General features: G+C 56.3%; 55 protein-coding genes, 1 tRNA gene and 2 pseudogenes (1 of these 58 cut by a window edge). 31 read left to right on the top strand and 27 right to left on the bottom strand.

The genetic code is table 11. The annotated features are described in order from the left end of the window. Positions 1-1,298, bottom strand: the 5' portion of a protein-coding gene (locus GGR91_RS07830) for an ammonium transporter (RefSeq protein WP_183941660.1). 13 nt of this gene lie to the left of the window's left edge; 1,298 of the gene's 1,311 nt are visible here — the first part of the coding sequence; the start codon lies at positions 1,296-1,298; its stop codon lies off the left edge, out of view. A gap of 101 nt (positions 1,299-1,399) precedes the next feature. Beyond that, positions 1,400-2,398 (bottom strand): 2-hydroxyacid dehydrogenase, encoded by a 999-nt coding sequence (locus GGR91_RS07825; protein WP_183941659.1) that lies wholly within the window; start codon positions 2,396-2,398, stop codon positions 1,400-1,402. Between the two features lie 75 nt (positions 2,399-2,473). Here GGR91_RS07825 and GGR91_RS07820 point away from each other — a divergent pair, with 75 nt between their 5' ends. Next, positions 2,474-2,980, top strand: a complete 507-nt coding sequence (locus GGR91_RS07820) for an SH3 domain-containing protein (RefSeq protein ID WP_322788789.1) — start codon at positions 2,474-2,476, stop codon at positions 2,978-2,980. 17 nt (positions 2,981-2,997) lie between these two features. On the opposite strand, the gene GGR91_RS07815 is transcribed toward GGR91_RS07820, so the two are convergent. The 5 genes from GGR91_RS07815 to GGR91_RS07795 all read right to left on the bottom strand — a co-directional run bounded on the left by GGR91_RS07815 (position 2,998) and on the right by GGR91_RS07795 (position 7,943). After that, the gene (locus GGR91_RS07815) at positions 2,998-3,258 is read right to left on the bottom strand and encodes an ATP synthase F1 subunit epsilon (protein WP_183941657.1); all 261 of its coding nucleotides are present in this window, start codon (positions 3,256-3,258) and stop codon (positions 2,998-3,000) included. A 6-nt stretch (positions 3,259-3,264) separates the two neighbouring features. Further along, complete coding sequence (atpD, locus tag GGR91_RS07810) at positions 3,265-4,845, bottom strand: F0F1 ATP synthase subunit beta (RefSeq protein WP_221204273.1); 1,581 nt, start codon at positions 4,843-4,845, stop codon at positions 3,265-3,267. Positions 4,846-4,872: 27 nt separating this feature from the next. Then, positions 4,873-5,754: a F0F1 ATP synthase subunit gamma gene (locus GGR91_RS07805; protein WP_183941656.1), complete on the bottom strand. Its 882-nt coding sequence runs from the start codon at positions 5,752-5,754 to the stop codon at positions 4,873-4,875. 84 nt (positions 5,755-5,838) lie between these two features. Then, positions 5,839-7,368: a F0F1 ATP synthase subunit alpha gene (gene atpA / locus GGR91_RS07800; RefSeq protein ID WP_183941655.1), complete on the bottom strand. Its 1,530-nt coding sequence runs from the start codon at positions 7,366-7,368 to the stop codon at positions 5,839-5,841. An 8-nt stretch (positions 7,369-7,376) separates the two neighbouring features. Continuing rightward, the gene (locus GGR91_RS07795) at positions 7,377-7,943 is read right to left on the bottom strand and encodes a F0F1 ATP synthase subunit delta (RefSeq protein WP_183941654.1); all 567 of its coding nucleotides are present in this window, start codon (positions 7,941-7,943) and stop codon (positions 7,377-7,379) included. Between the two features lie 222 nt (positions 7,944-8,165). On the opposite strand from GGR91_RS07795, the gene GGR91_RS07790 reads away from it, so the two are divergent. Together GGR91_RS07790 and GGR91_RS11695 are read left to right on the top strand one after the other, a co-directional pair. Continuing rightward, positions 8,166-8,843 carry a dienelactone hydrolase family protein gene (locus tag GGR91_RS07790; protein ID WP_183941653.1) on the top strand — a complete coding sequence of 226 codons (678 nt, stop codon included), beginning with the start codon at positions 8,166-8,168 and terminating at the stop codon, positions 8,841-8,843. A gap of 8 nt (positions 8,844-8,851) precedes the next feature. Next, positions 8,852-9,403, top strand: a pseudogene (locus GGR91_RS11695) (methylated-DNA--[protein]-cysteine S-methyltransferase); the annotation flags it as partial. Between the two features lie 15 nt (positions 9,404-9,418). Here GGR91_RS11695 and truA read toward each other — a convergent pair. After that, a complete protein-coding gene (gene truA / locus GGR91_RS07780; RefSeq protein ID WP_183941651.1) occupies positions 9,419-10,159 on the bottom strand; it encodes a tRNA pseudouridine(38-40) synthase TruA in 741 nt (246 codons plus the stop codon). Next, entirely contained in the window at positions 10,156-11,061 is a 906-nt protein-coding gene (fmt, locus tag GGR91_RS07775; protein ID WP_183941650.1) for a methionyl-tRNA formyltransferase, read from the bottom strand. Before fmt ends, truA begins: the two co-directional genes overlap by 4 nt. Before the next feature lie 42 nt (positions 11,062-11,103). Here fmt and recR point away from each other — a divergent pair, with 42 nt between their 5' ends. Next, a complete protein-coding gene (gene recR, locus GGR91_RS07770) occupies positions 11,104-11,700 on the top strand; it encodes a recombination mediator RecR (RefSeq protein ID WP_183941649.1) in 597 nt (198 codons plus the stop codon). A 31-nt stretch (positions 11,701-11,731) separates the two neighbouring features. After that, positions 11,732-12,289, top strand: a complete 558-nt coding sequence (gene def, locus GGR91_RS07765; protein ID WP_183942028.1) for a peptide deformylase — start codon at positions 11,732-11,734, stop codon at positions 12,287-12,289. A gap of 41 nt (positions 12,290-12,330) precedes the next feature. Here def and GGR91_RS07760 read toward each other — a convergent pair whose 3' ends face one another. Further along, a complete protein-coding gene (locus tag GGR91_RS07760; RefSeq protein WP_183941648.1) occupies positions 12,331-13,500 on the bottom strand; it encodes a penicillin-binding protein activator in 1,170 nt (389 codons plus the stop codon). 33 nt (positions 13,501-13,533) lie between these two features. Between GGR91_RS07760 and rsmI the strand changes: the two genes are divergently transcribed. From rsmI to GGR91_RS07740, 4 genes are read left to right on the top strand one after another with little or no spacing between them, the layout of a single operon-like run. Then, a complete protein-coding gene (gene rsmI, locus GGR91_RS07755) occupies positions 13,534-14,364 on the top strand; it encodes a 16S rRNA (cytidine(1402)-2'-O)-methyltransferase (protein WP_183941647.1) in 831 nt (276 codons plus the stop codon). Beyond that, a complete protein-coding gene (locus GGR91_RS07750; RefSeq protein WP_183941646.1) occupies positions 14,361-14,711 on the top strand; it encodes a YraN family protein in 351 nt (116 codons plus the stop codon). Before rsmI ends, GGR91_RS07750 begins: the two co-directional genes overlap by 4 nt. Before the next feature lie 10 nt (positions 14,712-14,721). After that, the gene (gene gshB / locus GGR91_RS07745; protein WP_183941645.1) at positions 14,722-15,684 is read left to right on the top strand and encodes a glutathione synthase; all 963 of its coding nucleotides are present in this window, start codon (positions 14,722-14,724) and stop codon (positions 15,682-15,684) included. Further along, the gene (locus GGR91_RS07740; protein ID WP_183941644.1) at positions 15,684-16,322 is read left to right on the top strand and encodes a DedA family protein; all 639 of its coding nucleotides are present in this window, start codon (positions 15,684-15,686) and stop codon (positions 16,320-16,322) included. Before gshB ends, GGR91_RS07740 begins: the two co-directional genes overlap by 1 nt. Here GGR91_RS07740 and GGR91_RS07735 read toward each other — a convergent pair. The 4 genes from GGR91_RS07735 to rph form a co-directional block, all read right to left on the bottom strand. After that, positions 16,279-17,163 carry a tyrosine recombinase XerC gene (locus GGR91_RS07735; protein ID WP_183941643.1) on the bottom strand — a complete coding sequence of 295 codons (885 nt, stop codon included), beginning with the start codon at positions 17,161-17,163 and terminating at the stop codon, positions 16,279-16,281. The genes GGR91_RS07740 and GGR91_RS07735 overlap by 44 nt on opposite strands. Before the next feature lie 15 nt (positions 17,164-17,178). Then, a complete protein-coding gene (gene hemW, locus GGR91_RS07730; RefSeq protein WP_183941642.1) occupies positions 17,179-18,339 on the bottom strand; it encodes a radical SAM family heme chaperone HemW in 1,161 nt (386 codons plus the stop codon). Positions 18,340-18,502: 163 nt separating this feature from the next. Beyond that, the gene (gene rdgB / locus GGR91_RS07725; RefSeq protein ID WP_183941641.1) at positions 18,503-19,129 is read right to left on the bottom strand and encodes an RdgB/HAM1 family non-canonical purine NTP pyrophosphatase; all 627 of its coding nucleotides are present in this window, start codon (positions 19,127-19,129) and stop codon (positions 18,503-18,505) included. 76 nt (positions 19,130-19,205) lie between these two features. Continuing rightward, on the bottom strand, positions 19,206-19,919 hold the full coding sequence (gene rph, locus GGR91_RS07720) for a ribonuclease PH (protein WP_183941640.1): 714 nt from the start codon (positions 19,917-19,919) through the stop codon (positions 19,206-19,208). A gap of 81 nt (positions 19,920-20,000) precedes the next feature. On the opposite strand from rph, the gene hrcA reads away from it, so the two are divergent. From hrcA to GGR91_RS07705, 3 genes are all read left to right on the top strand, one after another. Further along, the gene (gene hrcA, locus GGR91_RS07715) at positions 20,001-21,044 is read left to right on the top strand and encodes a heat-inducible transcriptional repressor HrcA (RefSeq protein WP_183941639.1); all 1,044 of its coding nucleotides are present in this window, start codon (positions 20,001-20,003) and stop codon (positions 21,042-21,044) included. 88 nt (positions 21,045-21,132) lie between these two features. Beyond that, a complete protein-coding gene (gene grpE / locus GGR91_RS07710; protein ID WP_183941638.1) occupies positions 21,133-21,708 on the top strand; it encodes a nucleotide exchange factor GrpE in 576 nt (191 codons plus the stop codon). Between the two features lie 80 nt (positions 21,709-21,788). Next, on the top strand, positions 21,789-23,186 hold the full coding sequence (locus tag GGR91_RS07705; RefSeq protein ID WP_183941637.1) for an MATE family efflux transporter: 1,398 nt from the start codon (positions 21,789-21,791) through the stop codon (positions 23,184-23,186). A gap of 63 nt (positions 23,187-23,249) precedes the next feature. On the opposite strand, the gene GGR91_RS07700 is transcribed toward GGR91_RS07705, so the two are convergent. Then, the gene (locus GGR91_RS07700) at positions 23,250-23,723 is read right to left on the bottom strand and encodes a copper chaperone PCu(A)C (RefSeq protein WP_183941636.1); all 474 of its coding nucleotides are present in this window, start codon (positions 23,721-23,723) and stop codon (positions 23,250-23,252) included. 211 nt (positions 23,724-23,934) lie between these two features. Between GGR91_RS07700 and dnaK the strand changes: the two genes are divergently transcribed. Continuing rightward, complete coding sequence (gene dnaK / locus GGR91_RS07695; RefSeq protein ID WP_183941635.1) at positions 23,935-25,839, top strand: molecular chaperone DnaK; 1,905 nt, start codon at positions 23,935-23,937, stop codon at positions 25,837-25,839. A gap of 67 nt (positions 25,840-25,906) precedes the next feature. Continuing rightward, a complete protein-coding gene (dnaJ, locus tag GGR91_RS07690; protein ID WP_183941634.1) occupies positions 25,907-27,031 on the top strand; it encodes a molecular chaperone DnaJ in 1,125 nt (374 codons plus the stop codon). A gap of 64 nt (positions 27,032-27,095) precedes the next feature. Here the strand turns inward: dnaJ and GGR91_RS07685 are convergent, their stop codons facing one another. Beyond that, positions 27,096-29,435, bottom strand: a complete 2,340-nt coding sequence (locus GGR91_RS07685) for a patatin-like protein (protein ID WP_183941633.1) — start codon at positions 29,433-29,435, stop codon at positions 27,096-27,098. 93 nt (positions 29,436-29,528) lie between these two features. Between GGR91_RS07685 and radA the strand changes: the two genes are divergently transcribed. The 4 genes from radA (at position 29,529) to GGR91_RS07665 (ending at position 33,753) form a co-directional block, all read left to right on the top strand. After that, on the top strand, positions 29,529-30,893 hold the full coding sequence (radA, locus tag GGR91_RS07680) for a DNA repair protein RadA (RefSeq protein ID WP_183941632.1): 1,365 nt from the start codon (positions 29,529-29,531) through the stop codon (positions 30,891-30,893). A 117-nt stretch (positions 30,894-31,010) separates the two neighbouring features. Then, complete coding sequence (locus tag GGR91_RS07675; protein ID WP_183941631.1) at positions 31,011-31,535, top strand: CvpA family protein; 525 nt, start codon at positions 31,011-31,013, stop codon at positions 31,533-31,535. Continuing rightward, positions 31,532-31,966: an iron-sulfur cluster assembly scaffold protein gene (locus tag GGR91_RS07670; protein ID WP_183941630.1), complete on the top strand. Its 435-nt coding sequence runs from the start codon at positions 31,532-31,534 to the stop codon at positions 31,964-31,966. Before GGR91_RS07675 ends, GGR91_RS07670 begins: the two co-directional genes overlap by 4 nt. Further along, positions 31,966-33,753, top strand: a complete 1,788-nt coding sequence (locus GGR91_RS07665; RefSeq protein WP_183941629.1) for a monovalent cation:proton antiporter-2 (CPA2) family protein — start codon at positions 31,966-31,968, stop codon at positions 33,751-33,753. The genes GGR91_RS07670 and GGR91_RS07665 overlap by 1 nt, the downstream gene beginning before the upstream one ends. Here the strand turns inward: GGR91_RS07665 and aroB are convergent. Together aroB and GGR91_RS07655 are read right to left on the bottom strand one after the other, a co-directional pair. Beyond that, positions 33,744-34,850: a 3-dehydroquinate synthase gene (aroB, locus tag GGR91_RS07660; protein ID WP_183941628.1), complete on the bottom strand. Its 1,107-nt coding sequence runs from the start codon at positions 34,848-34,850 to the stop codon at positions 33,744-33,746. The genes GGR91_RS07665 and aroB overlap by 10 nt on opposite strands. Then, positions 34,847-35,326, bottom strand: coding sequence for a shikimate kinase (locus GGR91_RS07655; protein ID WP_246337140.1), 480 nt, complete (start codon positions 35,324-35,326; stop codon positions 34,847-34,849). Before GGR91_RS07655 ends, aroB begins: the two co-directional genes overlap by 4 nt. 337 nt (positions 35,327-35,663) lie before the next feature. On the opposite strand from GGR91_RS07655, the gene GGR91_RS07650 reads away from it, so the two are divergent. The 4 genes from GGR91_RS07650 (at position 35,664) to GGR91_RS07635 (ending at position 40,959) form a co-directional block, all read left to right on the top strand. After that, positions 35,664-37,466: a hypothetical protein gene (locus tag GGR91_RS07650; RefSeq protein ID WP_183941626.1), complete on the top strand. Its 1,803-nt coding sequence runs from the start codon at positions 35,664-35,666 to the stop codon at positions 37,464-37,466. Positions 37,467-37,497: 31 nt separating this feature from the next. After that, positions 37,498-38,424 (top strand): tyrosine recombinase, encoded by a 927-nt coding sequence (locus GGR91_RS07645; protein WP_183941625.1) that lies wholly within the window; start codon positions 37,498-37,500, stop codon positions 38,422-38,424. Next, positions 38,421-39,365 (top strand): acetyl-CoA carboxylase carboxyltransferase subunit alpha, encoded by a 945-nt coding sequence (locus GGR91_RS07640; RefSeq protein WP_183941624.1) that lies wholly within the window; start codon positions 38,421-38,423, stop codon positions 39,363-39,365. Before GGR91_RS07645 ends, GGR91_RS07640 begins: the two co-directional genes overlap by 4 nt. 100 nt (positions 39,366-39,465) lie before the next feature. Continuing rightward, complete coding sequence (locus tag GGR91_RS07635) at positions 39,466-40,959, top strand: M48 family metalloprotease (protein WP_183941623.1); 1,494 nt, start codon at positions 39,466-39,468, stop codon at positions 40,957-40,959. A gap of 65 nt (positions 40,960-41,024) precedes the next feature. Here the strand turns inward: GGR91_RS07635 and GGR91_RS07630 are convergent, their stop codons facing one another. Beyond that, entirely contained in the window at positions 41,025-41,192 is a 168-nt protein-coding gene (locus tag GGR91_RS07630; protein WP_183941622.1) for a Flp family type IVb pilin, read from the bottom strand. A 104-nt stretch (positions 41,193-41,296) separates the two neighbouring features. Beyond that, positions 41,297-41,434 (bottom strand): annotated as a pseudogene (locus tag GGR91_RS07625) (Flp family type IVb pilin); the annotation flags it as partial. Positions 41,435-41,561: 127 nt separating this feature from the next. Here GGR91_RS07625 and GGR91_RS07620 point away from each other — a divergent pair. Further along, a complete protein-coding gene (locus tag GGR91_RS07620) occupies positions 41,562-41,969 on the top strand; it encodes a (deoxy)nucleoside triphosphate pyrophosphohydrolase (protein WP_183941620.1) in 408 nt (135 codons plus the stop codon). A 12-nt stretch (positions 41,970-41,981) separates the two neighbouring features. Here the strand turns inward: GGR91_RS07620 and GGR91_RS07615 are convergent, their stop codons facing one another. Continuing rightward, positions 41,982-42,842 (bottom strand): methyltransferase domain-containing protein, encoded by an 861-nt coding sequence (locus GGR91_RS07615; protein WP_183941619.1) that lies wholly within the window; start codon positions 42,840-42,842, stop codon positions 41,982-41,984. A gap of 41 nt (positions 42,843-42,883) precedes the next feature. Here GGR91_RS07615 and GGR91_RS07610 point away from each other — a divergent pair, with 41 nt between their 5' ends. The 4 genes from GGR91_RS07610 (at position 42,884) to GGR91_RS07595 (ending at position 44,551) form a co-directional block, all read left to right on the top strand. Next, positions 42,884-43,630: a ComF family protein gene (locus GGR91_RS07610; RefSeq protein ID WP_183941618.1), complete on the top strand. Its 747-nt coding sequence runs from the start codon at positions 42,884-42,886 to the stop codon at positions 43,628-43,630. A gap of 48 nt (positions 43,631-43,678) precedes the next feature. After that, positions 43,679-43,948, top strand: coding sequence for a glutaredoxin 3 (gene grxC, locus GGR91_RS07605; protein ID WP_183941617.1), 270 nt, complete (start codon positions 43,679-43,681; stop codon positions 43,946-43,948). Beyond that, entirely contained in the window at positions 43,948-44,439 is a 492-nt protein-coding gene (locus GGR91_RS07600; RefSeq protein WP_183941616.1) for a DUF1178 family protein, read from the top strand. The genes grxC and GGR91_RS07600 overlap by 1 nt, the downstream gene beginning before the upstream one ends. A gap of 35 nt (positions 44,440-44,474) precedes the next feature. Continuing rightward, positions 44,475-44,551, top strand: a tRNA-Arg gene (locus GGR91_RS07595). Here the strand turns inward: GGR91_RS07595 and GGR91_RS11785 are convergent. The 6 genes from GGR91_RS11785 to GGR91_RS11780 all read right to left on the bottom strand — a co-directional run bounded on the left by GGR91_RS11785 (position 44,510) and on the right by GGR91_RS11780 (position 50,497). Then, positions 44,510-46,171, bottom strand: a complete 1,662-nt coding sequence (locus GGR91_RS11785) for a recombinase family protein (protein ID WP_183942027.1) — start codon at positions 46,169-46,171, stop codon at positions 44,510-44,512. The two genes, GGR91_RS07595 and GGR91_RS11785, sit on opposite strands and share 42 nt — an antisense overlap. A 49-nt stretch (positions 46,172-46,220) precedes the next feature. Next, a complete protein-coding gene (locus GGR91_RS07585; protein ID WP_183941615.1) occupies positions 46,221-46,388 on the bottom strand; it encodes a hypothetical protein in 168 nt (55 codons plus the stop codon). A gap of 49 nt (positions 46,389-46,437) precedes the next feature. Continuing rightward, a complete protein-coding gene (locus GGR91_RS07580) occupies positions 46,438-47,319 on the bottom strand; it encodes a hypothetical protein (RefSeq protein ID WP_183941614.1) in 882 nt (293 codons plus the stop codon). Then, entirely contained in the window at positions 47,316-48,038 is a 723-nt protein-coding gene (locus tag GGR91_RS07575; RefSeq protein ID WP_221204271.1) for a site-specific integrase, read from the bottom strand. The genes GGR91_RS07580 and GGR91_RS07575 overlap by 4 nt, the downstream gene beginning before the upstream one ends. Positions 48,039-48,394: 356 nt before the next feature. Further along, positions 48,395-50,074, bottom strand: a complete 1,680-nt coding sequence (locus GGR91_RS07570) for a site-specific integrase (RefSeq protein WP_183941612.1) — start codon at positions 50,072-50,074, stop codon at positions 48,395-48,397. Between the two features lie 84 nt (positions 50,075-50,158). Next, on the bottom strand, positions 50,159-50,497 hold the full coding sequence (locus GGR91_RS11780) for a helix-turn-helix domain-containing protein (RefSeq protein WP_183941611.1): 339 nt from the start codon (positions 50,495-50,497) through the stop codon (positions 50,159-50,161). Between the two features lie 297 nt (positions 50,498-50,794). On the opposite strand from GGR91_RS11780, the gene GGR91_RS07560 reads away from it, so the two are divergent. The 4 genes from GGR91_RS07560 to GGR91_RS07545 all read left to right on the top strand — a co-directional run. Next, entirely contained in the window at positions 50,795-52,045 is a 1,251-nt protein-coding gene (locus tag GGR91_RS07560) for a TolC family protein (protein WP_183941610.1), read from the top strand. Next, positions 52,042-54,147 (top strand): ATP-binding cassette domain-containing protein, encoded by a 2,106-nt coding sequence (locus GGR91_RS07555; RefSeq protein WP_183941609.1) that lies wholly within the window; start codon positions 52,042-52,044, stop codon positions 54,145-54,147. The genes GGR91_RS07560 and GGR91_RS07555 overlap by 4 nt, the downstream gene beginning before the upstream one ends. Further along, a complete protein-coding gene (locus GGR91_RS07550; protein ID WP_183941608.1) occupies positions 54,140-55,285 on the top strand; it encodes an HlyD family efflux transporter periplasmic adaptor subunit in 1,146 nt (381 codons plus the stop codon). The genes GGR91_RS07555 and GGR91_RS07550 overlap by 8 nt, the downstream gene beginning before the upstream one ends. After that, positions 55,275-56,247: Ig-like domain-containing protein (locus GGR91_RS07545; RefSeq protein ID WP_246337114.1), on the top strand; the 973-nt coding region annotated here is incomplete at its 3' end. The genes GGR91_RS07550 and GGR91_RS07545, both read left to right, overlap by 11 nt.

Genomic DNA, 56,247 nt, shown 5'->3' with positions numbered 1-56,247 from the left:
CAAGCGCGTTCGCCATGGCTTGAAATATCAAGCCCATCGCGCTCCTGATCTTCGCTGACACGCATCGGTATGACCATCGACACCATATAGCCGATGATGAGCGTGACCACGGCGGAATAGGCGCCGACGATGGCCACGGCTTTCACCTGAACCCACAATTGCGATGCCATGCCCACACCTTCGGCATAGCCAGCGCCGCCAAGCGCTTCGCTTGCAAAGACCGCCAGCAGGACGGAACCAAGAATTCCGCCGATACCGTGCACCGCAAAAACGTCGAGCGAGTCATCGATTTTCAACGTGCCTTTGACAAGGCCAACAAACCAGAAGCAGACGACGCCTGCCAATATGCCGAGAATGATCGCGCCACCGGGGCCAATCACCCCTGCTGCCGGTGTGATCGTGGCAAGTCCAGCGACTGCGCCCGTTGCAAAGCCGACGGCGGTGGCCTTGCCGACCTTGATACGTTCAATCACCAGCCAGACAATCGCTGCAACCGAGGCCCCGACATGGGTGTTGATGATTGCGCTGGCGGCAGCGTCATTGGCTGCTAAAGCCGATCCGCCGTTGAAGCCAAACCAGCCAACCCAGAGCAGGCCTGCACCGGCTACTGTGAGCGCGGGGCTATGCGGGAGCATAAGCGTTCTGGGAAAGCCAATGCGCTTGCCAAGCATTAGCGCGACAACCAGCGCTGAAATACCCGCCGTGGTGTGCACAACAATGCCACCGGCGAAATCAATGACGCCTTGGTCGGCCAGAAAACCGCTGCCCCAAACCCAGCGGGTCACGGGGACATAAATCAGCAGCGACCATAAGGCGCTGAACGCCACGACCCAGCCAAAGCGGGCGCGTTCGACCCATGCGCCGACGATCAGGGCTGGGGTGATGATTGCAAATGTCATCTGGAAAAGCGCAAAGGCAAGCTCGCCTGTTGTCTGCCCATCACGGACAGAATCGAGCAACCCGTTGAACATGACATTTTCAAGCGAGCCAATGAAACCGTTGCCGTCCACGGAAAAGGCCAGGCTGTAGCCAATGACAATCCAGATAACCGAGGCGATAGCGGCAATCGCGCCGCATTGCACCAGAACCGATAAGAAGTTTTTGGCGCGAACCAGCCCGCCGTAAAAAAGTGCAAGGCCAGGCAGCGTCATCATCAGCACAAGCGCTGACGCGGTCAAAATCCACGCGCTATCGCCGCTGTTGGTTTCAGGGATAGCGACCATACCCGCCTGTGCCATCGCTGGCGCTGACATGGCTGCGCTTAAAACCAGCGCTGACTGCACAAATTTCTGGATCATAATCTTCCCCGCCCGCTTATTTGCCACGTCTCTAGGCGCGGCGTAACAAAGCCTCAAGGCACAAAATTACGGGTAACTTACCGCAATCGAAAGAAAATTGCTTATTGCCAGCCCTCAAGCACCTGATCGGGCGGTCGGTGGCCGTCGGCCCATACGCGGATATTTGTAATCACGCGTTCACCCGATGCTTCGCGTCCCTCATATGTGGCACTGCCCAAATGCGGAAGCAGCACCGCGTTGGGTATGCTGAGGAACCGCGAGTCAACGGCGGGTTCATGCGTGTACACATCAAGCCCGGCGCCCGCGATACGACCACTTTGCAATGCCTCGATCAAGGCGTTTTCATCAATCAATTCACCGCGTGAGCTGTTGATGACATACGCGTTGGGTTTCATGTGCGCGATGCGATCGGCGTTGATGATTTTGTCTGTATCCGCCGTCAACGGGCAGTGCAGTGTGATGATGTCCGAACGGGCCACCAGCCGGTCGATGTCGGGTTCGAACGTCACGCCCAGTTCATCCTCAACGCTGGCCGGCAAACGGCTGCGTTTGTTGTAAATGATATTCATGCCAAATGCCTTGGCGCGCATGGCGACGGCCTCTCCAATACGGCCAAGACCGATGATGCCAAGTGTCTTGCCACCAATGCGGTGACCCAGCATGCCGGTGGGGCTCCAGCCGCTCCATTCGCCATTGCGCATGGCACGATGTCCTTCGCCAAGCCGGCGGGGTACATTCAGAATGAGCGCCATCGTCAGGTCAGCGGTGTCGTCTGTAAACACGCCAGGCGTGTTTGTGACCATGATGCCCTTGGCCTTTGCTGCGGCCAGATCGATGTGATTAACCCCGGCGCCATAGCTGGCAATCAGTTTCAGGCGCGGCGGTGCGGCGGCGATGATGCTGGCATCGATGGTGTCCGTGACAGTCGGCACGAGCACGTCGCAGTCCGCCATCGCAGCAACAAGCGCATCACGGGTGAGGGGCACATCATCGGTATTGAAACGCGCATCGAACAGTTCCGCCATGCGCTTTTCAACAGCGGGAAGAAGCGTGCGGGTGACGCGGACAGACGGACGTTCAATGCGGCTAAGTTCGGGCATGGCAGTGACTAAAGCCGAATATATGACAAGGTCAAGACAGGATGGTTGCGCTGCGCGCCGCGCTTACGGTATAGAATGAAAACGGTGGTAAAAAAGATGGCTCATCAACACAATTCGATAGCGCGTTGCGGCGCATTGGCGCTCGTGCTCTTTGGTGCTGCGTCTGCCGCCGGGCAGGCACAACAAAAGACGCCTTATTGGGCTTCAATTTCTAAGCCAGAGGCGCGCATGCGTACGGGCCCCAGCACTGAATTCCCCGTTACTTGGGTGTATAAACGCGAAAACCTGCCAGTGAAGGTCGTGGCGGTGCACAGCGTATGGCGCAAGGTTCAAGACCCCGATGGTGAGCAGGGATGGCTTCATGTCCGCTTGCTGAGCCCCAAGCGGGCTGCCATCGTCATCGGTAAGGAAATTGGCGCACTGCGTGACGCGCCTGCAGCCAACGCACATATATCATGGCGCGTGGAGCCCGGTGTGGTCGGGCTTATCGAAGAATGTGAAAAAGGCTATTGCCGCTTCGAAACCGAAGGGCGCTATGGTTATATTGAAACGGCCCGCATCTGGGGCGACGAAGCGCCCTGATACGTAACGCGTGAGGCTTAAGCCTCGACGCGCTCCGCCAGAACGGTCAATCCGTTCTCATTCACTTCAGCAAAGCCACCAGCGATGATGAGGCGCTCGGGCGTTGCGCCTTGCGTCGCGTAAATCTCAAGCGCGGCATCGTTACGCAGCGTGCTCATCATTGGGCTGTGGCCCTCAAGCACACCAAAATCGCCCTCACTACCCGGAACGACGACCATATAGACGTCGTCCGAGCGGTAGAGCTTTTCAGGTGTTACGAGTTCGAAACGAAGTGCCATAATGGCTTACGCCGCCTCCGCCGCAAGCTTGGCAGCCTTGGCAACAGCATCTTCGATGCCGCCAACCATGTAGAAGGCTGCTTCTGGAAGATGGTCATATTCGCCGTCGACGACTGCCTTGAACGACTTAACCGTGTCTTCGACCTGAACGAACTTGCCGGAAATGCCGGTGAAGACTTCAGCAACATGGAAAGGCTGCGACAAGAAGCGCTGGATCTTACGCGCACGGGTAACAGTCAATTTGTCGTCTTCCGACAATTCGTCCATGCCCAAAATCGCGATGATGTCCTGAAGCGATTTGTACTTCTGCAGCGTTTCCTGAACGCGGCGTGCCGTGTCATAATGCTCTTGGCCAACAACGGCTGGTGTCAAAACGCGGCTGACCGAGTCAAGCGGGTCAACTGCTGGGTAGATACCCAATTCCGAAATTGCGCGGTTCAACGTGGTCGTCGCGTCCAAGTGGGCGAACGACGTTGCTGGTGCAGGGTCGGTCAAGTCATCTGCAGGAACGTAAATGGCCTGAACCGAGGTAATCGAACCCTTGGTGGTCGACGTAATACGCTCTTGCAGCTGGCCCATGTCGGTTGCCAAAGTTGGCTGATAGCCCACAGCCGAAGGAATACGGCCAAGAAGTGCGGACACTTCGGAACCGGCCTGTGTGAAGCGGAAGATGTTGTCGACGAAGAACAGAACGTCCTGGCCTTCTTCATCGCGGAAATATTCCGCCATGGTCAGACCCGACAAAGCAACACGTGCACGCGCACCGGGAGGCTCGTTCATCTGGCCGAACACCAGAGCAACCTTTGAACCTTCTGGGGTTGGGTTGCCGTCGGCGTCCTTGGCGATAACGCCTGCGTCGAGGAATTCATGGTACAGATCGTTACCTTCGCGGGTACGCTCACCCACGCCAGCAAACACCGAAACGCCGCCATGGCCCTTTGCGATGTTGTTGATCAGTTCTTGAATAAGAACGGTCTTGCCAACGCCGGCACCGCCGAACAGACCAATCTTGCCGCCCTTTGCATAAGGCGCGAGAAGGTCGATAACCTTAATGCCGGTGACGAGAATTTCAGCTTCGGTCGACTGGTCGGTGAACAAAGGCGCTTCTGCGTGGATTGGGTTCGACTTTGCAGCGCCAACAGGGCCACGCTCGTCGATTGGCTCGCCGATAACGTTCATGATGCGGCCAAGGGTCATTGGACCAACTGGAACCGAAATCTGCGCGCCGGTGTCACGCACGGACTGACCGCGGGTCAAACCTTCGGTCGCGTCCATTGCGATGGTGCGAACGGTGTTTTCGCCAAGATGCTGTGCCACTTCAAGCACGAGGCGGTTGCCGTTATTGTCGGTTTCAAGTGCCGACAAAATGGCAGGCAGCTGGCCAGTGAAGGTTACGTCGACAACAGCGCCGATGACCTGTGAAATGCGGCCCGTTGCACCGGCGACGTTAATCGCGGTTTGGCCAGCACCAGCCTTTGGCGCGGGAGCCTTGGTTGCAGCAGCTTTTTTCACAGGCGCTTTTTTAGCGGCTGCGGCGGGTGCTGCGGCCTTTTTTGGAGCGGCGGTCTTCTTCGGGGCGGTTGCCATTTGCTTCTTCCTTGCCTTTGGATGTCGTTAAAGCGCTTCTGCGCCTGCGATAATTTCGATAAGTTCAGTGGTAATCGCCGCCTGACGCGTGCGGTTATATTGAATAGTCAGCTTGTTGATCATGTCGCCCGCATTGCGCGTTGCGTTGTCCATTGCGGTCATTTTTGAACCCTGCTCGGACGCAGCATTTTCGCGGTTTGCGCGAAGCAACTGAACGGCAACATTGCGTGGCAGCAAGTCAGCGAGAATTTCTTCCTCGTCTGGCTCATATTCAACCGTTGCAGAAACGCCGACGGCATCGCCTTCACCCGCGGTAACAGCGACGGGCATCAGCTGAATTTGCGTTGGCGTTTGCGTAAGGACGTTTTCGAACTTGCTGAAGAACAAATGCGCGACGTCAAAGTCACCCGCTTCAAAACGTGCGGTCAAATCTTCACCCCATGCTTGCACATCGGCGTAAGTGAGCTTGCCCAAATCACCTGGTTCAATGCTGTGGATGATATCGCCACGGAACGTCCGGCTGAGCTGATCGCGGCCTTTCTTTCCGATGGTGTAGAATTTGACGGCCTTGCCTTCGGCCTTCAATGCCTCTGCCTGACGGCGGGCAAGACGGACGATATTGGTGTTAAATGCGCCCGCAAGGCCCTTGTCGCTGGTGGCGACAACGAACAGATGCACATCGCTGTTGCCTGAACCAGCAAGCAGCTTTGGCGATTGTGGACCGACCGTTACCTTCGACGCGATGCTCGATACGACCGCTTCCAGTCGTTCGGCATATGGGCGTGATGCTTCAGCTGCTTCGGTTGCCCGACGCAGTTTCGCAGCAGCGACCATTTTCATCGCCTTGGTGATCTTCTGGGTCGACTTGACCGAGTTGATCCGCATTTTGAGGGCCTTAAGAGACGCCATCTATTCTTCCCTTTGCCGTCACCCTGAACTTGTTTCAGGGTCTTAATTAAGATGCTGAAACAAGTTCAGCATGACGGGTGATTGTTAAGCGAAATTCTTCGTGAACTTTTCGAGAGCCGCCATCAGCGCCTTCTTGCTGTCGTCGCTGAAGTCGCGGCTGTCGCGGATTGTCTTCAGGATGCCAGCATGGTTGGCACGAAGGTCAGCCAGCATGGCGTCTTCATAGCGGTTCACGTCGGCAACCGGGATGCCGTCGAGATAGCCATTTGTGCCAGCGAAGATTGACGCTGTCTGCTCTTCGAAAGGCAGTGGCGAGAATTGCTTCTGCTTCAACAGCTCAGTCAAGCGCGCACCGCGGTTCAGCAGCTTTTGCGTCGACGCGTCGAGATCCGAACCGAACTGCGCGAACGCAGCCATTTCGCGATATTGCGCAAGCTCAAGCTTAATCGAGCCCGATACCTTCTTCATCGCCTTTGTCTGTGCAGCCGAACCAACGCGGCTAACCGACAGACCAACGTTAATCGCAGGGCGGATACCCTGGAAGAACAGGTCGGTTTCAAGGAAGATCTGACCGTCGGTGATCGAAATCACGTTGGTTGGAATATATGCCGAAACGTCACCAGCCTGTGTTTCAATGATCGGCAATGCCGTCAACGAACCACCGCCATTGGCGTCGGACATCTTTGCAGCGCGCTCAAGCAAGCGGCTGTGGAGATAGAAAACGTCACCAGGATAGGCTTCACGGCCTGGAGGACGACGCAGAAGAAGCGACATCTGGCGATAGGCAACAGCCTGCTTCGACAAATCGTCATAAACGATGACGGCGTGCATGCCGTTGTCGCGGAAGAATTCACCCATCGCAACGCCGGTGTACGGCGCGAGATACTGAAGCGGTGCAGGCTCCGAAGCGGTTGCAGCAACAACGATCGAATATTCCATCGCGCCTTGTTCTTCCAATGCACGAACGATTTGCGCAACGGTCGAACGCTTCTGACCGACGGCAACGTAGATGCAGTAAAGCTTCTTCGATTCGTCTGTGCCCTTGTTCACTTCCTTCTGGTTGATGAACGTGTCGATGGCGACAGCGGTTTTACCGGTCTGACGGTCACCGATGATCAATTCGCGCTGGCCACGGCCAACAGGCACGAGCGCGTCGAGCGCCTTAAGGCCAGTCTGGACAGGTTCCGAAACCGATTGGCGCGGGATGATGCCAGGCGCTTTGACTTCAACGCGGCTGCGCTGTGTGGTCTTAAGCGGGCCCTTGCCATCAATTGGGTTGCCAAGGCCGTCAACAACGCGGCCAAGCAGTTCCTTGCCGACAGGAACGTCAACGATCGTGCCGGTACGCTTTACAACGTCACCTTCGCGAATTTCGCTGTCGGTTCCGAAGATAACGACACCGACATTGTCCGCTTCAAGGTTCAAGGCCATGCCCTGAATGCCGTTGGCGAACTCGACCATTTCACCAGCCTGAACATTGTCGAGGCCGTGAATACGGGCGATACCGTCACCAACGGACAGAACGCTACCGACTTCCGAAACCTGAGCTTCGGTGCCGAAATTGGCGATCTGGTCCTTAATGACCTTGGAAATTTCTGCGGCGCGGATATCCATTTTGCTACTTAGCCTTTCATCGCGTTAGCGAGGGTGTTCAAACGGGTTTTAATAGAAGTGTCGATCATCTGGCTGCCGATGCGGACAGTCAGGCCACCCAAAATGGATGGATCGACTTTGGTCTGGATGGCCACGTCGCTGCCGACGCGTGCCTTAAGATTTGCGGAAAGCGTCTTCATCTGCGCAGCGCTCAGTGCGTGCGCTGAAGTAACTTCGGCGGTGACTTCGCCGCGATGGGCCGCCGCAAGCGACGAGAATGCCCGCGCGACGGATGCGGTTTCGCTGAGCCGGCGATTGTCAGCAAGCACGCCCAAGGTCTTGGTCGTCAAAGCATCCAGCTTCATTGCCTTGGCAACAGCAGCGATCGCTTTTTTCGCGTCCGTCCGCGTCAACACAGGGTTGGTGGTCAGCGACTTAAGGTCTGCCGATTCGTTCACAGCTTTGGCGACCGACGTAAGGCTTTTTTCAACGGCGTTGATGGAGTTGGCATCACGCGCCAACTCGAACAATGCCGTCGCGTAACGGCCAGATAGACTGGCTTGTATATTAGCGCTTGTGCCGCCGGAATTATCCACGCGTTGAAGTCCTTAAATGTACAACTGATGTATTTGCTGAACCAGCCGAAAGGTTGCCCTGTCTCTAGCGTCGCCGCGCGCCTAGCAGGGCTTTTGTTGCGATGCAAGATTGGGAATTAAGTTCATTGCATAGTGTTGCGGCCACAAACTTGTTCTGATGGTGCAAACGGGCGTTGCGCGGCATTCGAAAACACGTGAAATGCGGCATGAGAGGAGACCGAGATGGGTGACATGATTCGGATGACAATGTCGGACGGCGCGGAAATTGCCGTCTACCATGCCTTGCCAGATGGTGCGCGGCGTGGTGGCCTTGTGCTCGTGCAGGAAATCTTTGGCGTGACGGACCATATTCGCGAGCTTTGTGACGAATATGCCGCAGATGGCTATGAAGTTTTATCACCGGCTATTTTTGATCGCGAGCATCCCGGTTTTGAAGCCGCCTATACGGGACCTGATTATAACCGCGCCGTGGAACTGGCACGCGATCTTCATCCCTTTGTACAGTCGCTGGATGACGCGCAGGTCTGCATTGATGCGTTGAAGGGTAAAGGCCCCGTTTTCATTACGGGCTATTGCTATGGCGGGTCGGTGGCTTGGGCTCTTGCCGGCATCAGCGATGATCTTGCGGCCGCCAGCTGCTATTATGGCAGTCTCGTGCCGACAATATATGCGGATAAGACGCCAAAATGCGCCACAATCGCCCACTTTGGCAGATATGACCACGGCATCCCGATGGAGGGTGTAGAGGCACTTATTGAAAAGGCGCACCCCACCGCGCAGATATTTGTGTACGACGCCAACCATGGGTTCAATTCGGACCGGCGGAAAGACTATCATGAAGAAAGCGCCGATCTGGCGCGGGAGCGGACCTTGGCTTTGTTCCGCGCATGTGGTGGGTAAGCAGGATAGCAAAGGGACATTTGGGTATGATACCAAGCGCTTGGAAAAATGGTGGTGCTGGCGTAGAAATCCGCTGGGAGGTGGTTGATACCGCGCTGGGCAAAATGCTGCTGGCCGCGACCGATAAAGGCATCTGCCGCCTGTCATTCGATGAAGATGAAGCCGCGCTGCAGCACCGGTTTCCAAACGCAGATATCATTGCCGGGGGCAGTGCGCTCGCGCATCTGGTAACAGGCGCCATTGCGGCTATTGAGAACCCTGCACACATGCCGGACTTGCCGCTGGATGTGGCTGGCACCGCATTTCAACAGGCCATCTGGAACGAGCTGAAGCGCATTCCGGCGGGCGAAACGCGAACATATGCAGATATCGCTGCTGCGGTCGGCAGCCCCAATGCCGTGCGTGCGGCGGGAAGTGCCAATGGCGCGAACAATGTCGCGGTGCTCATCCCTTGCCACCGCGTTATCCGCAGCGACGGTTCGCTTGGCGGTTATGCATATGGCCTGGAGCGAAAACAGGCCTTGCTGGACAAAGAACGCGCGCAAGACCGATTATTGTAACCCGCGCCTGTTGGCTTAAGGGTAGATTGCCCGCACAAAATACAGGCCTTCGGGCGGCGCATTTTCAGCCAAGGCGGAACGGTCTGCCGCATCCAGCGCTGCCTGCAAATCGTCGGCGGTCCAACGGCCAAGCCCAACCGCGACAAGGCAACCCACCATCGACCGCACCTGATGATGAAGGAATGACAAGGCCGCAGCCTCGACGATCACATGCTGCCCTTCGCGGCGGACGTTCAGCCGTTCGAGCGACTTGACCGGGCTTGCCGATTGACATGCCGTCGACCGGAAGGTCGTGAAATCATGCACGCCCACCAAAATTTGTGCCGCTGCGTGCATTGCGTCAGCATCAAGGTGCGGACCAACGCGCCATACCCGGCCCTTTTCCAAAGTGAGCGAGGCGCGGCGATTGAGGATGCGATATTCGTACGCCCGGCCAATGCAGCTGTAACGCGCATGCCAGTCGTCGGCCACTTCCTCGCAATGCAATATCGCGATGGGGTGCGGCCGCAAATGGGCGTTAATGGCTTCCATCAATCGGAAGGATGACAGCCCTTTTTCGACATCGACATGCGCGCGCATGCCCAATGCGTGGACGCCGGCATCGGTGCGGCCTGCGCTGTAGACCAATGTCTTTTCGCCGGTGGTTTTGAATATGGCCTCTTCGATGGCGCCTTGAACCGAAGGGCCATGGTCTTGCCATTGCCAGCCCATATAGGGACCGCCGTCAAATTCGATGGTGAGCGCAAAACGGGTCATTGCAGAATCGTGCCCGCCGGGATTGCCTTGCCACGCAGCAAGTCTGCGGTCGGCATTGCGGGTTTGCCTGCACGTTGGATGATTGTGGGACGGATCGCATCCACGCCGCAGGCGATGGTCAGTTGGTCGTCCCAAATTGTGCCGGCTATGCTGCCTCCCGCAACGATGTCCGCCGCAAGCACCCGATATCGCTCGCCCTCAAATTCAAACCATGCCCCCGGCGCGGGGTTATATGCGCGTATTTGTCGTTCGACCGCTTCGGCGGACATTGAAAAATCCAATTTGGTTTCTGCCTTGTCGATTTTGGCGGCATAGGTCACGCCATCTTCCGGTTGCGGCACACAAGGGTGGGCGTCGAGGTCCGATAATACGCTTACCATCAATTCTGCGCCAAGCTCGGCCAGCTCGCTGGTGAGGATGCCCGTGGTCTTGTGCCCGATTTCGATTTCGGTTGTTGCACGAACCGGTCCGGTATCGAGGCCTGCCTCCATTTGCATGACCATGACGCCCGTTGTCGCGTCCCCTGCCAGAATAGCCCGCTGAACCGGCGCAGCACCGCGCCAGCGCGGCAGCAGCGATCCGTGAATATTCAGGCAGCCATGCCGTGGCGCGTCCACGATCGATTTGGGCAGGATAAGGCCATATGCCGCGACAATTGCGGCATCGAGGTTAAGCGCGGCAAATTCCGCTGCTGCATCGTCCTGTCGCAGCGACAGCGGCGTGCGCACATGCAAACCCAGTTCTTCGGCACGCTGGTGCACGGCGGACGGCGTAAGCTTTTTACCGCGGTTGGCGGGGCGGGGCGGCTGCGAATATACGGCAACCACATCATGCCCAGCGGCAACCAGCGCGTCGAGCGCGGGCACGGCAAATTCGGGTGTTCCCATGAAGGCAAGACGCATCGTCACTTTTCCTTTGTTCGAAAGCCCCCTAAGACCCGCAGCATGGCATCGCAAGAAATAGACGCATTGGCACAGGCATTGTCGAAATTGCCCGGACTTGGCCCCCGCTCGGCACGGCGGGTTGTGCTACACCTTATGAAAAAGCGTGAAAGCGTGTTGATGCCGCTTTTGCGTGCGTTGGAGCAGGTCGAACAACGGCTGGTCGTCTGCAGCACGTGCGGGAACATCGATACCGGCAACCCCTGCGGCATTTGCGTCGATCCGCGCCGCGACATCCGTTCCATCTGTGTTGTCGAAGACGTATCCGATTTGTGGGCGCTGGATCGTTCGCGACTTTTTCCGGGCAAATATCATGTCCTGGGCGGTCGGTTATCCGCATTGGATGGCGTTCGGCCGGAGGATTTGAACATCGAAGGCTTGGTTGCCCGCGTTGCCGCGGGCGGCGTCGACGAAGTCGTGCTGGCCATGAATGCCACGCTGGAGGGGCAGACAACCGCGCATTATCTCGCGGAACGGCTTGAACAATTTCCGATACGCTTGACCCAGTTGGCGCATGGCGTGCCTGTGGGCGGTGAGCTTGATTATCTGGACGATGGCACCTTGGCACAAGCATTGCGCGCCAGACGTCCTGTCGGTTGATTTATCGCACGACCGTCCCTATCTGCGACCCATGGCCATATTACCTATTCTTGAAGTGCCCGATCCGCGGCTGAAAACCATTTCGACTCCCGTCGAGACATTTGATGCGGATTTGAAAACGCTGGTCGATGACATGACCGAAACGATGTACGCCGCGCCCGGTATCGGGCTGGCCGCTATTCAGGTCGGGGTTCCAAAACGCCTGTTGGTTATCGATTTGCAGGAAGAGGAAGGCGCAGGCGACGAGCCCGTTCGCAACCCGCGGGTATTTGTAAATCCGGAAATATTGGACCCGTCGGACGAACACAGCCTGTATAATGAAGGCTGCCTTTCGGTGCCTGACCAATATGCAGAGGTCGAGCGCCCCGCGCAAATCCGTGCACGTTGGCAGGACCTTGATGGCAAAGTTCATGAAGAGACAATGACGGGCCTAATGGCGACCTGCCTGCAGCACGAGATGGACCATCTCGAAGGCATTTTGTTCATTGACCACCTGTCGCGGCTAAAGCGTCAGATGGTTCTCAAGAAAATCGAGAAAGCCCGCAAAATGGGCGGCGGGCATGTCCATAATGAGCATTGCCGCCACTAACTTGCTTTAGCCGGACAAGCCGCCGCGCTTGATCCAGCTAATTACTTTACAAATTGCGTCGGTGCGGGGCTGATTGTCACGAACTTGCCCGACTGAATTTCCTGCACCTCAAGCATGCGCTCGGTGAGGCCATTGGGCATGAAGCGGAATGCGCCATCGACGCCGATGAAGCCTTGCGGATCGGTAAGTTGCGCAACGGGGAATTTAGTCCCCGGACGCCAGTCACGTGCGACCCGCGCGATCAAAAGCACCGAATCATAGCCAAGGCTGGAAAGCCGCAGTGGCGCCTTGCCAAAGCGCGCCCGATATTTGGCGGCATATTGCGTATAAAGCGTGTCGGAGACGCTCGCAAACCAACCGCCATACATGGCAGCGTTACCCGCCAATGAGCCATCGATATTCCACAAATCGGTGCCGAGAATTTTTGCATTCCGCATGCCGTTGCGCCGAAGTGCTGGCACCAATGTCACGCCTGCACGGCCGCTGTCGGCAATTAGGACAGCATCAATCTGACCCAATTGTGCCAAACGGCGCGCCGCTGCATCCGCAGACGCTGTCGTTCCGTCGGATTCTTCAATGGCAACAAGCGTACCGCCAGCGCTGCGCACTGCAGAGGTCAGGTTCGATTGCGCGCGCTGGCCGTATACATTGGTCGAAACAACGCCTGCAAAGCGGTTATAGCCTTGCGAACGGGCGTAGCGGACAACGCGGTCGATGGATTGATTGGGCAAATGGCCGAGCAAGAATACATTTTGTCCGGCAACGCCGACATCATTGGAAAAGCTGATGATGGGCACAGCTGCGGTGCGCGCGACTGTGGCGGCCTCCACAACGTCGTCGCCACGCAATGGACCCAATATGACCTTGTTCCCATCGGCGACCGCGCGCTTTGCAGCTGCTGCGACGCCGGTGCTGGTGTCATAGGTGATCATGCGGATGTTGGTCGCTTTGGTGTCGGCCAGTGCAAGCGCGGTCGCGTTGGCGATGGATTGGCCAACGTCGCCGTCTGGACCCGTCACCGGCAACAGCAGGGCAACGCGGTGCATGCCGTCCAGCGGGTCTTCGGACACCACAGGGGTTGGCCCTTTGCCCCCACGCGGGGCGGTGGCGCAGGCCGCGAGCAAAATGACCGAAGCCAAAACCAGCAGCTTTTTGATCTGTCCTGCTAAAGCTTGCGGCGTTGCGCCGCTTGCTGCATTGGTTGCGCTCATGAATGTTCCCTTGGGTAGAAGCATATAAATCAGATGATGTTCGAATCGGGCTTATATGTCGTTGCGACACCAATCGGCAACCTTGCAGATATGTCACAACGGGCGATTGATCTGCTGGAAGCCGCAGAAATTGTGGCGGTAGAAGACAGCCGGGTAACCGGTAAATTGTTGCATCATCTTGGCCTGAAGAAAAAGATGCGGCGCTACAACGACCATAGTGGCGAGGCGGAGCGCGAGTCTCTCGTGGCCGCTGCGCGCGGCGCGGTGGTTGCGTTGGTGTCGGACGCGGGGACGCCCCTGATTTCAGACCCCGGTTACAAGCTGGTACGCAGCGCACGCGCGGCAGGCGTGCCGGTATATACGATCCCCGGTGCAAGCGCGGTAACGGCGGCGTTATCGATTTGCGGTTTGCCCACGGATCGCTTTCTGTTTGCCGGTTTTCTTCCCAATAAAGCAAAGGCACGTGTCGAAACGTTGACGGAGCTGGGGCAGGTAAAGGCGACGTTGGTTTTTTACGAGGCAGGGCCGCGTCTTGCAGCATCGCTTTCCGCGATTGCGGAGACCTATGGCGACCGTGAAGTCGCCGTCGCGCGCGAACTGACCAAGAAATTTGAAGAGGTGGTAACGGGCACCGCATCCGAACTTGCCGCGCGTTATGCGGCGCAAGAGCCAAAGGGTGAAATCGTCCTCATCGTCGGTCCGCCGGCGGATGACGTTGCCTATGATACAGGCGATGTGGACGCAGCCTTGCGCGAAGCATTGGATACCATGTCCGCCGCCAAGGCCGCTGGGGTCATTGCCAAGCGTTTCGGGCTGGAGCGCAGCGACGTTTATGCGCGCGCTACGCAACTGAAGTCGCAGTGAACCGGTTGGCCGCAGAAAAATTGGGGCGGCGTGGCGAAAATATTGCCGCCTGGTTTTTGCGGTTAAAGGGGTGGCGGGTCGTTGCCATGCGTGTGAAAACACCGCGCGGCGAAGTCGACTTGATCGCGCGGCGCGGCAAAACCATTGCGTTCGTCGAAGTGAAAGCGCGCGCAAATGTGCGTGATCTCGCCACCGCGATTGACGCGTACAGATTACGCCGCGTTGCCGCTGCGGCGGAAATTCTGCTGCCGAAATATGGAAAAGAATGCGAAAATATGCAGATAGACGTGATTATGGTTGCGCCATGGCGTTGGCCGAACCATCTGCCAAACGTCTGGCACGGATAAGGACAAGCAAATGGCAATACAAATGGCGGTCCAGATGGACCCGATGGACGGCATCAACATTCATGGCGACTCCAGCTTTGCGCTGATGCTTGCTGGCCAATCGCGCGGCTATGACATTTGGCATTATGATGTGATGTCATTGACGCTCGACGCCAATGACCGGCTCACCGCGCTCGCGCATCCCGTGCATGACATCCAACGCGTGGAGGGCGCACATTATCGGTTTGGCGCGCCACAGCGTATTGATCTGGGCTCCGACATTGACGTTGTGCTGATGCGGCAGGATCCGCCATTTCACGTAGGCTATATCACCGCGACCCATTTGCTCGAACGCATCGAGCATGAGACGTTGGTGGTCAACAACCCTGCCAGCGTGCGCAACGCGCCGGAAAAAGTCATGGTGCTCGACTATCGCAAGTTCATGCCACCCACGCTGATTACGCGTTCACTTGATGAGGTCCGCGCATTTCAAAAGGAACATGGCGCGATTGTCGTAAAGCCGCTCCATGGCAATGGCGGCAAGGCCATTTTCCGGATTGAAGCCGATGGCAGCAATGTCGGCGCGCTGTTTGAGGTGTTCAATTCGACATGGCCCGAACCGCATATGGTGCAGCCATTCCTGCCCGACGTTGCGAAGGGCGACAAGCGGATCGTTCTGATCGACGGCGAAGTCACAGGGGCCATCAACCGCCGGCCGGGTGAAGGCGAATTCCGGTCGAACCTTGCGGTAGGCGGCAGTGCCGAAGCGACGTTGTTGACCCCGGAGGAGCAGGAAATTTGCGCTGCGATGGGGCCGCGTTTGAAGGAACTTGGTCTGATATTCGTCGGCATTGATGTCATTGGCGGAAAATGGCTGACGGAAATCAATGTGACCTCGCCAACCGGTATCGTCGCGATTGACCGGTTCAATGGCACCGATACCGCCGCGAAAATACTCGATGCCATTGAACGCAGGCTTGCCGGACGGAGTTAATGGAAGACTGGATTATCAGGCTCGTTGAATGGGGGCATTATTGGGGCGTCGCCCTGCTGATGCTGCTGGAGACGGTTTTTCCGCCCGTCCCGTCAGAGGTCATTATGACCGTGGCGGGTGTGTCGGCGGCGCGCGGCAATATGAACCTTTGGGGCACGATCGCGGCCGGAACCGCAGGCGCCATGCTTGGCAACTGGCTGTGGTATTGGTTGGCCATCAAGTTTGGCGAAGCGCGGATGCATGTGTTTATCGACCGCTACAGCCGCTGGCTCACGCTTGACTGGGCGGAGATTGAACGCGGGCATGGGCTGTTTCGCAAACATGGGCCAATCATCGTGCTCGTGGCGCGCATGTTGCCGACACTGCGTTCTTTGATTTCGATTCCCGCTGGTTTGTTCGGTATGTCACTGCGCCGTTTTCTGGTTTTCTCCACGATTGGAACGGCGGGATGGAGCGCGGCGCTTGCCTCCGGTGGTTATTTTCTTGGTTCACAATTTGACGATATCGAAAAATGGCTTGGGCCTTTGTCGACCGTCATCATGGTCGGCATTTTGGGGACCTATGTGTGGCGGCTGGTGCGCTGGAAGCCCAGCCCTACGCCCGCGGATGCGCGTTCTGATATTCATCCAGAAGCATAGCCGTATCGACAGCGGTATAGATTTGCGTTGATGATAGGCTGCTGTGGCCCAGTAGTTCCTGAAGACTGCGCAGATCTGCACCCCCCGCGAGCAAATGCGTTGCAAAGCTGTGGCGCAAGGCATGCGGCGTGGTGCGTTCCGATAGGCCAAGCCGCATGCGCGCACCTTGCACCGCGCGGCGCACAAGTGCTGGCGCCAATGGCCCGCCGCGCGCGCCGCGAAACAATGGCTCGTCTGCGGCCATCGGATAGGGACACAAAGCAATATATTCCTGAATAGCGGTGCGGACTTGATCGAGCAGCGGCACAATGCGCGTCTTATTACGCTTGCCGGTGACGCGCAGTGTCGTGCCAAGCGGCAAGATATCGCCGAGCAGCCCCGTCGCTTCGCTCACGCGCAGGCCGCTGCCGTAGAGCAGCAGAAGCAAGGCCCAGTCACGCGCGCCGACCCAGCCATCGTTTGCGCTTTCTGCGACGTCATCCGCGAGTGCCAGAACATCGTCGGGGTTCACGGGGCGCGGCAGGCTGCGTTGCACGCGCGGCCCCTTCATTGGGGGCAGGGTTGCGTTTTCGCCCAGTGCAAAGCGCAAAAAATGACGGGCGGCGGACAATTCACGCGCGGTGGACCGGTTGGTAAGTCCATCGCCACGCCGGTCCGCCAAGAAGGCGCGCATATCAGCGGCAGAAATTTTCATCAGCGTTGTGCGGTCGACTGTCGCCCCCCAGTGCAACTGCAGAAAAGCGGTAAGCCGATCTGCCGTGGCATGATAAGCGCGGACACTATGCGGCGACATCCGGCGATTGTCGGTCAGGAACGTCAGATATTCGGAAAGCAGTGACATTATGCCGTCATGCTATCAGGCGGCAGCATCCGCCTCAACCGCTACTATTTGCGGCAGGATCGCATCCAGCAACGGCATGCCTTGCGGCGTAACCGTGATGCGGTCGCCGGTGCGGGTAATGAGGCCAAGGCGCGCGATTTTGTCGACAGCCGTGAAATCCAGCATCTTGTCTGGCGCAATACCCGTGCGCGATGACAGGCGGTCAAGGCTGATACCTTCGCTCAACCGCAGTCCCATGAGCAAACTTTCGGTTGCACGGCTTGCGGGGTCGAGATGATCTTCGGCGCTGATGCCATGCGCGTTGCGGTCCACTGCAGACAGAAAATTTTCTGGTTTTTTATGACGTTGCGTCGCACACTTCAGACGTCGTCCATGTGCGCCGGGGCCAATGCCGATATAATCATCATAGCGCCAGTAACTCAAATTATGCCGGCTTTCATGACCCGCCCGCGCGTGGTTGCTAATCTCATAAGCTGCCATGCCCGCCGCGCGCGTCATGTCCTGCGTCATGTCATAAAGGGTCGCCGCATCGTCATCGTCGGCGGGGGTGAAGTGCCCCGTGCGCACGAGCGTTTCGAACCGTGTGCCCGCCTCAATCGTCAACTGATATAGCGACATATGATCGGTGCCGAAGGACAATGCGCGCCGAAGTTCCGCCTCCCATTGTGTGGCCGTTTGTTCGGGCCGCGCATAAATCAGGTCGATATTGACGCGGCCGAAATGTTGCTGCGCGACTGCGAGCGCAGCAAGGCTTTCGCCAACGGAATGCGCACGCCCCAAAAAGGCCAAGGCGGCGTCATCGAGAGCCTGAAGGCCAAGCGACACGCGGTTGACACCAGCCTTGGCCAAATCGGCGAAGCGGGATGCCTCAACCGAGGAGGGGTTCGCCTCAAGTGTAATTTCGATATTGTCGGCAAAGCCCCAATGTTGCGCAGCGGCATCAATCAACGCGGCGACCGTTGACGGCGGCATCAGCGATGGCGTGCCACCGCCGAAGAAAATGGAACTCAGCTTGCGGCCGGGTGTCAACGCCGCTTCGTGGGCCATATCCGCCAACAATGCCGCGCACCAAGCGTCTTGGTCGACGCTTTCCCGCACATGGCTGTTGAAATCACAATAAGGGCATTTGGAAACGCAAAAGGGCCAGTGGATATAGAGGGCAAGCGGATTTGACATTCGAGGCTTACCGTAGCCCTGAGCCGGCAGTGCGGAGCACTGCCGAAAAGTCGAAGGGTGTGTCTCGTTCAACCACCGTGCTTGACTGATAGCCGCCCTTCGACGGTCGCAGCCACTGCGTGACTGCTGCTCTGGGCTTCGGTCTGGTCAGATGTGGCGCTTGTCAAAAAACGGCCTCAACCAATTTGCGGAACGCATCTGCCCGATGGCTCATGGCATGTTTCTCCGCCGGGTCCAGTTCCGCAAAAGTTTGCGTGCGGTCGGTTGGCACGAACACCGGATCGTAACCAAAGCCCAACGTACCACGTGGTGGCCATGTCAGGCTACCTTGCACGCGGCCTTCGAACACTTCTTCATGACCATCGGGCCATGCAAGCGCGAGGGTGCAGATAAAATATGCGCTTCGGTCGGTATCTGGGCCAAGCTCGGCCAATTTGCCTTCGACTTTACCCATTGCCATGTACCAGTCGCGTCCTGGGCCCCCTTCGAACCGTTGTTTTTCCGCCCAGTCTGCCGTGTACACACCAGGTGCGCCGCCAAGCACCGCCACGCAAAGGCCGCTGTCATCTGCCAAGGCAGGCAGGCCTGACCCTTGGGCAGAGGCATGTGCTTTCAGTAGTGCATTTTCGGCAAAGGTCGTCCCGGTCTCTTCGGGCTCAGGCAAGCCAAGTTCACCCGCCGAAACCGGTTCGATCCCGAACGGCGCAAGCAAGGCGCGGATTTCACGCACCTTGCCCGCATTGTGGCTGGCGATGACAAGCTTGCCGGGCTGCAATTTGCGATGGGTCATATATTCTTGCCTTGAACCATATTGTCATCCCCGCTTTCGCGGGAATGACATTGACGTTTAAAGTGCCAATAAGCGGTTACTTGACCGCTTCATCTTGTACCGCGAATATCCGGTCGGTGCCCATGCGTGCGAGACGGAGCAAGCGCAGCAGGCTTTCCTCATCATAGGTCGCCCCTTCGGCGGTCGCTTGTACTTCGGCGATTTGTCCGCCTTCAATGAGGACAAAGTTCGCATCAGCGTCAGCGCTCGAATCTTCGATATAGTCGAGGTCAAGCACGGGCGTTCCGTTGACGATGCCGCAGCTGATGGCGGCGACGCGGCCGCTGATCGGGTCTTCCTTAATCGCACCCGAAGCAAGCAGGCCATCGACCGCAAGCCGCAAGGCCACCCACGCGCCGGAAATAGCCGCAGTGCGCGTTCCGCCGTCGGCTTGCAACACGTCACAATCGATCGTGATCTGATGCTCGCCAAGCTTCTTCATATCTACGACAGCGCGTAAAGAACGGCCAATAAGACGTTGAATTTCTTGAGTTCTACCGGACTGCTTGCCCTTCGCCGCTTCGCGCTGGCTGCGGGTATGCGTGGCGCGCGGAAGCATCGAATATTCCGCCGTGACCCAACCTTCACCCTTGCCGCGCAACCATGGTGGAAGGCGATCTTCAACGCTTGCGGTAACAAGCACGCGGGTGTCGCCAAAGCAGATGAGGCAGCTGCCCTCTGCATGCTTGGTGAAATGGGTTTCAATCGAAATGGCGCGCATTTCGTCGGGCGCTCGGCCTGATGGACGCATGATAGTCTCCTGATAATGGGTTGAAGGCCGCAATAGCTTGCCCCGCTTGCTTTGCAAGCGCGCTGCGCTACATCAGTAAGCGTGAGCCAGATTCCAATCAATGAACTGAACGATCGCACGCGCGTCATCTTCCGGATGGTGGTCGAAAGCTATTTGGACAATGGCGCGCCCGTGGGGTCGCGAACGCTTTCCAAATTTGCGGGCCTGAATTTGTCGCCGGCCTCCATTCGTAATGTGATGCAAGATTTGGAGGAGGCAGGATTGCTTGCCTCGCCGCACACCAGCGCTGGCCGTGTGCCCACCGAAAGCGGTCTTCGTCTTTTTGTCGACGGCATGATGCAGTCGGCTGAACCGTCCATGGAAGAACGCCGTGCGATTGAATCGCAAATCATAAGCGAGGGGCCAATTGAGGAAGCGTTGGCGGCGGCAACGTCGGTGTTGTCGGGGCTATCGGCCTGTGCCGGAATCGTGCTTGTCCCCAAACGCGATGCAGTGTTGAAGGCATTCAACTTTGCGCGCCTGTCGCCGACCCAAGTTTTGGCCATCATGGTCGGGTCGGATAACAGCGTCGAAAATCGTCTAGTTGCGATTGACCCCACTGTTTCCGATTCTGCGTTGGTTGAAGCGTCCAATTATATCTCGGCCCGTTTGTCGGGTTTGACCTTGTCAGAGGCGCTGGAGCATCTTGATCGCGAAATTCGTGCGGAGCAGGCGGAGCTTGATGCGGCAAGCCAGAAGCTCGTGCGCGATGGTCTGGCGATATGGTCGCTCGATGCCAATGACCGGCCGGTGCTGATTGTGCGCGGTCAATCAAACCTGATTGACGACGCCGCAGCGGCGGACCTTGACCGGGTGCGCCAGTTGCTGGACGAATTGGAAAGCAAGGAAGAAATCGCGCGGTTGGTCGACAGTGCACGCGATGCGCAATCGACGCGGATCTTCATTGGTTCAGAGAATAATCTGTTCTCGCTGTCCGGCTCTTCAGTCATCGCTGCGCCTTATCGCGAAGCCGGTGGCAAGGTGGTTGGTGTTGTGGGCGTCATTGGTCCGACACGGCTCAATTACGCCCGCATTGTGCCGATGGTCGATTTCACGGCACAGGCGCTCAGCCGCCTAATAAAGTGACGCACGGCTTGATGAAACCGAATTGGTTTCTATATGCGCAAAGCAACAGGCGGCGTCGGTGTCGCAACAATCATGGGTTAATCAGGTTATGACGGACAAAAACACTCAATCCGCAGATGCAGCAGCAGAAAAGGAATTGGAAGGCGTGCCAGAGCATATGAAGGAAGACGCTTCGGAAGCGACCGACTCCGCCGACGCCAAAATTGCCACGCTCGAAGACGCGCTCGCCACGGCGCATCAGGAAGTTCTGTATGCGCAGGCCGAAACCCAAAATGTGCGTCGCCGCATGGAAAAGGAAGCGCAAGATGCGCGCGCTTATGCCGCGACCGGCTTTGCCCGCGACGTCCTGTCCGTCTCCGACAATTTGGCGCGTGCATTGGAAGCCATCCCTGCCGAAATGCGCGAGAGTGAATCAATGAAACCGCTCGTCATCGGCCTTGAAGCCACGGGCCGCGAACTCGACAGCGTCTTTGCCAAAAACGGCATCACCCGCATCGCCGCAATGGGCATGCCGCTCGATCCGAACCAGCATCAGGCGATGGTCGAAATCCCAAGCGCAGATGCTGAACCGGGCACGATCGTGGCCGAGATGCAGGCGGGTTATATGATCAAGGATCGCCTACTGCGCCCTGCATTGGTCGGGGTGGCGAAGGCGCCGGAGTAAGCGCCGGGGATTAGTCCCTAAGCGGGAATGCCGAAGTTCGGGGGTGGTCTCATCGGCCGCTCTCCGCTATCGCCCCGCCGATGACCACAAAGGCACTCCCAACCAACGGCCAATCGCCCTGGCGCGATGAGCTTCGGGCGACGTTGTTGCTTGCGTGGCCGATGATCCTGTCGAACCTGACGATGATGCTAATCGGCGTGACCGACGTCATTCTGCTGGGTTGGCTTGGTCCGCGTGCGTTGGCGGCGGGTGCTTTGGGGCACAACCTCGCCATTTTCTGCGCGATTTTCTGCATGGGTTTAGTCACGGCCACGGCGCCGATGATGGCATCCGAAAAGGGTCGCATGGCACATTCGGTGCGCGATATTCGGCGGACATTCCGGCAGGGTCTTTGGGTTTGTTGCACGGTCATGGTGCCGGTGTGGGCGTTTTTATGGAACGCCGAAGCCATCCTGATTGCGACGGGTCAGCAAGCGGATCTTGCCGCCGATGCTGCGGTGTTTGTGCGGGCCTATATGTGGTCCATATTGCCCTTCCTCGGGTTCCTCGTTCTACGCAATTTTGTCGCGGCGCTCGAAAAGCCAGTCTGGGCAACCATCGTCGCGTGTTGCGCTGTGTTACTAAATGCCGTTGTCAATTACGGCCTCATCCTCGGTAATTTTGGCTTGCCGCAATTGGGGCTGGTGGGAGCAGGCATTGGCAGCACGATTACCAATGTCGCGCAGTTCGGGGTCATGGCTCTCGTCGTCAGTTTCCATCCGAAATTTCGCCGCTACCATTTGTTCGGGCGCTTCTGGCGCGCGGATTGGCGGCGGTTTCGCGAAATCTGGCGTTTGGGATTGCCCATTGGTTTTACGATGGGTTTCGAAGGCGGTGTGTTTGCAATCGCGATCCTGCTGATGGGGCTCATTAACGAGGCATCGGTTGCGGCACATGCGGTCGCCATCCAGATCGCATCGCTTACCTTCATGGTGCCCATGGGGCTGGGGCAGGCGGCGACGGTGCGTGTCGGCCTTGCTTATGGTCGGCGCGACGCGGTCGGCATCACACGGGCAGGCTGGACCGCTTTCGTGCTGGGCACCGGATTTATGGCGGTCATGGCGCTTGCTATTTATCTGTTTCCAGAGGCGCTGATTGGGATATTCGTCACCCCCGTCGATGCCGCGACCAAGCAGGTTTTTGACCTTGCTGTCAGCTTCCTGCTGGTGGCCGCGATATTCCAGATTGTCGATGGCGCGCAGGTTGTCGGCGCGGGCATGTTGCGTGGCTTGCACGATACCAAAGTCCCTATGTACTTCGCAGCGTTCGGATATTGGGTGGTCGGCATCGGTGTCGGCGCGTGGCTTGCATTTCGGGCGGGTTGGGACGGCGTCGGGGTGTGGACTGGCCTTGCGGCCGGACTGGCGCTTGTGTCGGTGTTGATGCTGGTGCGTTGGTCGATGCGCGCGCGGCTCGGACTGCTGCCTTCAGAAGCTTAATATACCATCATATTGCGGGCGCACCTGTAACCTTGGCACCTAAATATTGGAACAGGGCATGCCTTAGCCGTCGATTGCCTTTTTCTCGTCCGGGTCAGTGCCGTCGACTTCCTGTACGCGGGCTTTTACCAATATGCGGACATTGTTGGAGAATAGAAATTCAGCCTCAATCACGCCAAGCCGGCGGGGGATAAGGTTGACGCCCCACATCATCACATGCTTGCCACCTTTTTTGAAGGCGACGGTTTCGCCAGCGGGAATGCGGACGCGCTGCAGCGGCATCATGGACACGGCCCCCGTTTTCGGATCCACCGCCACATCGTGCATTTCAACGCGGATAGCGGACGGCGAACTGACGCGCAGCAAATAGACGTCTTCGGGGCCGCCATAGACGTTGAAGTGAAATGCCGACGGATTGCTGTCGACCGGCGATAGCGTGAGCACCGCCTCTTTGACCTTTAGCTGCGGTGTCGGGCCGCACGAGCCCAGCAATAATGCACTTGTTGCGGCTGCAACTGTGAATATCCGTCGGTTCATATGATCCTCTTTTCGGCATTGGCTTTGTGGTTCAAAGCCAGGACTGTGACTACTTTTTCCCTATCTAGGGTTGCCGAAGTCTTGTGCCAAGAGAATTGGCACCTATATCGCCGCTACAAGGTTGCATTACGGGAAAACACCGGTGCCTGATAGGGCCGGACCGTAAGTGGCCAGTAAGCGTTCAATTTTAAAATTTCGGGGTAAAGTTTTTATGGCTAAAGTTATTGGTATCGACTTGGGCACGACAAACAGCTGCGTTGCGGTAATGGACGGCGGCAAGCCCAAGGTCATCGAAAATGCGGAAGGCGCACGTACGACGCCATCGATCGTGGCCTTTGCCAAGGACGGTGAGCGCCTGATTGGACAACCGGCAAAGCGTCAGGCCGTCACCAATCCGGAAAGCACGATTTTCGCAGTGAAGCGCCTTATCGGCCGCCGCTACGACGATCCGATCACCAAGAAGGATACAGAGCTTGTTCCCTACAACATCGTTAAGGGCAAAAATGGCGACGCATGGGTAAAGGCTGGCGGCGAAGATTATTCGCCATCGCAAATTTCGGCCTTCATCCTTCAGAAAATGAAGGAAACGGCAGAGGCCTATCTCGGCGAAACCGTCACGCAAGCCGTTATCACGGTTCCCGCTTACTTCAACGACGCCCAGCGTCAGGCCACGAAGGATGCGGGCCAGATTGCGGGTCTTGAAGTTCTGCGTATCATCAACGAGCCAACCGCCGCTGCGCTTGCATATGGCATGGACAAGGATGAGAACAAAACCATCGCGGTCTATGATCTTGGCGGCGGTACATTCGACATCTCGATCCTCGAAGTCGGAGACGGCGTGTTCGAAGTGAAATCGACCAATGGCGACACGTTCTTGGGCGGTGAAGACTTTGACAGCAAGCTTGTCGAATTTTTGGCCGCAGACTTCCAAAAAGCAGAAGGCATTGACCTGACCAAGGACAAGCTTGCGCTTCAGCGTTTGAAGGAAGCCGCTGAAAAGGCGAAGATTGAACTGTCATCGACACAGACGACTGAAGTCAACTTGCCGTTCATCACCGCTGACCAAAATGGTCCAAAGCATTTGGTGAAGACGATCACCCGTGCCGACCTTGAAAAGCTGGTCGATGATCTCATCAAGCGCACGTTGGAGCCTTGCAAAAAGGCTTTGGCTGACGCTGGTTTGAAGGCGGATGCCATTGACGAAGTCGTCATGGTTGGCGGTATGACCCGCATGCCAAAGGTACGTGACGTTGTTAAGGCGTTCTTCGGCAAGGAACCGCACACTGGCGTGAACCCTGACGAAGTTGTTGCCATGGGCGCAGCCATTCAGGCAGGCGTGTTGCAGGGCGACGTTAAGGACGTGTTGTTGCTGGACGTAACGCCGCTGTCGCTTGGCATCGAAACCTTGGGCGGTGTATTTACCCGCATGATCGACCGGAACACGACGATCCCGACCAAGAAGAGCCAAGTTTACTCGACTGCGGAAGATAACCAAAATGCGGTTACCATCCGCGTGTTCCAGGGCGAGCGTGAAATGGCGGCGGATAACAAGCTGCTCGGCAATTTCGACCTTGTCGGAATTCCACCCGCACCGCGCGGCGTGCCGCAGGTTGAAGTGACATTCGACATTGATGCCAACGGCCTCGTCAGCGTAACCGCAAAGGACAAGGGCACGGGCAAGGAACAGCAGATCAAGATCCAAGCCTCGGGCGGTTTGTCCGATGCCGACATTGATCAGATGGTCCGTGATGCCGAAGCATTTGCTGAAGAAGACAAGAAACGTCGCGAAGCTGCGGAAGCCAAGAACAATGCCGAAAGCCTTGTGCACACGACCGAAAAGCAGTTGTCTGAACATGGCGACAAGATTGACGCTGCGCTGAAGGGCGAAATCGAAGCGGCTGTTGCGGAAACCAAGACCGCCATCGAAGGTGGTGATGCAGAAGCGATGAAGGAAAAGGCAACGGCCTTGGCGCAAATCGCGATGAAGCTTGGTGAAGCCATCTACAAGGAAGAGCAAGCGGCGGCATCGCCGGGCGCTGCGACCGAAGAAGCCCCTGCGGACGACAATGTTGTCGATGCAGAATTCTCCGAAGTCGAAGACGACAAGAAAGACTGATGTTGAAAATTCCCGACTGTCGCCAGCGAAATGCAGCGACGGTCGGGAAGCCGGGGGGTAGTCAGTCATGAATCTTGACATCGATTATTACGAATTGTTGGAAGTCGAGCGGACAGCGGATGAAAAGACGCTGAAATCCGCCTATCGCCGGATCGCGATGGAATGCCATCCCGACCGCAATCCCGGCTGCGATAAATCCGAAGCCAGATTTAAAGCGGTCAGCCAAGCCTATGATGTCCTGAAAGATCCGCAAAAACGTGCGGCCTATGACCGTCTTGGCAAAGCCGCGTTTGAAAATGGTGGCATGGGCGGCGGCGGCCAAGGTGGCGGTGGCTTTGGTGACTTTTCCGACATATTCGAAAGCTTTTTTGGCGATGCCTTTGGTGGACGTCAGCGTGGGCCCGCACGCGGTGCAGACTTACGCTATGATCTTGAAATTTCACTCGACGAAGCCTTCCACGGCAAGGATGCCGAAATCACCATCGACGTGGCGACGGCTTGCGGCACTTGTGAAGGGACAGGCGCAACCCCGGGTTCGGGCAAGCGCCGTTGCAACCTGTGCGCGGGTCACGGCAAGGTGCGCGCGCAGCAAGGTTTCTTCGTGGTCGAACGGACATGTCCGACCTGTCATGGACGGGGTGAGGTTATCGAAGACCCATGCCGTGTCTGTGCCGGCGAAGGCCGCAAGGACGAACGCAAGACCATAAGCGTAAATATTCCGCCGGGCGTGGATGAAGGCACCCGCATTCGGGTTGCGGGCAAGGGCGAAGCTGGGCCGTATGGCGCGGCCGCCGGTGACCTGTACATCTTCATCCATCTGTCGCGGCACAAGGTGTTTGAGCGCGACGGCACGACATTGTTCTGCCGTGTGCCCGTAAGCTTCACCACAGCGGCGCTGGGCGGCGAAATCCGTATTCCGGGCCTAGATGGTGCGGAACACCTCATCATCGTTCCAGAGGGCATCCAGTCGGGCAAACAGCTACGCCAGCGCGGGGCAGGGATGCCCGTCCTGCAAGGACGCGGACGCGGCGATATGGTCATTCAGATCGATGTTGAAACGCCGTCCAAGCTGTCGGCGCGCCAGAAAGAAATATTGCGCGAGTTCCGCGAAACCGAAACCGGTGAGGAATGCCCGCAGTCGACTGGCTTCTTTGATAAGCTCAAAGGGATTTGGGACGGCATCGCGACGTGATTGCGTCGCGCGCCAAGCGCGCGCAGGTTCGTTGATGCTGTCTTCAATATATTGAAATGAAGGCTCAGATTTCGATCTGATCAATCTCGTTCCGCAATGATGCGATGAGGGGCTGGACATATTTCAGCCGATCCTGCTCCTCATCCAATATCGCATGGAAGGCGAGCCTTTTGTAAGCCCGCACCCTGTTTTCGGCGAAGTCATGACCTGCGGGCAGCGACGACACCAAAATGTCGATGAGCCGTTCCGCCCCGTGCAACCGCCCCCACAGATAATCATTCTCGCGATAGGACCGGCTGAAAAAAGCGCCGAAATTGTTGAACTCTATGCCCTTCAACGTGGTAGCAGCGCCACCTTTGCGGATGGAGTTGCAGTCTTCGGGGGAAATGCGGTCCACTTTGACGGGGTCAAATTCATCGAACCCTTCATCCTGCAACAATGGCAAGGTCGCGATGTCATAAAGCGCATAACCCAGATAGCCGAGCAGCATGGCCCTGCGCGCCGCAACGGGCAGTGCGAGGAGCGCTGCACACAATATCGCATCCACACGCAGGTCTGTTTGGACGAGGTCGCGCTGGGACGCCAAATGGTCTATGAGCCCGGCCGGATTGGTGACGCCCGCCTTTGCGGCAATGGCAAAATCGACGCCTAGAAATTCGGCCGTTTCCAGATCCAGATACATCGCCAGACAGCGGTAAATAGCATCACGGATCTGCGTGATGTCCTTTTCGGGTACGTCGATGGCATTTTCGACCTCTTCCGTCAGATGCCGTGCAAGGAAGCGGAGCCGGCGAATTCTGAACCGTAAATCATGCGTGCCAAAAAAGGCGATCGACTGTTTGCTCGCCTGCTTGCCGCCATCTTGCGGCATGCGGTCCAATCCCCGTGTCCTGATTTCCGACCACAAAGCGGCTCTCAAGTCGCGGAAAAACCCGTTGTTGGCATCGGGCAGGCTGCGCCGTGCGGTCGCCACAATATCGTCGACGACGCCCGCAAGCTTCAAATGGCCATAGGCCCGGTAGCTGAATCCGGCAGCAAGTATCGCCTTTTCCTGCGCAGATTGACGCCATTTCTGCATACGGACGGCAGTCGGCTGGCTCAGGAACCACGTCTTGCCCAGCAGTGCCTCCACCGTGGTTTCGACTTCGTTCCGAAGGCTGTCGATCACCTGTCGCATCCGTTCGATCCGTTCCGACCGGCCCGAGATTTTTTCCAAGCTATCGCGGATCGGTTGCTCCCGCGGGATATTCGATGTTGCGCCAAATATCGTTGCGAAAAAGCCGGGCGGTTTGCGCGGGTTTCCCACGCTGCCATCTGCATTGCGCCGACCGAAGCGGAAACTTGGCCGGCCGGGCTTTGGGTCAATATAGACAAAGCGTCGGTCGACTTCGCGGCGCGCCGGGCGGTTGCGCAGGGCGGCAATCGCCTGATTAAACGGCGCGTTGGCGAGCACGGAACCGTCAATCAGCATCGTGTCTTCCGCGGCATTGGCGGCAAATTGCTGCGGCAATATGCGTTTCAGAAATGCGTTCCGCCCCAACCACGGCACATTCTCGCGCGCAAGCAATCGGTCAAGTTCACGCACGGAAAAGGGCGGGAAGGCACCGGGAAAACTAGCGGTCGCGCGTGCTGCAAAGATGAGTTCGGCCATATCGGCAAGGTCCGTCCGCCCGCGTGTCGAAAAGTCGACGGTGATCCGGTGCTCAGACTCCGTCACCTCGGGCGGACTGTTCAGGCGCAAGACTCGATCATGCCCGTTAAAATCGGTGACCGTCACAAACAGGTCGAGCGGTTGGTTGACGGGCAAAAGCGGCGATCCGGCCTTGCTCGCCGCCATGGCCTTCAACGCATCCAGCAATAGCTTGGAAAAAACGTTGCCGCCAAAGGGCGGCGCGAACCAGCGGGCACGGACGAAGCGCGATAGCTTGGTTGCCACCTCGTCCTGTGCTTCCTTCGCGACCGTCTGTTCAACCGCGCCGCCGCGCCGCCGCAAGATCAGCCACGCTATCGGTGTTGCCCAAAATTTGGAGAAGCGCGACAGCGGACGGGCGTCGGGATCAAGCAGCACGTCCACATCAGCCATTTCAAGCCACATATCGGTCAGCGGCTCCAGCGACTGCCCTGTGACAATGGCTTGGGACAGAAATATACCGTTGATTCCGCCGGCGCTGGACCCGGCGATAATATCGGTCAGCACGCGCAGCTTCGTTCCGCTGACTTGTGATATTTCGGCGAGGAGATCGTGATAGACGGACTCGCTGCCCCGGGCGGCAGGCCCTGCATCATGGAATGCGCGGCTGGCGCGAACCATATGCCAAATCTCGCGCGTGACGCCGTGCATGTAGATGGCAAGGCTTACCCCACCATAACAAATGAGCGCCAGCCGAAGTTCTTTTTCACGCATGCCGATGGTGTGACACCGCCAAAGGGCGTGCGCAAGCACCTATGCGTGCTTTTTACGGCTTGAGTTCTTGATATGTTCTGATAGTTTCCGTCCATGGCAAAAGCAAAGCGCAAATATGTGTGTCAGGCATGCGGTTCCGAAGCGAACCGTTGGCAGGGGCAATGTGACGACTGCGGCGAATGGAATACGCTGGCGGAAGAAGCGAGCGCGACGGTCTTTGAGTTGAAGCATCATTTGCATTCGGGCGGACGTTCGGTGGAACTGTCGGGGCTGAACACCGACATCAAGCTTCCTGATCGCGCCTCGACCGGCATCGCTGAGTTCGACCGTGCACTGGGTGGCGGCCTTGTGCCGGGGTCAGCGACGTTGCTGGGCGGTGATCCGGGCATTGGTAAGTCTACTTTGCTGCTGCAGGCAGCGGCCAATTTGGCGCGGCGTGGGCTGAGCGTTGCGTATATTTCGGGCGAAGAGGCTGTCGACCAAGTGCGTTTGCGCGCACGGCGGCTTGGGCTCGGCGATGCGCCCGTGCAATTGGCGGCGGCAACCTCGGTCCGCGACATATTGACGACGATGGGGAAGGGCGCGCCGCCAGCCTTGCTGGTGATTGACTCGATCCAGACGATGCACAGCGATTTGATTGAAGGCGCCCCGGGCACGGTCAGCCAAGTGCGCGCATCGGCGCAAGAGCTGATCCGTTTTGCCAAAGAGCGTGGCTCTGCATTGATGCTTGTTGGCCATGTCACCAAAGACGGAACGATTGCCGGGCCACGTGTGCTTGAACATATGGTCGATACGGTGCTGGCGTTTGAAGGTGAACGAAGCCATCAATATCGGATATTGCGCGCATCGAAGAACCGCTTTGGCGGCACTGATGAGATTGGCGTTTTCGCCATGGCGGAAGAGGGCCTGACCGAGGTTGGCAACCCAAGCGCATTGTTCCTGACCGACCGCGCCGAACAAGTGACCGGTGCAACGGTATTTCCAGCGTTGGAAGGTACGCGTCCAGTGCTCGTTGAAATTCAGGCGCTTACCGTGCGTCTGTCCAGTGGTGCTACGCCGCGCCGCGCCGTGGTCGGATGGGACAGCGGACGGCTGGCCATGATATTGGCGGTGTTGGAGGCGCGCTGTGGCCTTAGCTTTTCGACTGCCGAAGTATATCTGAACATCGCTGGCGGATATCGCATTTCGGATCCGGCGGCGGACCTTGCGGTCGCGGCGGCACTGGTATCGGCCCTTGCCGAGCGGCCCTTGCCGTCGGATGCTGTTCTGTTCGGAGAAGTCGCCTTGTCTGGCGAAATTCGTCCCGTCGCGCATGGCGCATTGCGTTTGAAGGAATCGGCCAAGCTTGGTTTCAGCCGTGCACTTGTTCCGCCATCGGTGAAGGGACAGTCGGGAATTTCAACGCAAGAGTTCCGCACGCTGGCCAATCTCGTTGACCATATGCTGGGACGTCACTAAATCCGTTTTTAGGCCATGTCATAGGCGACAGACATCAGGCGGTTTTGCGGCTTGAATGGCGATATGGGCGCACTGCGGACGAGGTGCGACGGATTATAGATTGGGCAGCAGCTTCACATGACCGCATTTGATATCATTGTGTTTTTCTTAATCGGCAGCGGAGCCGTTTTCGGCCTCTTGCGCGGTTTTGTGCAAGAGACGCTGTCGATGATTGCATGGATATTGGTTATCGCTGCCGTCCGCATCCTGCATGCCCCTGCCACGTCTGCGCTGGCGGAAACCATTGGTTCGGAAACAAGCGCGGCGATTGTAGCGTTTCTCGCGATTGTTATTGTCATTTATGCGCTCGGCACATGGATCGCAAAATCGCTTGGCGCGCGATCGCGCAAATCGCTGTTGGGACCATTTGACCGTGTCTTGGGCTTTGGCTTTGGAATGTTGAAGGGACTGATGATGGCAACGCTGATATTCCTGTTGCTCGTCATGGGTTATGGCATGTTCTTTGGCGCGGATGAGGCGCGGCCTGAATGGATGACGCAATCACGCACCTATCCCCTGCTGAACGCCAGCGGGACAGCCATGTCCGATTTCGTTCGCGAGAACCGCGGGGCCGACGACGAAGCCGCGGGAACAAACGAGTGAGCGATTCCGCTCTCTACAATCGCGACATACTCCGCCTCGCGACCGCGTTGGTCGCGCATGACCGCCTTGAAAATCCCGACGGGTCGGCAGAGGTGCGATCCCCTGTCTGCGGAAGCCGGATGCAGGCAGATGTCATGACCGACGCAAGCGGGCATATATGCGGGCTTGCCTTGCGCGCAAATGCCTGCGCCTTGGGCCAAGCCTCGGCCGCCATTTTGCGGCAAAACGCCGACGGGTTGAGCCTATCGATGCTCAATGAACTGCGCGATGGCATTGCCCATGCATTAAAGCGCGAGGGCGCGATGCCTGATATGTGGCCTGAACTCGATCTGCTTTCCGCGGCAAGTGATTATCCGTCACGGCATGCGGCCATCTTGCTGCCTTATGATGCGGTTCTGGCTGCGGCGCAGAATATTAAAGAAAAAAGCTGATGGAGGACGCGCCGCATAATCTTGTTGCGGATGTGATGCTCGGCGGGGTTGTGTTGCTTGGGGCAGCTCTGATTGCGGTGCTTGTTTTCCGCCGTCTCGGCCTTGGCGCAGTGCTTGGGTATCTGGTTGCCGGTATCGCCATCGGTCCGGACGGACTTGGCCTAATCGGCGCGCCAGAGACGATATTGGCTTATTCCGAAATCGGCATCATATTGCTGCTTTTCCTTGTCGGGCTGGAACTATCGCCTAGCCGGTTGTGGCTGTTGCGTAGGGATATTTTGTTATTTGGTCCGCTGCAGGTGACCCTGTGCGGCCTTGGCATGTTTGCCATTATTCACCTCGCCATGCCGACCTTCAGTTGGGAAGCGGCGTTGGTCCTCGGCCTGCCGCTTGCCTTGTCATCAACCGCGCAGGTGCTGCCGCTGCTGCAATCGCGTGGCCGCATGAAAACCGACTATGGCGAAAAAAGCTTCTCCATCCTGTTGTTTCAGGACATTTCGATTGTCCCATTGCTGACGATTGTCGCGGCATTGTCACGTGCACCGGCCGATGAAGGCGCCATTACGGGTTGGCGGCTGGTTCTATATGCGGTTCTTGCCATATTGGGGCTTGTGCTTGCCGGGCGCTATTTGCTGTCGCCATTGTTGCGGCTTGTCGGCAAGATTTCCGAACGTGAACTGTTCATCGTCACAGGGCTGTTCACGGTTTGCGTCAGTGCGGCGGTCATGCAGTCGATTGGCGTGTCGCCTGCATTGGGGGCGTTTGTTGCAGGCGTCATGCTCGCAGAGTCGCCGTATCGGCATGAGCTTGAGGCGGATATCGATCCGTTTCGGTCGATCTTGCTGGGCCTGTTTTTCCTTGCGGTTGGCATGTTGCTGGATGTCGACGTCATTATCGCGCAGCCGCTATTTGTGGCGGGGCTTGCGCTGGCGCTGATCGCTGTCAAAATTGCCATCATCTTTGCGCTTGGCCGGTTCTTTGGATTGAAGAGCAAACCGTCCATCATCATGGCCATGCTGTTGAGCCAGGGCGGCGAATTCGCATTTGTCCTGTTCACGGCGGCGCAGCAAGCGTTGTTGATTGAGCCGGAGGCTGCGAGCCTATTTGGCGCAGTTGTCACACTGTCGATGGCGTCGACGCCTTTCTTGATGATTATTGCGGGCAAGCTGGCGGCACATAAGCCCAAGGGTGCAGCCCCGCTTGATGACCCCGCATTGGCGTCACAAGCCAATGTCATCATCGTTGGCCATGGCCGGTTCGGGCAACAGGTGTCACAGATCATGCAGGCCGCTGGGCGTTCGGTGACGCTGATCGATGTTAACCCGCGGACAATCGACATAAGCGGCGAATTTGGTTTCAAAGTCTTCTACGGCGATGGGACGCGCGTTGATTTGTTGCAGCGGGCAGGGGGCGAGGATGCGCAGGCGATATTCTTCTGCATCGACGACCGGCACATGACCGCAGAGTCATTGATGCCCGTTCGTGAGACATTTCCGCGTACCAAGCTGTTTGTGCGCGCATATGACCGGCAACAGGCGCTGGCGTTGATGGAAGATGACGGCATCAATATCATCCGCGAACTATTTGAATCGTCGATCCGCATGTCGGTCGATGCGCTTAAATTCTTCGGGACTGAACGCGAAGCCATTCATGAAATCATCGCCGAATTCCGTCGCCGTGACCGAAGCCGTCTAAAAGCGCAGTTCTCCAGCGGCGATTTGCATGCCGGTAAACGGCACAGCTTTGGTGGTGATGATTCGGATGATTTCCTGATCGCTCAGGATTGAGCTTCGTCGTCGAGGAAGTCCGCGACGTCATCCAGTGCGACGTCCTTGGACAGGAAGGTTTGGCCTATGCCTCTTGCGAGCAAGAAGGGCAAAGTGCCGCCGCTCATCTTTTTGTCATGCCGCATATAATCCACCAGCAACGCGCCGTTCGCAGTAACCCCGGCATCTGAAAGCGTGGTGGGTAAGCCCGCGCGTTTTAGCAGCTGCGACACGCGCCGGGCATCTTCGTCGGCGCATAGGCCAAGCCGAACCGAATAGCGGAATGCCAGCGCCATGCCCGCGGCGACGGCTTCGCCATGGAACAGTCTGTCCGAAAAGCCTGTGTCGGCCTCCAACGCATGGCCAAAGGTATGGCCGAGGTTCAACAATGCCCGCGTACCCGTGCGTTCGGTCTCATCAGCGGCGACGATGCGCGCTTTGGATTGCACCGATGTTATGATCGCCTGCGCGCGAATGGCGGGGTCACCGGCAAAGAAACTGTCCAGATTGTCTTCGCAATATAGGAAGAAATCGGGATCATCGATCAGGCCATATTTGACCACTTCGGCAAAGCCAGCCGCCAATTGGCGTGGCGGAAGGGTCGATAACAATTCAGGGTCGATCAGCACCAATGCAGGTTGATGAAACGCACCGACGAGATTTTTGCCTGCTGCGCTATTGATTGCGGTCTTGCCGCCGACGCTGCTGTCCACTTGCGCCAACAAGGTCGTCGGGATTTGCACGAACGAACAGCCGCGCTTTACGATATGCGTTGCAAAACCCGTGATGTCGCCGACAACGCCGCCGCCAAGCGCGATGACATGGTCGCTGCGTTCCACATGCTGTGCGAGCATCCAGTCGGTTAGCTTTTCCAGCTCGCCCCAGCTTTTTCCAGCCTCGCCCGCGGGCAAAATATATACCGCGGTTTCCACGCCAGCGGCGGAGAGCGCGGCTTCAAGCGCAGGCCAGACAGCGCGGGCAACATTTTCGTCTGTGACCACCAACAACCGGTTGTCGCGCGCATAGGGAAGCAGATATTCCGGCGCCTGTGCCATTAAGCCCGCACGGACATGAATGTCATAAGGTGCGTTGGTCAGGTCGACGGAAATGACGGTCATTGGGCAAGGGCCTTCACGATATTTTCAACGGTCCGCATATGCGGCGATGTATCGCTGCGAATATGGATATTGGCCGTCGCATATAGCGGGTTTCGAATCTTGCCAAGTTCCGTCAGGACTTCAATAGGGTCCTTATCCTTTAGCAAAGGCCGGTGGCTGCGCCGGCCAACGCGGTCGGCCAGTACTTTTACGTCCGCGTCCAGCCAAATCGATATCGCGCGCTCCAATATCAGTGCGCGGGTGTCTGCATTGACGAATGCGCCGCCGCCTGTGGCGATAATCTTTGGCGCACCCTCGACAAGCCGCGCGATAACCCGTCGCTCGCCATCGCGAAAATAGCCTTCGCCGAACTTTTCGAATATTTCGGAAATCGAAAGTCCAGCGGCACGTTCAATTTCATCGTCAGCATCGGCAAAAGGCACATTCAACCGCGCAGCGAGGCGCTTTCCAATGCTGCTTTTGCCCACGCCCATCATCCCGACAAGAACGATCGGCCGGTCAATTACCGGGTCAGTTACTGTTCGGTCCTTGCCGATTTTTTGTTCATCGTTTCCGGGCATTGCGACACCGCCTATATATCGGCTATCCCCAACCCGAAAGTAATTTGCCACTTATCCAGAAAATTGTGGAAAAGCAGTATATTGCACAATGGTTCATGAGCGGCGGACATAAAAACCGGTTTTTGCGCTTTCTAATTGTTGCGGCAGTGGCATTTGGCTTGCTACTCTGGCGTGCATGTTTAGTCGGTGGACAACTTATGCAGATAAGAGAAATTGCAGTGCAGCCCCAAAGATTTGAAACAGGTTCGCGTCATTGACTGATAAAATAACAAAAGGCGGCCTTTTGGCGGCAGCCGCTGTCATCCTCGCATTTGCTTTGCCCGCATTGGGGCAGCAGGGTCCGGAGTCACTTCTTCCCGAAGGCTTTGGCGACCCTGCGCCATCAGCACCCAATAACCCCGCGCGTCCTTCGTCTTCAACACCGTCAACCACCAAGACCGGAACATCACCGGCCAATCCGGCATCGGGTGACGTCAGTGCGGACGCTGCGGCTGACGACGCAGAAGAGGATGAAGAAGACGCACAGGAAATGGTCGTTCGGTATGACGTGCCACCTGCTGCGCGCCGTTCGCTCAATGCGATTGGTATCATCTCCGAAACATCGGGCGGATTTCCGGCGGCGTCGTTTGGCGCGACCAATGGCGCCTTCCTGAAACAGGTGGTCGAACGCACATCGGGGCCAATCGCGTCGCGTTGGGGCACGATCATGGCACGGCGGTTGCTCGCCAGCCGAACCAATACGCCACAGGGCGTAAACGGCGCGGACTGGACCGCAGAACGGGCGTGGCTGTTGCTGCGCATGGGGGATTCGGTTGTCGCACGTGGGCTTGTTCAACAAGTCGACGCTGGCAACTATACCAAACGGCTTCATGAGGTCGCGATGCAGACCTATCTCGCAAATGGCGACCTGGCGGGCATCTGTCCTTTGACCGAAGGCGGCGTTCGCCTTGTGAACAGTGGGCGCTGGAAAATGTCGCGCGCTATTTGTGCGTCGCTCGCTGGCGAACAAGGCAGCGCAACAGGGTTCATCAATCAGGGACGCTATCAGGGCTGGGTTCGGGGCGTCGATTATCTCTTAACCGAAAAGGCCGTGGGTGCGGGTATAAATGGCCGCCGGTCGGTTAAAATCGAATGGGATGGCGTTGAGGGGATGAACCCGTGGCGCTTTGGTTTGTCCGCCGCCGTTGGCCTTGAGCCACCGGAGCGATTGTTCAGCAATAGTGGTCGCCAGATCGACGGATGGCGTGTGCAATTGCCCATGTTTGCACCCGCAATACGCGCCAAATATGCACCCGGTGCCGCGGCGCTTGGCGTATTTTCCAACCGCGATATGGTCGATCTCTATGCGCAGGTTCTTGATGATCCCGATGCACCTGATGCGATGAAAACGCAGGCCGAAAATCTGGGCAACGCATATACTGCGTCGGACGATTCCGGAAAAGTTTCGGCAATGGCGTCGATTTGGGGCGCAGAGCGGACGGGCGCGGACTATCTGGCGGCGCTTGTCATGACGGCGCGTGCTGCAGCGCTTATCGCCCCAAGTTCAGACCATGCCGGGCAGGCCGATGGGTTGATTGCATCAATGTTGACGGCGGGGCTTGATCGTTCGGCGGCGCGATGGAGCAATATCGTTTCGGGCGGTTCGCTGGGTTGGGCACTCGTCACCTTGGGCGCACCCGGCCGTGTTACTCTGGCGGATTATGGCGATCTCGACGAATTTTACAGCAATGACGACAGCGATGACGGGCATAAGTCCGCGCTTTTGCTGGCTGGACTTGCCGGGCTGGGGCGCGTTGAATCCGGCGCGCAAAGTGATTTTGCGGTTGATCTGAAGGTAAATATCGCGCGGCAAACGGCGTGGTCAAAAGCGATTACGGCCGCAGCAAGTCGCGGTGAGCAAGGCACGGTCGCACTGATGGCGGTTGCCGGAATGCAGGCACCATCATGGGCTTCGGTGCCGGCGCATCATGTATACTATATCGTGCGTTCGCTGCGTCAGGTGGGTCTTGAGGCGGAAGCGCGGATGATTGCGGCCGAAGCGGTCACCCTTGGGTGATATGCAAGGCAGCGGCCTCTGATCGACGGATATGAGCGGGACGGACCGCGATCTGATAGCGCGCTTCATTGAAATGATGGCGGCTGAGCAGGGCGTTGCTGCAAATACCAGCGCAGCTTATGCGAGCGACTTGCTTGCGGCATCCAGCCTGACCGGCGGAAAGCTCGCACATGCCAATGCAGATAATTTGGTGACGCTTTCAAGCCATTGGCGCGACCTTGCCAACAGTTCAGTCGCGCGCAAATCATCAGTGCTCCGGCGCTTTTTCGGTTTTTTGCATGAGGAGGGTTTTCGCGATGATAATCCGTCCGCCGCTTTGCCCAAGCCGTCGCAGGTGCGCGCGCTACCGAAAATCCTTGATACAAAAGAGGTCGATCTTTTGTTCGCCGCAATCGAGGCGAAGCTTACGCAGCCCGCGCCTGCGTCTACGGACTATCGGCTCTCCGCCTTGATTGAGTTGCTTTACGGGTCCGGTTTGCGTGCGACCGAGCTGGTTGCACTGCCGCGCAGTGCAATCGTGTCGGACAAGCCGTTCATCATCGTCAAGGGCAAGGGCGCGAAGGAACGGATGGTGCCTATTTCCAATCGTGCGCGGCAGGCCGTTGGGACATGGCTTGCGTTCGTACCGGAAAAATCACGCTTTTTGTTTCCGTCGCGCGCCGGGCATATCAGCCGCATAAGGCTGTTTCAGATTATTAAGGCGCTCGCCGCTGAGGCCGGTTTAGATCCCACCAAGGTCAGCCCCCATGTGCTGCGGCATGCCTTTGCAACGCATCTTTTGGCGGGCGGCGCGAACCTACGGGCGCTTCAGGCGATGTTGGGCCATGTCGATATCGCCACCACGCAAATTTACACGCATGTGGACAGCAGCCGTCTGGTGGAATTGGTCAACCGCAGGCACCCGCTGGCAATGCGCGCGTTGACCCGTGGCGCGACAGGCTCTAACCGACAATCATGATGGTATATCTTGAATTCGAAAAACCTGTCGCCGCTTTGGAAGCACGTATTATTGAACTGCAGGATGCTGCGCGCGAAAGTGACGTCGATGTCAGCGCCGAAATTGGTAAGCTGCGCGCCAAAGCGGACAAGCAGCTTAAGGACACATACGCAAACCTGACCGCGTGGCAGAAAACGCAGGTCGCGCGCCATCCTGAACGGCCGCATTTCAAACATTTCATTGCGTCGATTTTTGAAGATTTCATGCCCTTGGCCGGCGACCGCGCATTTGGCGATGATCAGGCCATTATCGGCGGGCTCGCCCGACTCAACGGCCGGCGCGTCATGGTCATTGGCCATGAAAAGGGTGACGACACGCAAAGCCGTCTTCGCCATAATTTCGGTATGGGCAAGCCAGAGGGCTATCGCAAAGCCATAAGGCTGATGGAACTGGCCGACCGGTTTGGTATTCCGGTGGTCAGCCTCGTCGATACATCGGGTGCGTTTCCGGGTATTCAGGCCGAAGAGCGCGGACAGGCCGAAGCCATCGCCCGCTCCACAGAAAAATGCCTCGCGCTTGGCGTGCCGATGATCGCCTGCATCGTAGGTGAGGGCGGTTCGGGCGGCGCGGTCGCACTTGCGGCTGCGGACCGCGTTTTGATGTTTGAATATGCGGTGTATTCCGTCATTTCCCCAGAAGGATGCGCGTCGATCCTATGGCGGACAGGCGACAAGGCAGCGGATGCTGCGCAGGCCATGAAGATGACGGCCGATGATTTGAAAGCACTTCGGATTATCGACCGAATCGTCAAAGAACCGATGGGCGGTGCGCATCGCGACCATGCGCTTGCGGCTGCATCGCTTGCGAAAGCGATTGATGAGGAAATTGCGGCGCTCTCTGCCTTTTCGTCGAAAGAGCTTCTGCAGCAACGCCGTGCAAAGTTCTTAGCGATGGGTGCGTAAGCCTATTTGGTTGTTGCACGGTTTGCAGCGGCACAAGAATTTACGTCGGTGCGCAACATAATGTGATAAATTGGGTTTTCCTGACTTTAGGAGGACATGAATGCGCAATTCGAAAATTATCATGGCTACTGGCGTTGCAATCCTTGGATTGACGGCAATGGTTGGCAGTCCTCCGGCAGATGCGAAAACAAAGCAGCCCGCCGCGCCACGCGCATTCACTGCCCAGGAAAAGGCAGAGGGCGCTAAATATCATACCGAAATTCTGAAAGAATTTGGCGGTCCGATGCAGAGCCCGCAGACGGCCTATGTTGTGCGCGTTGGCAAAAACATTGCGGCGCAATCCGGCCTTGGCAATTCGCAGGATGATTTTAACGTCACCTTGCTGAATTCGTCCGTGAACAACGCTTTCGCGCTTCCGGGCGGCTATGTTTACATCACGCGCCAACTGGTTGCCCTGTGCAATAGCGAGGCAGAGATGGCGGGCGTATTGGGCCATGAAGTCGGACACACCGCCGCGCGCCACAGCCAAAAGCGCCAAAACAACGCCACATTTGCCAACATATTGGGCATAGGCGGTACGATTTTGGGTTCAGTGCTTGGCGATTCCGCTGGATGGCTTGGCGCTGTCGGCGTTGGGCTTAAGCAATATGCGGGTCCGCTGGCACAAGTTTTCAGTCTGAAATATTCACGGGTCCAGGAAGAAGAGGCTGATGACTTCGGCATCCGCTATCTGAGCAAAGCCGGCTATGACCCAAGCGCATTATCATCGATGCTGAACGCGCTGGCATTGCAGACGAGCCTTGATTCACGGGTCGCTGGCCTTGGTGACAATGCGGTGCCCGAATGGGCCAGTACGCACCCTGATCCCGCACGGCGTGTTGCACGTGCAGGCACGCGGTCAAAATCCTATCCGGCCAGCAATGTGCGCAACGCTGACGCCCACTTCGCCGCGATTGACGGCATGCTCTATGGCGACGACCCCGTTCAGGGGGTTGTGGAGGGGCTGGCATTTATTCATCCGCAATTAAAAATGCGGTTCACCGCGCCAACCGGTTTTGGCATTCAAAACGGAAATGAATCCGTCTCCATAAACGGCAACACAGGCAAGGCGCTGTTCACATCCGCAGCGTTCGACGGCAATCGTGATGCGTATATCAGCAATGCGTTTAAATCTGTTGCCGGCAAAAACATGGCCATTCCAGTCCGCGACATCCGCAGGACAACGGTTAATGGCATTCCGGCATTTTTCGCCAGCAGCGTCGTCAATACGCAGCAGGGGCAGCGCGCCGTGTCTGTCTTTGCCTATGAATGGTCGCCCGGAATCGCATTTCATTTTGTGACCATTACCGCCGCCAATGCGCGCCCGTTTGACGGCATGTTTGAAAGCATGTCTCGATTGAGCAATGCGCAAGCAGCCGAGGTGAAGCCGCGCACATTACGCGTGGTGACGGTGGGGCGCACAGACACTGTAGCGTCGCTGGCAACGCGCATGGCGTACCCTTCGCTGCAAACCGAACGATTTCTTGCGTTGAATGGACTGACCTTCAATGCAGCGTTGCGTCCGGGGCAGAAGGTGAAGATCGTCACATATTAAATAAAAAGGGCGGAAACCGCGAAGTTCCCGCCCTTCTGTAAATGTTTAGGCTTGGTGCCTGAATATTAAGAGAGGTTTAGCTTTTTGCCGACGTTGTTAAATTGGTTGTTCAGGGCGGTACCGAGGTTGCCCATTCCAACCATTGCAGCAACAGCAACCAAAGCCGCGATCAGCCCATATTCAATTGCAGTCGCGCCGTTTTCGTTCTTGAAGATTTTTTTGATAATTTTCATTTTCGGTCTCCTATTATTTGTTCATTCACCCGGGCGGTTTTTAAAATATTAACCGTCACTAATTTGATAGATCATCACCATTTACCAATTCGTTAATGCGAACATTAACTCGACATCGCAGATACTTCGTCGGAAACTTTATTCCACATAGCCTGTGTTCCGTTCCCAAGGTTTCCGAGCGAAGCAAGGATCACGATAACGATTAGCGACACTATCAAACCATACTCTACTGCCGTCGCGCCTTTGGTCGCATTTGTGAATGCGTTGAATGAGTTCCAACATTTTTATTGGTCCCCCTTCGATCCTTGGTTGCGAGCACCATGAAATTCCCACACAAGTGTTAACAAAAGCTTTCAACATGATGAGATTATGGAAAAAAAACCGACAACATTATTCGTGGTTGCCGCGGCATTAACCAATGAGAGTGGCGCGATTCTGCTGCAAAAGCGTCCGGACCATGCCTCTATGGGTGGCCTGTGGGAGTTCCCGGGCGGCAAGGTCGAAGCGGGTGAAACGCCCGAAGTCGCCCTTGCGCGAGAGCTGTTTGAAGAGCTTGGGATCTCCGTAAACCTCCAAGACCTTATACCTGAAACTTTTGCAAGCGAGCCGTTGGGGGAGCGACATTTGCTGCTGTTATTGTACAGATGCGTGACATGGGAAGGCACGCCCACGCCACATTTTGCGTCTGAAATTGCATGGGTGCATCCAAACGACATGGCTGCGTTGCCGATGCCGCCTGCTGATTACCCGCTCGTTGAACGGCTTAAACGCATTTAATAGGTCCTGACCCTAGTCTTCGGGATTTTTGGACAATATGTCCGCAAGCGAAACTTGCGCGCTTCCCCTTTTGGCTGGGCGGGGTTGGTTTTCAGACGGCGCCCAACCGCTCAGGAACAGATGCGTGAAATATTCAGGGACTTTGCCATGGGCGTCTGCGCGTGCGGCGAAAATCCGGTCCAGCCGATTGATCGCGTTCTTGCCGAGATATGCGCGCGGTCCGGCCAAAGCATTGCCTATGCCGGCATCGCGTATGTCGGACACTATGCCGCGCCAGTCGCTGTAACGCACCTCAGTCACATCCTGATCCGCAACGGGCAAGGCAAACCCGGCGCGCACGATCAAATCGGCCGCGCTGCGCAAGTCAATTTGCGGGTGCATATGTGGCCTAACCTGATCGGCGTCGGATTCCAGAAACATCGACTTCAATGTGGCCAGCGTCCCTGCGCCAAACATATGGCCCAGAAACAATCCGTCCGGTTTGAGTATCCGTCGGATTTGGATAAGCGCGCCGGGCAGATCGTTGACGCTGTCCAACGTGCCAGCGGAGATAACGAGATCGAACGATGCAGGGGGAAAGGGCAGGCGGCCCTCTTCAAATCCGCTTTGAGTGTCTTCAGCTCCGCCTACTGATATCAACGGCATATGCGTGCAACGCATGTCCGCAGGCAGAATGTCCTTTTGCCAGTTCGCAATCGGTCCAATGATCAACGCATGTTCGAACACGCGCGTCACAAAGCTCAGTCGTTCGCCAAGATCCTGCGCAATATGGTGCCACAGAAATTGATCGCCCTGACGCCGTGATGCACGTTCACGCAGCGCGCGGCGACGCTGGCGGTCAAATATTTCAGGCGGGTTGGTCTCGCTGCTCATTTCGGCCTTGTGCAGACACTGGCTTTATCCGACAAGTCTTCATGGCCATCACCCGCCACATTTTCCGTGCTGCGCTCAATTGGGCGCTGCCCGAACGCTGCCCATGTTGTGGCACGATAACGCCCGCTGGCGGTCCATTTTGCGCCGATTGCTGGCAACAGTTGCAGTTTCTTGCCCCGCCATGGTGCCATGGCTGCGCAATGCCGTTTGAATATGACCGTGGTGCACAGAGCTATTGCGCAGCATGCCTGGCCAAACCGCCCAAACATGACGGCATTCGCGCTGCGGTAAAATATGACGACCTGTCTGCAAAAGTCGCACTCCGGCTAAAATATAGCGGAAAGATCGGATTGGCCCGCGTGATTGCGCAGCAGCTGGTCCGCCATTTGCCCGAGCAGCGCGATAACATCATCATTACGCCTGTTCCTTTGCATTGGACGCGCATGTGGTCGCGTAGTTTCAACCAGTCCGCGTTGATCGGCCGCGCGCTCTCTGCGCAAAGCGGAATCGCTTTTGTCCCTGACATACTCGTCCGCCACAAACGCACACCGAGCATGCGTGGCCTAAATGCCAAGGGCCGCCGTAAAGCCGTTGGACAGGCATTTTCCGTGCATCCCAAATGGCAAAGCCGATTAAAGGGCAGCCATATCATTCTGATCGACGATGTCCTGACCACCGGTGCGACGAGCGACGGTTGCATATCGGTTTTGAAACGAAGCGGTGCGTCGTGGATTCAGCTGTTCTGCTGGGCACGTGCGCTGCGCGGAGAGAGCGCAGGCCAAAACTAACTGCTCTCGATGCTTGACTTGATGGCGGCTGGACACCATTTCAGTTTTATGACCGCAAATGTTGAAATCTACACCAAATTCGCATGCCCTTATTGCGTCCGTGCCAAGCAATTGCTCGACAGCAAGGGCGTCCCATATACCGAATATGACATAAGCATGGGTGGCGCAAAGCGTGACGAAATGCTGGTGCGCGTGCCCGGTGCGCGGACCGTGCCGCAAATCCTGATCAATGATACACCAATAGGTGGCTCTGATGATTTGCGCGCCTTGGAAAATCAAGGGAAGCTCGACGCATTGCTAGGGCCGCGTGGGGCATAATGATCGCGTTTGACCTGAATTGCAGCAACGGACATCGTTTCGAAGGCTGGTTTGCGTCATCCGAAGATTATTCCAAGCAGCAAACGTCCGGGTTGCTGGCCTGTCCGGTGTGTAATGACATGGCGGTGCAAAAGGCGCTGTCCGTTCCGCATGTGCCCAAAAAGGGGAATCAACGCAGCGTGCCGGTTCCTATCGCGGATGTAGCAGCGCCAACCGCCGCCGCAGCTGAGCCTGTAAAAACCGACGCGCTGCCGCCTGCGGTTGTGGAGTTCGTTCAAAAGCTTGCGGTTGCGCAAACCGAGATGCTGAAACAATCGCAATGGGTCGGCGGCCAGTTTGCCGAAACCGCCCGCGCCATCCATTATGGTGAAGAAGCAGATCGTATCATCCATGGCGAAACAAGCGCCGACGAAGCCAAGGCACTGATGGAGGAAGGCGTTCAGGTTGCACCACTCCTTTTTCCAGTCGTGCCGCCTTCGGCTAAAAATTGACCACCCGATAGCACGCAGCTATGGCTTGGGACGCAGCACCCATAGCTCAGCAGGATAGAGCATCAGATTCCTAATCTGGGGGCCACTGGTTCGAATCCAGTTGGGTGCACCATTTACGTACCAAACCACTAACAGGGATTTTCCCCGTTAGTGTGGTACCGACAGCCTTCTCTAAGCTGGCCTTTTCTCCGATAATGCGGATATTTTCATCACCCACTTCGATGCGGGATATGACAGCGCGCAGGTAAGCTTTGCGGGCGTGGATATCGCCTGTGTCGAGTTTGTCGCGCATTAGGTCCGAGAACGCGGCCAGACGTGCAGGTGTAATCTCGGTTCGGCTCGCTGCCGTATCGGTGATCCTCTCGATTGCTGTTTCGGCCAGATCCCGCTCTTGCTTGATGGCTTGGATGCGGTCCTTGAGGTCTGCATCAAGTTCCACCACGCCATCTTCGATGGCACGGTAAAGCCGAGCTAGCCTGTCCTTTGCTTTGTCGCGCTGGGCTTCAAGGGCACAGCGCCGCTCTGCAACCTCGGTTTGACGCGAGGTGCGCCGCTCCACAAGCTTACACAGGATATCTTCGAGGCGTTCAGGCGCGAGGAGCTGTTCCTTGACGTTGGTGAGGATGAGGTCGTCAAGCTTGGCCAGCGGGATATGCCGCCCCTTGCAGACCGAAGGCCCCTTTTGATGACAGCCTGCACAAGTGTAATAGCTGTAGGAGCGATTACCTCGCTTTGTACCGGTGCGGGTCATCCACGATCCACAGGTGGCGCAAACAGCAAGACCAGTGAGCAGGATCGGACCGTTCACCACGCGGGGTGCTGTGACCTTGGGATTGTTGCGGGTAAGCTTGGCCTGCACCGCCTCGAACAGCGGTAAGGGTAGGATTGTAGGCACGGGGATCTCCACGACGCTTTCGGGGTCATTAAGTTCTTGGGTCCGACCATTGCGAACGCCGTAGCGGCAGATGCCCAAAGCGTAGGTCCGGTTTGTTAGGATGTTATGGATAGGGCCAACGCCGAACGCTGCACCTTTGCGGGTACGATAGCCTTTGGCATTGAGCCACTTGGTGGTATCCTTAACCCCAAGCGGGGGAGCGCCATCGATGCCATACGCATAGAGGGTGAAGATCAGGCGCACGAGTTCTGCTTCCACAGGATCGACCGCCAGCTTCTTCTTGATCTTGGATCCGCGCTTCTCAGCCTCGACAATGCAGTAGCCGAGCGGAGCGGTAGCACCGTTCCAAAATCCCTGCTTGGCCGACTCGCGCATCGAGCGGCTCACATTCTTGCCGTTCTCGCGGGAGGTGTACTCATCGAAGATACCAATGATCTGGCGCATCAGCAGCTGGCTCGGATCATCGCCGGTGGGCTGGCTCATTGAGATGACCTCGACGCCTTGCTTGCGTAACTTACGAATGGTGAGCTCCATCTCAGCACCATTGCGGTAAAAGCGCGAGAAGGCGTGAACACAGATCACATCGAACCTGCGATCAGGACGCGATGCTTCCTCTAGCATGCGCCGGAATACCGGGCGGCGGTCATCGGTGGCCGAAGCGCCGGGTTCCACAAATTCACAGGTGAGTTCCCAGCCTTGGGCTTCGCAAAACCGCTGCGTGACATCGCGCTGCGAAGGGATCGAGACATCGCCTTCTGCTTGACGTCCGGTGCTGACCCGCAGGTAAAGCGCAACGCGTTTGGGCTGGGTAATGGTCGGGGTGGCTGCAAATGCCATGTTGGCCTCTCAGTTACGGCTTTGGCCAGCCGCAATGGAGGCTGGTGGGTTATTGGAGTAGTTCGCGCAAATCAGCGCCCAAAAGCTGCTCAAGCGCATCGAGTTCGGCAGCAGAAATTGGGAAGTCGGATCCAAAATCGACCAACTCGACACACAAGTCATCGACCAACTGTCGTTGGCTTTCAGCTTCATTATGCGGGTTGGCTTTCCGTGGCATGCGCAATGCCTGCCAGAGTTACTGACCACTGAGATCCGCATAAGGGGCACTATTCTGTCGCCGGTTTTGCGGGCGTCAGCAGCGGCTCGGGATCATCGAGTTTTTCCGCATTCCAACGTTCAAGCATCTCTTGGTCAAAGGGCTGCAATTTTGGTAGGTTTAACCACGCAAAGTCTTTTTCGTGCTTACCCAGGATATGGTCACAAGCATCCCCAATTCCGTCATCAGCTATACCGTAATATCCGCTAACGTCAGAACAAAGTTTGATTAAATCACCCCTAGTATATCCTTCGCCCAATATCTCGCGCGCATCTCGAATAAGGTAGATTAGTAATATCTGGCGTAAGGGCTCGGGTGGCCGTCCATACTTCCCATAACTTGCAAGCTGTAACCATAAGTCGAACGGGTACCGTAGCCGTTTGAACAGGAACACCAGCATCTCAGCGCTGTGGTCTTGCACTGGATTTTGTTCGAACCTACCACTTTGATGGCCTCCAGCTTCAGCTGTTTGTGACGCCCTTTGTTCTAGTTCATCCGCACGAATGCTGCGAAGCTTCTCGTATTCTTTGGATGTAATGTCCTCGCCGAATGCTTCCTCAATCATGCTCGGTCCGAATAAGCCTTCCCAATACACCCTACCTTCAAATGATTTCATCACCTGTTGAGAATTGTTTTCCGAGAACAGCCTTATCAGGTCGCCCATTAACTTCGATGCGCGCTTGGCTTTTTGCCGGACCTCTTTGCGCTGTTCGGCTGAAATCGAATCTCGTCGGAATGCGGAGTAATGGTCTACTGCTTCGGAAAGGGTAGACCGAAGTTGGGCCATAGCTGTTTTGCTGAGCTTAAAGTCGATTCTTATAAATTTGAATTCCTCCTCGCTCGGCCCCTCTATTGGCTGGAATTGCTGACTGTTATTTTCGCTATCCATCATCCTTCTCCTCTAAGTGCGGTAATTGTTTTAACAAAACTACCATGCCCCTCTTGGGCCTTGGCTTGACGGTAGTATTTCTCGGTGGTTTGGAAGCTGCGGTGGCCGAGCAGCGGCGCTGCCATCCGGACATACTCAGGCGCCTCGGTCGCCAGTGTTGAGGCTGCAGCATCGCGGAACATGTGTGGCGAGCAGTGCTCCCCGAACCGTTCGCCTGTGTGCCGGCATATACGGCTGTAAAGGCCATCCTGCGTCATCGGCGAGCCGTGGTTCGATATCCAAAGCGCATTGCCTGTTGGTTTCCGCCAGCGGCCTGTGCAGGCCACCAGCATTGGGCGATAGAAGTCGAGGTAGCGCTGCAGGTATGGCTCAAGGGCCGGCGGCAGTATCGTCTCGAACCATGCATGGGTTTTGGTTTGCTCAGGGGTGAGTTGGATAAACCACTGACCCTGCCGCCGCACGATGCTGCTGCCGATTTCAAGGGCGGTGAAGTTCTTGCGCCGGATGGGGACATAGGCAAGCAAGGCGATCATGAGCCCGTCGCGATATTGCACGGCATCCGATATGCTGTCGTCACTTTGGGCGGCGTGCATGAGGTCATAGCCGAGCTGCGCCAATTCATCGGTCATCAATATGCGGCTTTTCTCGCGGGCGGGCTTGTGACGCGCGCGGATGCGGCTTGCGAGACGGTTGATAAATGACCAGTCGCGCTCAGACGCCAACAGTGAAGCCATACTACCCACATCCTGCAGGCGGCACATAATGGTCTGTGTGCTGTTACCAATGTCGGTAAGGTGGTTGATGTACGACTTTACCCGCTGTGGGCTAATACGTTCGGCAGGTGCCTCCTGTAGGCAGTCAGGCTCATGTATTTTGCAGTATGTTAAGAACCGTCCATATCCACGCTCGACTTTGTAATTGGAAGCAACGGACAGATGCGCCAATGCCCCGAGGTGATCGTCAAGAATGGTCCCTGGGGTCAGCGCATTTTGCCAGACAGTGCGGTCAGCCTCTGGCCAAAGCGCAAGTGGCATGCACCGCCGCTCAGGCGTCTTGTTCGGACCATAACGACCGCCGCTCATTTGCCAGCCCTCCGCTTCTTGGGTTTCGACGCATGCTGCGCCCGCAGCGTATCAACCACATCATTGAACATGGCGCTTGCCTGCTTGGCTTCGGCCCCAGAGTAGAAGCTTGTGGTCGTATCCAACCGTTTGTGCCCCAAGACCTGCCGCACCACTTCATAATTGCCCGGTTGCTGGTCGAGGAACACCTTTCCGGCAAAATGCCGGAAGAGGTGAACGTTGAACGTAAGGCCGGTAAACTCAAAGACGATCTTTTTAATTTGTAGGCCAAGCGTATGGGTAGACTTGTGCTTGCCATTACGCCCAGGGAACAAGGCATCAGTTGGTTCACGGACCAGATATGGCCGATACTCGGCCATGTACCAACGCAGGATCTCCAAGGCATAAGGCGGGATGTTAAAATCCACCGGATGCCTGTTTTTGGTCTCGCTTTCGCTAATGACCAGATGGACCTCTTTACGTTGCGGTTTCAGGTGCCGATGGATGTCGATGGCGCAAAGATTGGCATTGCGGATAGGCGTTGCCAGTAACAACGCGATTGCGGCTGCCACCTGCGCCAAGACCGCCTTTTGTAATGGCGCCCGCTTGTCGTGCTCCACATGCTGCCGGATGGTGTCCGGCAGGCATAAAAACAGCCTTACATGCTCAGGATCATCAAATGGGCGAAGCCGCTCACGGTTCTTGGCCGTAAGCCCGCCTGTCTGCACAGATACCCTTTTGCATAGAGCACTCATCTTCCGGTCATGCTCCTCATCTACCTTGACGTAGTGGCGGGCAACATTGCGCAGGCACGATGCGATTTGCACGACCCCTGCAGACGTTTTTCCGCCAGCCCTCTCCATGTGAAAGTGTAAAATCAGCTTGAAGTTATCGACCTCGACCAGACGGGCAATGCCGGTAATGGTCGCAGGGTCAACGCCGGACCGGGCAAGGACCGATGCTGCGGTCCGTAACTGGCGGGTGCGGGTTTTAATGGTCGTAGGCCGTGAAGGACGCACAGGGCCATCATCGTCCAAGTTTATATTACGCATGCGATCAGCATAAGCGTTTACGTCCGCCTCGAACGACGGTGGGAAGAATGCGAATGGATAGACATAGATCTCGCGCTTCTCATCGCGCGGGATTGTGATTTGCGGCCACGTGTCTGGAAATTGATCCACCGCCCGGTTCCACCCCCACAAAAAATGGTCCCATGCCTGCTCGGCATTTGCACGCATGCGATCGTTCAAGATAGTATCGCGGTAGCTATGCAGGTCACTCAATGACACGCCATTAACATCTACACCAAGGCCACTGAGATACCGTGCGCCTGATGAAACTTTCCGTTTAAGCGACGCCGGCAGCTTCTCCAGAAGCGCAGCCCATTGCGGCAGCAGTGGTGTTGTGTTGCGGCTTGGATAGCTTTTGCCCACAAGACCCACAGCACGCGCCACGCCGGTTTTCACATTTCCCCAGCGGCCCTTGGAATATCCAAGCGCAATATACGAGATGCTTTCCAATTTACGTCGGATATATATATTACTTGCAGGCACTTCGCCGGGCTGCAGACCCAGCGCTTTGCAGAAGGTCATCACGGCGCTGCGCGTATCGCGCTTCTGGATGTCGGTCAGCGGCGCATCCGCCAGCGCAACAAGGGCGTCTGCAAGGGTCGGTTTATGTTGGTCGTTATGGGTCATCTAAACCTCGTGGGGACTGGAGCGGACATAAGGTGATATTCGTGGGTACATATACTACATTTTCAACCCTGTATGGGGCTATGCTTATTCACGACAATTATCCAAAACGTCGGAAATACTCGGCTTTCCATCAAGCATGTCGAGCAGGTCTGATTGTCGGATACGTACGGCGCGTCCGATGCGTGAAGCGGGCAATTGGCTCTTGCGAATAAGGCGTGACACCGTGCGGTCAGAGACGCGCAGATATCGCGCAGCCTCTGCTCTGGTCAGTAGGTCGTTTGTAATGACCACCGCGTCGTGCGGCGTTGTCGCATGAGCTTCGGGCTCAGGCTCTGCATACACCCACGCGGGTAGGTCCACGCGACTAATGGGTGTCGAAGCAGCGGGAGTATGCGATGGCTTTTTGGTGCTTTTCGAAATCATGCACCTGCATCGCAGATGCCGACTAAAGGGTCACAGGCATAACCTACCGATTTTTAGAGGAGGTTGTGCCGCAGACTTCGTCGCGAAAAAATTAGCTAATTTCCTGCCTTTTCAGGCATTACAGCTCCTTTGTCTGGGGCTACATGTCCGAAGCCAACGTTGAGAATCTAAACAATTTACAAATAGGTTAAACAGGATATGGGTGTTCGTTAAATCATTTTACATCAAGATCGATTATGACCTTGTTGAGAAACAACGCGTCGTTTTAAGAAATTATTATAAAACATGAATTTAAAGATGTTATTTACCCTTACTTTGGTTGCACTATCCTCTCCGTTAGCAGCAAAGTCCGGCCCTGTTGCTCAAGCTGCCGGCGAGATGTCATCAGCGGATGTTCATTCCTTAGTGAATCGAGCGGTTAAGACCCATCCATCGGTTGCCGCTGCTGAGGCATCTGTTCGTGCTGCAGGTGCGGATACGCGTTCCGCAAAATGGCAACAGTTTCCGAGCTTTTCTGTTGAAGGTCTTTTCCTGAATCAACGATCGAATAAGTTGCAACCCCAAGTAATTGCTGAGCAACCACTTTGGTCCGGAGGGCGCCTATCAGGAACAATTAAGCGAGCAAAAATTCGGGAAAATGCGGCATTGGCGGCATATGATGAGGCAGTGTTGGCTATTGCTTCATCTACATCACAGGCCTTCTATGAAGTGCATCGGTGGCGTGAACGAAACGCGTTGCTATCAGTTAGCCTAGAGCAACATAACCGGATGGTCGCCACTATGGAGCGGCGTGTTGCTCAGGAAGTAAGTCCGCTTTCTGACCTCGAGCTTGCACGCACTCGTGCGCTGCAAGTTGAACAGCAGCTTTTTCAAGGAAAAGCACAAGAGCGCTCTGCGTTAAACGTCTTGCGAGAGTTAGTCGGAGACCCGCTGCTAGATTTAATTGGATCGGCACCCGACGTACAAACATGGCCTAGTCTTGACGACGCCTATGTAATAGATGAATCTTTGAACTTTAGCCCTAATTTAAAACGGTTAAAGTTTGAAGCGCAGGCGTTAGGTGCGGAAGCACAGATAACACGCGCTTCGATCCTGCCGCAGCTGAGCAGCCAATATAGCTACAGTGATACATTTGGTCACAGAGTAGGTATCGTTCTTAAAGCAAAAACGGACGGCGGCCTTTCAAGATTTGCAGCGGCAGACGCTGCTCGTCAGCGGGTTGAGGCCGGTGAACTTCAAATCGTCGCCGGAGAGAGACGGCTGCGTGAGCAGTTGTTTGCGCTGCTTCGTGAATATGAATCTGCCACGTCACGTCTTTCAGGAAGCGTAACGGCATCTGATGCGGCCCAGCGGATCACGGAATCTTATTTGCGACAATTCACAAGTGGCCGAAGAACCTGGCTCGATGTGATGAACGCAGTGCGAGAGGAAACTGCGGCCAAAACGGATGCCGTTGAGGCCCGTATCGCAGGTATATCCTCGCTGGCGAGACTTCTCCTTCTTTCAGGTCAGTGGGCATCCGATCCTACTAGCGATGCAAACTCATGACATTTCGTTTTGTTGACCTTATCGCAGCCTATGCGCAGCGTAACAAAGTTGCCCTTGATCCTAATTGGATGGGAACGGAAAGCATCAACCTTACCGTTGACGATAGCGCGGCCTTAGCCTCGTTGTGCGAAGAGCTTGGTTGGAAGTGCGCTGCCAATTCTGCCAGACCACGGGCGCACCATTTTCCGCTTCTCGCCTTTGTTTCTGAATATGGTTGGACGATAGCCGAGAGCTGGACAAATGAGGCGCAGATACGCCTTATAACGACGAAAGGCGTGGTCGAAGTCGACTGGACGAATTCCATCACTTTTTGGACTGTGGATTTCCCAAAGCTCGCAAAAATTGAGGGAACAGAGCGCGCAATAAACATTTTTTGGTCTGCGATTTTAAAACGAAAAACGATCATCGTTGACGCTACAATCGCAACCATTGTCATCAATCTGATAGCACTTGTAACTTCGATATACTCAATGCAGGTTTACGATAGGGTTATACCCCGTGCCGGCTATTCCACGCTGTTAGTTTTAACGGCAGGCATGGTTTTTGCGCTGATCGTCGATATGGTCATTCGCAACACGCGCGCCATGATGATTGACCGTGAGGCTGGCAATATTGACAGCGAAATATCCGAGTTTTTCTATGCGCGAATGCAGTCAGTAAGGCTTGATGCTCGGCCCGCATCGGTGGGAACCATGGCGGCGCAGCTTCGTGGGACAGACCAAGTTCGTTCGCTCATGTCTTCGGCTAGCCTGTTCGTAATTGCCGATTTGCCTTTCGCCTTTTTGTTTATGGTTGTGATGGCTTGGTTGGGTGGGATTGTTGCTATTGTCCCCCTAATAGCATTTCCATTGGCGCTTGGCCTAGCCGCGATGATGGCTCGGTTCATCCGTGAGGACACGGCGGCGGCTCAGGTTACCGGCAATCGCAAAAATGGACAGCTGGTCGAGGCCTTGGATGCCGCTGAGACCATCAAGGCTAACTCTGGTGGGTGGCACATGCTTGCCAACTGGAACCGGTTAAATGACGAAGTGCATGGTCACGATATTCAAGTGAAGCGTTGGTCGACGCTTTCGGGGTCGGGCTTTTCGCTGATACAGCAGCTCTCCTATGTAGGTGTTGTCTGCGTTGGGGCTTTCCAGGTTGCGAGCGGTAACATGACCATGGGTGCTGTAATTGCGTGCTCCATCCTTAGCGGAAGGGTAAATGGTCCCCTTATTGCATCACTTCCTACACTTATCGTTCAGTGGGGTTATGCTCGCTCATCACTTACCGCTCTAGACGGCATCTTGACAATGCCAAGTGACCAGCCAACCGATTTTACAACGGTCCGCCAGACGGAAATTCGAGGCAGCCTTAAATTTGAGAATGTTAAGTTTGCACACCAAGGAAGTCGGCATGGATTAAATTTACCAACCCTTAAAATTACGCCAGGCGAGCGTATTGGTATTATTGGACCAGTAGGTTCGGGTAAATCAACGCTCCTGAAGCTAATGGCTGGCCTATATGCGTCAAACGAAGGACATGTATTGCTCGATGGTGTAGATGTTCGGCAGATTGCCGAAGAAGACTTACGAAGCCAGGTTTGTTATTTCCCGCAGCATTACCGCCTGATAACGGGCTCGCTTCGAAGTAACCTGAACTTAGGGCTGGCCGCGCAGGATGATGATATCCTGCTCCAGGCGGCCTCCAAAACCGGACTGGCTGAACTTGTCAAAAATCACCCTATGGGTCTCGACCTACCTATTTCTGAGGGCGGCAATGGACTTTCAGGAGGACAGCGTGTTCAAGTTGGGCTGACACGCCTAATTCTTGCAAAACCAAAGCTTCTACTCTTGGATGAGCCAACTGCAAACCTTGACCAAGAGAGCGAAGCACGCATTCTTTCGGCTATCCTCGAAGCCATCGGGCCTCAATGTACACTAGTTTTTGTCACTCACAAGCTACCGCTAGTCAGTCTGGTCAATCGCCTAATTGTTGTCACAAATGGCCAAATTTCCTTGGATGGTCCAACCAATGCTGTGTTGGAAAGATTGAGGCCAAAGACCGAAAAAACCACCAATACTGGGCAGCGTATCATTGTCAGAGAGCAAAATCATGTTTAATCTAAGCTCTTCCCGCAGCATAATTTCGCTCACAGCGCTTGCAATAATTGGCTTTATAGCGTGGGCCAGTGTAGCCGAAATAGATCAGGTAAGCCGTGCTACAGGGCAGGTTATCCCATCGGGCCGTGTGCAAATAGTCCAGAGCACGGATGGCGGGGTCATCGAAACTATCGGCGTTAAAGAAGGTGACCGCGTTGCGAAGGGACAGATCCTTGTCACGCTCGATCGCATCCGGCTTAGCGCAGCAGTTGACGAAAGTAGAGCTAAAGTAGCGTCATTGAAGACCGCGAGGGCGCGAATGGAGGCAGAGCTTTTTGATAAGCCGCTTGTATTTACAGATGATGTCAAAGCTTTTCCACTGTTCATGGCCAATCAGCGGCAGTTACTTGCTAAGAGACGGGCTGCTCAAACACAGGACATCGCCGCTCTAAACCGCATGCTATTGTTGGTTCGTCGAGAGTTGGCCATGAACCAGCCCCTTCTCGAATATGGTGACGTAAGTCGATCTGAAGTGCTGCGTTTGGAACGATCTGTAGCTGATATTGAGGGGCAAATCGCAAATCGGCAGAATAAGTACCTTCAAGATCTTCAGGCGGAATATGCCAAAGTGGACGATGAGCTGGTGACTGCGGAGCAGGCGCTAAAACAACGTGAAGTCGCCCTGCAGGATACCATTTTGGAAGCCCCGACGGATGGCATAGTCAAAAATGTCCGCCTCACCACCATTGGCGGGGTTTTGCGGCCGTCCGATGAGGTTTTACAAATCGTTCCGACTGGCGAAGAATTAATAGTGGAAGCAAAAGTGTCCCCATCGGATATTGCGTTTGTGCGTATTGGGCAATCCGCGTCTATCAAATTCGACACTTATGATGCCTCTATCTTTGGCCCGGCAGATGGGCGAGTGATCTACATCAGCCCAGACACCATCGCCGAGCAGAAGTCGAACGGCGAGCAACTTTATTACCGTGTCCATGTCAGAGTGGATACGAAAAATATGCGTCCGCGTGCCGGCGAGAAAATTGAAATCCAGCCCGGGATGACTTCTACAATTGAAATTCTAACGGGAAGTAACACGGTACTTAAGTACCTACTCAAGCCAATTATCAAAACTGTAGACCAGTCCTTTGATGAACGCTGAGCCGACTAAATACACCGAGAAGGAAGCTTGTATGTCTAAAGTTATTCGATTGACGTCTAAAAACGGCCTGGTCAAGGAAGTGCCTTTTGGCGCTAAGGCTAAACTGGAAGGCCAATTTCACGGCGCCAAAATCGAGGTGATAGATACCAAAACTGGCCTTAAGGTTGCTAAGGCTAAGGTCCGAATTGACGGCGATGACGTCGTAGTATCTTTCATTGATAATGGGCAAGAGCGGGAAGCGCGGCTTGAAGGGGCTGCGGACGGCGCGGTAATTGATGATAATTCAGTAAACGCCCAGTCAGATACGGTAGCTGCTCGATCTAAAAATCAGGATAGAGACACACAATCTGCTGATGAAAGCGATTTCCGTAACAGCGTTCATATTGGAGCAATTCCCCTCGGCATGGCTGCAGTGGGCGCCCTAGGAATGTTCGCCATTGCCAGCGGAGGCAAGGCTAAGCCAGACACAACCCCGCCTACTGCACCTTCGGGCCTTGATCTTGCCGCTGCCGATGACAGCGGTTCGAACAACGCTGACGATGTCACCAACCAGACGTCTGCGCTCACAATCACAGGTCAGGCGGAAGCTAATGCACGCGTTGAGTTGTTCGACGGCACGACCTCGCTTGGCACCACAACTGCTAATGCATCTGGTGCGTTCAGTCTTGATGTGACGCTGGCTGCTGGCGCTCGCTCAATCACCGCCAAGGCAACTGACGCTGCAGGCAATGTCGGAGTAGCTTCTGCTGCACTGGTAGTGACGGTCGACACAACGCCGCCTGCTGCACCGACGGGCCTTGATCTTGCCGCTGCCGATGACAGCGGTTCGAACAACGCCGACGATGTCACCAACCAGACGTCTGCGCTCACAATCACAGGTCAGGCGGAAGCTAATGCACGCGTTGAGTTGTTCGACGGCACGACCTCGCTTGGCACCACAACTGCTAATGCATCTGGTGCGT

The organism is Sphingorhabdus rigui, assembly GCF_014196595.1.
GTDB lineage: Bacteria > Pseudomonadota > Alphaproteobacteria > Sphingomonadales > Sphingomonadaceae > Sphingorhabdus_B > Sphingorhabdus_B rigui.
The sequence above is the reverse complement of the archived record's forward strand: the minus strand, read 5'-3'. Positions and strand labels throughout refer to the sequence as shown.

Excerpts from the sequence above, each read along its gene's own strand:
- GGR91_RS07740 (WP_183941644.1), top strand. The coding sequence starts at position 15,684 with ATGGAAGACTGGATTATCAGGCTCGTTGAATGGGGGCATTATTGGGGC.
- rph (WP_183941640.1), bottom strand. The coding sequence starts at position 19,919 with ATGCGTCCATCAGGCCGAGCGCCCGACGAAATGCGCGCCATTTCGATT.
- GGR91_RS07550 (WP_183941608.1), top strand. The coding sequence starts at position 54,140 with ATGTTTAATCTAAGCTCTTCCCGCAGCATAATTTCGCTCACAGCGCTT.
- aroB (WP_183941628.1), bottom strand. The coding sequence starts at position 34,850 with ATGACCGTCATTTCCGTCGACCTGACCAACGCACCTTATGACATTCAT.
- atpD (WP_221204273.1), bottom strand. The coding sequence starts at position 4,845 with ATGGCAACCGCCCCGAAGAAGACCGCCGCTCCAAAAAAGGCCGCAGCA.
- atpA (WP_183941655.1), bottom strand. The coding sequence starts at position 7,368 with ATGGATATCCGCGCCGCAGAAATTTCCAAGGTCATTAAGGACCAGATC.
- GGR91_RS07580 (WP_183941614.1), bottom strand. The coding sequence starts at position 47,319 with ATGATGGATAGCGAAAATAACAGTCAGCAATTCCAGCCAATAGAGGGG.
- GGR91_RS07700 (WP_183941636.1), bottom strand. The coding sequence starts at position 23,723 with ATGAACCGACGGATATTCACAGTTGCAGCCGCAACAAGTGCATTATTG.
- GGR91_RS07805 (WP_183941656.1), bottom strand. The coding sequence starts at position 5,754 with ATGGCGTCTCTTAAGGCCCTCAAAATGCGGATCAACTCGGTCAAGTCG.
- GGR91_RS07620 (WP_183941620.1), top strand. The coding sequence starts at position 41,562 with ATGGAAAAAAAACCGACAACATTATTCGTGGTTGCCGCGGCATTAACC.
- dnaJ (WP_183941634.1), top strand. The coding sequence starts at position 25,907 with ATGAATCTTGACATCGATTATTACGAATTGTTGGAAGTCGAGCGGACA.
- grxC (WP_183941617.1), top strand. The coding sequence starts at position 43,679 with ATGACCGCAAATGTTGAAATCTACACCAAATTCGCATGCCCTTATTGC.
- rdgB (WP_183941641.1), bottom strand. The coding sequence starts at position 19,129 with ATGACCCATCGCAAATTGCAGCCCGGCAAGCTTGTCATCGCCAGCCAC.
- GGR91_RS07635 (WP_183941623.1), top strand. The coding sequence starts at position 39,466 with ATGCGCAATTCGAAAATTATCATGGCTACTGGCGTTGCAATCCTTGGA.
- recR (WP_183941649.1), top strand. The coding sequence starts at position 11,104 with ATGGCATCGCAAGAAATAGACGCATTGGCACAGGCATTGTCGAAATTG.
- dnaK (WP_183941635.1), top strand. The coding sequence starts at position 23,935 with ATGGCTAAAGTTATTGGTATCGACTTGGGCACGACAAACAGCTGCGTT.
- GGR91_RS07790 (WP_183941653.1), top strand. The coding sequence starts at position 8,166 with ATGGGTGACATGATTCGGATGACAATGTCGGACGGCGCGGAAATTGCC.
- GGR91_RS07645 (WP_183941625.1), top strand. The coding sequence starts at position 37,498 with ATGAGCGGGACGGACCGCGATCTGATAGCGCGCTTCATTGAAATGATG.
- GGR91_RS07705 (WP_183941637.1), top strand. The coding sequence starts at position 21,789 with ATGACCACAAAGGCACTCCCAACCAACGGCCAATCGCCCTGGCGCGAT.
- GGR91_RS11785 (WP_183942027.1), bottom strand. The coding sequence starts at position 46,171 with ATGGCATTTGCAGCCACCCCGACCATTACCCAGCCCAAACGCGTTGCG.
- GGR91_RS07610 (WP_183941618.1), top strand. The coding sequence starts at position 42,884 with ATGGCCATCACCCGCCACATTTTCCGTGCTGCGCTCAATTGGGCGCTG.
- GGR91_RS07640 (WP_183941624.1), top strand. The coding sequence starts at position 38,421 with ATGATGGTATATCTTGAATTCGAAAAACCTGTCGCCGCTTTGGAAGCA.
- GGR91_RS07820 (WP_322788789.1), top strand. The coding sequence starts at position 2,474 with ATGAAAACGGTGGTAAAAAAGATGGCTCATCAACACAATTCGATAGCG.
- GGR91_RS07665 (WP_183941629.1), top strand. The coding sequence starts at position 31,966 with ATGGAGGACGCGCCGCATAATCTTGTTGCGGATGTGATGCTCGGCGGG.
- GGR91_RS07585 (WP_183941615.1), bottom strand. The coding sequence starts at position 46,388 with ATGCCACGGAAAGCCAACCCGCATAATGAAGCTGAAAGCCAACGACAG.
- def (WP_183942028.1), top strand. The coding sequence starts at position 11,732 with ATGGCCATATTACCTATTCTTGAAGTGCCCGATCCGCGGCTGAAAACC.
- GGR91_RS07735 (WP_183941643.1), bottom strand. The coding sequence starts at position 17,163 with ATGTCACTGCTTTCCGAATATCTGACGTTCCTGACCGACAATCGCCGG.
- rsmI (WP_183941647.1), top strand. The coding sequence starts at position 13,534 with ATGATGTTCGAATCGGGCTTATATGTCGTTGCGACACCAATCGGCAAC.
- GGR91_RS07760 (WP_183941648.1), bottom strand. The coding sequence starts at position 13,500 with ATGAGCGCAACCAATGCAGCAAGCGGCGCAACGCCGCAAGCTTTAGCA.
- gshB (WP_183941645.1), top strand. The coding sequence starts at position 14,722 with ATGGCAATACAAATGGCGGTCCAGATGGACCCGATGGACGGCATCAAC.
- GGR91_RS07825 (WP_183941659.1), bottom strand. The coding sequence starts at position 2,398 with ATGCCCGAACTTAGCCGCATTGAACGTCCGTCTGTCCGCGTCACCCGC.
- GGR91_RS07615 (WP_183941619.1), bottom strand. The coding sequence starts at position 42,842 with ATGAGCAGCGAGACCAACCCGCCTGAAATATTTGACCGCCAGCGTCGC.
- GGR91_RS07555 (WP_183941609.1), top strand. The coding sequence starts at position 52,042 with ATGACATTTCGTTTTGTTGACCTTATCGCAGCCTATGCGCAGCGTAAC.
- GGR91_RS07600 (WP_183941616.1), top strand. The coding sequence starts at position 43,948 with ATGATCGCGTTTGACCTGAATTGCAGCAACGGACATCGTTTCGAAGGC.
- GGR91_RS07815 (WP_183941657.1), bottom strand. The coding sequence starts at position 3,258 with ATGGCACTTCGTTTCGAACTCGTAACACCTGAAAAGCTCTACCGCTCG.
- hemW (WP_183941642.1), bottom strand. The coding sequence starts at position 18,339 with ATGTCAAATCCGCTTGCCCTCTATATCCACTGGCCCTTTTGCGTTTCC.
- fmt (WP_183941650.1), bottom strand. The coding sequence starts at position 11,061 with ATGCGTCTTGCCTTCATGGGAACACCCGAATTTGCCGTGCCCGCGCTC.
- GGR91_RS07630 (WP_183941622.1), bottom strand. The coding sequence starts at position 41,192 with ATGAAAATTATCAAAAAAATCTTCAAGAACGAAAACGGCGCGACTGCA.
- GGR91_RS11780 (WP_183941611.1), bottom strand. The coding sequence starts at position 50,497 with ATGATTTCGAAAAGCACCAAAAAGCCATCGCATACTCCCGCTGCTTCG.
- GGR91_RS07655 (WP_246337140.1), bottom strand. The coding sequence starts at position 35,326 with ATGATGGGCGTGGGCAAAAGCAGCATTGGAAAGCGCCTCGCTGCGCGG.
- grpE (WP_183941638.1), top strand. The coding sequence starts at position 21,133 with ATGACGGACAAAAACACTCAATCCGCAGATGCAGCAGCAGAAAAGGAA.
- GGR91_RS07675 (WP_183941631.1), top strand. The coding sequence starts at position 31,011 with ATGACCGCATTTGATATCATTGTGTTTTTCTTAATCGGCAGCGGAGCC.
- radA (WP_183941632.1), top strand. The coding sequence starts at position 29,529 with ATGGCAAAAGCAAAGCGCAAATATGTGTGTCAGGCATGCGGTTCCGAA.
- truA (WP_183941651.1), bottom strand. The coding sequence starts at position 10,159 with ATGACCCGTTTTGCGCTCACCATCGAATTTGACGGCGGTCCCTATATG.
- GGR91_RS07560 (WP_183941610.1), top strand. The coding sequence starts at position 50,795 with ATGTTATTTACCCTTACTTTGGTTGCACTATCCTCTCCGTTAGCAGCA.
- GGR91_RS07685 (WP_183941633.1), bottom strand. The coding sequence starts at position 29,435 with ATGCGTGAAAAAGAACTTCGGCTGGCGCTCATTTGTTATGGTGGGGTA.
- GGR91_RS07570 (WP_183941612.1), bottom strand. The coding sequence starts at position 50,074 with ATGACCCATAACGACCAACATAAACCGACCCTTGCAGACGCCCTTGTT.